The organism is Streptomyces sp. NPDC014734 (assembly GCF_043083325.1).
Taxonomy (GTDB): Bacteria; Actinomycetota; Actinomycetes; order Streptomycetales; family Streptomycetaceae; genus Streptomyces.
In genome coordinates, this window is record NZ_JBIBYN010000041.1 from 1 (window position 1) to 43,749 (window position 43,749).

The following is a 43,749-nucleotide window of genomic DNA, read 5'->3' on the forward strand; positions in this document are numbered from 1 at the left end:
GGAACCCGACGCACCCGGACCCCATCCGCCTCACACGAAGCCACCAGCCCGTCCAACGCCCCCGGCTCACCGGAAACCACCACCGACGACGGACCATTCACCGCCGCCACCGACACCCGCTCCTCACCCCACACCGCGATCCGCTCCCGCACCTCCACCACCGGCAACGCAACCGACACCATCCCGCCCCGGCCCGCCAGCACCCGCCCGATCACCTGACTCCGCAACGCCACCACCCGCGCCGCATCCCGCAACGACAACACACCCGCCACACACGCCGCAGCAATCTCACCCTGCGAATGACCCACCACCGCCGACGGACGCACACCCACCGAACGCCACAACTCCGCCAACGACACCATCACCGAGAACAACACCGGCTGCACCACATCCACCCGCTCCAGCGACGGCGCACCCTCCACCCCACGCACCACATCCACCAACGACCAGCCGGTGAACTCCGCCAGAGCAGCCCCACACTCCCCCATACGCGCCGCAAACACCGGCGAAGCATCCAACAACCCCACCGCCATCCCCACCCACTGCGACCCCTGACCCGGGAACACAAAAGCCACCTGACCACCGACGACAGACCCCTGCACCACACCCGGCGCCATACCCTCGCCCGCAACCACCCCCAGACCCGCCAACAACTCCTCACGATCCGCGCCCACGACCACGGCACGGCGCTCCAGGGCGGACCGGGTGAGGGCGAGCGAGTGGCCCACGTCCGCCGGACGCGGCCCGGCATCGGTCTCCAGGCGGGCGAGCAGCTTCGCGGCCTGGTCGCGCAGCGCGGCCGGGTTCTTGCCGGACAGCACCCAGGGCAGCACGCCGGGGGTCGTCACGGGTTCCTCGGCGGGGGCGGGCTCCTCGGCCGGGGCCTGCTCGATGATCGCGTGCGCGTTGGTGCCGCTGAAGCCGAAGGCGGAGACGCCCGCGCGGCGGGGCCGTCCGGTCTCCGGCCAGGTCGTGGCCTCCCGTACCGGGCTCACCGAGCCGGCCGCCCAGTCGATGTGCGGGGACGGCTCGGCTATGTGCAGCGACTCGGGCACCACACCGTGCCGCATGGCCAGCACCATCTTCATCACGCCCGCGATGCCCGCCGCGCCCTGGGTGTGGCCGATGTTGGACTTCACCGAACCGAGCAGCAGCGGCTGGTCGGCGGGCCGGTTCTGGCCGTAGGTGGCCAGCAGTGCCTGCGCCTCGATCGGGTCGCCGAGGGCGGTGCCGGTGCCGTGCGCCTCGATGACGTCGACGTCGGCGGCGGACAGCCGGGCGTTGGTCAGGGCACGCCGGATGACGCGTTGCTGGGACGGGCCGTTCGGCGCCGTCAGCCCGTTGCTCGCACCGTCCTGGTTGATCGCGGTGCCCCGTACCACCGCGAGCACCGGGTGACCGTTCTTCCGCGCGTCGGACAGCCGCTCAAGGAGCAGTACGCCCACGCCCTCGGCAGGTCCGAAGCCGTCGGCGTCCGCGGCGAACGCCTTGCAGCGGCCGTCCCGGGACAGTCCGCGCTGACGGCTGAACTCGACGAACAGGCCGGGGGTGGACATCACGTGGACGCCGCCGGCCAGGGCCAGCGAGCATTCGCCGAGCCGCAGTGCCTGGACCGCCAGGTGCAGGGCGACCAGCGACGCCGAGCAGGCGGTGTCGACGGTGACCGCCGGCCCCTCCAGGCCGAAGACGTAACTGACCCGGCCGGAGAGCACGCTGGCGGAGTTTCCGGTGCCCAGGTGTCCGCCGAAGTCCTCCGCGGCGTCCAGCGCCACCGACAGGTAGTCGGAGGCGTTGGTTCCGGCGAAGACACCGGTCTGGCTGCCGCGCACCGACACCGGGTCGATGCCGGCCCGTTCGAACGCCTCCCATCCGGTCTCCAGCAGCAGCCGCTGCTGCGGGTCCATGGCGAGGGCCTCGCGCGGGGAGATCCCGAAGAACGCCGGGTCGAACCGGGTGGCGTCGCCGAGGAACCCGCCCTCGCGGGTGTAGGTGGTGTCCGGGGTGTCCGGGTCCGAGTCGAAGAGGTTCTGCAGGTCCCAGCCACGGTCGTCGGGGAATTCGGCCACCGCGTCCCCACCTGCGGCGAGCAGCCGCCACAGTTCCTCGGGAGTGCGGATGTCTCCGGGGAATCGGCAGCTCATTGCCACGATGGCGATCGGCTCGCGGGCCTGGTCCTCGATTCCCTGGAGGCGCCGGTATGCCTCGTCGAGGTCGGTGGTGACCTTCTTCAGATATTCGCGGAGCTTTGCTTCATTCGCCATGTGGCGCGTCCTCTTCGCATGCTGTGGATCGTCGGGATGGTCGGTGCGTGGTGTTGTCGCGCGTACGGCCGCCGAATTCCCCGGGGGGGGTCTCCCGGCGGCCCGTCGCGTGCCGACTTTCTCGGTTTCTCAGCCCTTTCCGAACCTCTTGTCGATGAAGTCGAAGAGTTCGTCGTCGCTGGCCTCTTCGAGGACTCCGGCCCCGGCGGTGTCGTCCGCGGCGTTGCGGACGTCGTTCCACTTCGTCAGGAGCGACTGCAGGCGCACCGCGATGCGGTCGTGGTCGGCGTCGTTCTCGGCCACCGCCATCAGGTCCTCCGGCGCCAGTGCGGACAGGGTGTTCTCCAGCCGTTCCAGCTCGTCCAGCACGGAGTGCCCTGCCGTCGTCTCCTCGGGGGCCACCTCGGCCATCAGTTGGTGCGCGAGCGCCGACGGGGTCGGGTAGTCGTAGACCAGCGTCGCCGACAGCCTCAGCCCGCTGGCCTCGCCCAGGCGGTTGCGCAGTTCCACGGCGGTCAGCGAGTCGAAGCCGAGCTCCTTGAACGCCTGGTCGGCACCCACCTGGTCCGGGGACGCGTAGCCGAGTACCGCCGCCACCTGTCGGCGCACCAGGTCCAGTACGGTGCGCCGCTGTTCGGCGTCGGTGAGGCCGGCGAGCCGGGCCGTCAGTGTTTCGGCGCCGGTCCCGGCCACCGCGGTGGCACGGCCGGACTCCGCGGCACGGCGGACGGGGACGCGTATCAGGCTCCGGTAGAGCGGTTGCAGTTCCCCTGCCGCGGCGTTGCTGCGCAGCGCGGCCAGGTCCAGCCGTACCGGCACCAGTACCGGTTCGCCGGCCTCGCGGGCGGCGTCGAACAGGGCAAGGCCCTCCGCCGCGGAGAGCGGCAGCACACCGCCCCGCGCCGACCTGCCGAGGTCGGCCGCGCCGAGCGTGCCCGCCATGCCGCGTTCCTCGGCCCACATGCCCCAGACCAGGGACACCGCGGTGAGTCCGCGGGCCCGGCGGTGGCGGGCCAGGGCGTCCAGGAAGACGTTGGCCGCCGAGTAGCTGCCCTGTCCGGGGCTTCCCAGGGTGCCCGCCGCCGCCGAGTACAGCACGAAGGCGGACAGGTCCAGGTCCCGGGTCAGTTCGTGCAGGTTCACTGCCGCGTCGACCTTGGGCGCGAGCACCCGGTCCACCCGTTCCGGTGTCAGCAGGTCGATGACTCCGTCGTCGAGCACGCCCGCGGTGTGCACCACGGCCGTCAGCGGACGGTCGGCGGGGACGCTCGCCAGCAACGTGGCGAGTGCCGCCCGGTCCGAGGCGTCGCAGGCGGCCACGGTGGCCTCGGCGCCCAGCGCACGGAGTTCACCGGTCAGCTCCGTCATGCCCTCGGCGGCCGGGCCGCGCCTGCTGACGAGCAGCAGATGGCGTGCGCCGTGCTCGGTGACCACATGCCGGGCCAGCAGGCGGCCCAGGCCGCCGGTGGCACCGGTGATCAGGACGGTGCCCTCGGGGTCGATGGGCTGTGCGCCCGCCGCCCCGGCATCGGTCGTGGTCCGGGTCAGTCGCGGCGCGTACACCGTGCCGGCGCGGAGTGCCAGTTCCGGTTCGTCCGAGGCCAGTGCGCCCGGAATGGCAGCGAGCGACGCGTCGCCGTCCACGTCCAGCAGCAGGAACTGTCCGGGATTCTCCGCCTGTGCGGCCCGCAGCAGGCCCCAGACCGGTGCGTTCACCAAGTCGGCGACATCGGCGTCGTCGGCCGCGGCGACGGCGCCCCGGGTGACGACCACCAGTCGGGCGGTGCCCGGGCGCCCGCCGTTCAGCCACTCCTGGAGCACGCCCAGGGTGTGGTGGGTGGCGGTGCGGACGGCCCCGGCGAGGTCGCTGTCGGGCAGGTCGCCGGGGGCGGGCGGCAGCGGCAACAGCACCGTGCCGGGCGTGGTGCCGCCCGCCGCGACTGCCGCGTTCAGGGCGGTGAGGTCGTCATACGTCTCGGCGCGCACCCCGGCCGCTTCCAGCGCGACGGCCGGCTTGAGTTCGTCGCCGCCTCCGATGACGGCGACGGGTTCGGACGAGATCGCCGAGGACGCGGGCAGCGCCGTCCAGTCGACACGGAACAGCGAATCGTGGTGGCCGGTCGCCGCGTTGTCCGTCGCACCGGTGATCAGGTCCGGGTCCACCGGTCGGGTGGCCAGCGCGTCGACCGTCGCGACGAGTGAACCCGCCGTGTCGGCCACCGTCACCGAGACCGTGCCGTCCGCGGCGGCGTCGGCGACCGGTGTCAGCCGCACCCGCAGCGCGTCCGCGCCGATCGCGCGCACGCTCACTCCGTGCCATGAACCCGCCAGTGCGGGACCGTCCGTGTCCGCCGCCAGCAGCACCAGCGGCTGGAGCGCGGCGTCCAGCAGTGCCGGGTGCAGCGCGAAGCGCGTGGCGTCCGACTGCTGCTCCGCCGCGATCCCCACCTCGGCGAAGAGTTCCGCACCACGTCGCCAGACACGCTCCAGGCCCTGGAAGGCCGGGCCGTGCAGCAGACCGGCGTGTGCCAGCCGGCCGTAGACCTCGTCGGCCGCCACGGGCTGCGCGTCGGCGGGCGGCCAGGCCGACAGCCCCTCGGGATCCATGGGGTTCGTCATGGACGGGCCGGTGGCCAGCAGGCCACTCGCGTGCCGGGTCCACGGCCGGTCCGACCGCTCCGGGCGGGAGTGGACGGCCAGGGTCCGGCGGCCTGCGTCGTCCGGCTCACCGACCGACACCCGTAGCTGCACGCCGCCTCGTTCCGGAAGTACCAAGGGGGCTTCCGTGGTCAGTTCTTCGAGCAGTTCGCAACCGGCCCGGTCGCCCGCCCTGACCGCCAGTTCGACGAGGGCCGCGGCGGGTACCACCACCGTGTCCCCGACCATGTGGTCGGCGAGCCAGCCGTGCGAACGGAGCGAGAGCCGGCCCGAGAAGAGGAACCCGTCCGAGTCGGGCAGTTCCACCGCGGCACCCAGCAGCGGATGGTCGGCGGTACCGAGCCCCATCGAGGCGTACTCGTCCAGGCCGAGCAGGGCGTCGGCCCAGTAGTGCTGGTGCTGGAAGGCATAGGTCGGCAGGTCGACGCGGCGCGCGCCCGTACCGGCGAAGAACGTCTCCCAGTCGGGGGCCGTTCCGCGGACGAACAGCCGCGCCAGCGCGTCGCTCGCCGCTCGCGCCTCCGGCCTGCCCGTGCGCAGCACCGGTGCGAGCACGGCGCGGCCTGGCTCGGTGAGGCAGTCCTGGGCCATGGCGGTGAGCACCCCGTCCGGGCCGAGTTCGACATACGTCGTCACGCCCTGGGCCTCCAGGGTCCGTACACCGTCCAGGAAGCGGACGGCGTCACGGACGTGCCGGACCCAGAAGTCCGGGGTGGTGATCTCCTCGGCGGAGACCACATCACCGGTCAGGTTCGACACGACAGGAATGCGCGGCGCCTCGTACGTGATGCTCTCCGCGACCTCGCGGAAGGCGTCGAGCATGCTGTCCATGCGGGGCGAGTGGAACGCGTGCGAAACGGTAAGCCGCTTCGTCTTCCGGCCCCGCGCCTCGAAACCGGAAGCGATCTCCAACGCGGTTTCCTCGTCGCCCGCGATCACGACGGACGACGGGCCGTTCAGCGCGGCGATGCTCACGCACTCGGTGAGCAGCGGCGCCACCTCGTCCTCCGACGCCTGCACCGCCACCATCGCCCCACCGGCGGGCAGCTCCTGCATCAGGCGCCCCCGTGCGGCCACCAGCTTCGCCGCGTCCGTCAGGGAGAAGACCCCGGAGACATGCGCGGCGGCAAGCTCACCGATGGAATGGCCGGACAGGAAGTCGGCCCGCAGACCCCATGACTCGACAAGTCGGAACAGCGCCACCTCGACCGCGAACAGCGCGGGCTGGGTGAAGCTCGTCCGGCCGAGCTGTTCGGTGTCGTCGCCGAACAGCACGTCCTTCAGCGGACGGTCGAGGTGCCCGTCCAGATGCGCGCAGACCTCGTCCAGCGCGTCGGCGAACACCGTTTGGGCGTCGTAGAGTTCGCGGCCCATGCCGAGCCGCTGACTGCCCTGCCCGGTGAACAGGAACGCCACCTTGCCCGCCGTCACCGTTCCCCGGACCTGCCCCGGCACCGATGCCTCCGCCGACTCGCTGTCCGCGAGTGCCGCCAGGCCGCGCAGCAGCCCGTCCCGGTCCTCGGCGGTCAGCACGGCCCGGTGGTCCAGGGCGGTACGGGTCGTGGCCAGCGAGTACGCGACATCCACCGCGTCCGCCTCCGGCCGTGCGGCGAGGTACGCCCGCAGCCGCTCGGCCTGGCCGCGCAGCGCGGCCTCGGACTTGCCCGACAGCACCCACGGCACGGACGTCGGCTCCACCTCCGGGGCGGGGACGGGCTGCGCCGAGGGGGACTCGGGTGCCTGCTCCAGCACGGTGTGCGCGTTCGTGCCGCTGATGCCGAACGCGGAGACCGCGGCGCGGCGGGGGCGGCCGGTCTCCGGCCACTCCACCGCCTCGGTCAGCAGCGAGACCGCGCCCGTCGACCAGTCCACGTGCGGGGTCGGCTCGTCGACGTGCAGGGTCTGCGGCAGCACCCCGTGCTGGAGCGCCAGCACCATCTTCATCACACCCGCGACACCGGCCGCGGCCTGGGTGTGACCGATGTTCGACTTGATGGAGCCGAGATGGAGCGGCAGGTCGGCGGGGCGGTCCTGGCCGTAGGTGGCCAGCAGCGCCTGCGCCTCGATCGGGTCACCCAGCGTCGTCCCCGTACCGTGCGCCTCGACCGCGTCCACATCGGACGTGGTCAGTCCGGCACCGGCCAGGGCCTGGCGGATGACGCGCTGCTGGGACGGGCCGTTGGGCGCCGTCAGCCCGTTGCTCGCGCCGTCCTGGTTGATCGCCGAGCCGCGCACGAGCGCCAGGACCGGGTGGCCGTTGCGCCGTGCGTCGGAGAGCCGTTCCACGAGGAGCATGCCGACGCCCTCGCCCCAGCCCGTCCCGTCCGCACCCGCCGCGAACGCCTTGATCCGGCCGTCGGCGGCCAGACCACGCTGCTTGCTGAACTCGACGAAGGAACCGGGGGTGGACATCACGGTCACACCGCCGGCGAGGGCCAGCGAGCACTCGCCCTGACGCAACGCCTGGATCGCCCAGTGCAACGCCACCAGCGACGACGAACACGCCGTGTCGACCGTGACCGCCGGACCCTCCAGACCCAACGCGTAGGAAACCCGGCCCGACATCACACTCGCCGCATTGCCCGTGCCCATGAAACCGTCGCCGCCGTCGGACGAGTTGAGGACCAGGGACATGTAGTCCTGTCCGTTGGTACCGGCGAAGACGCCGACCTGCTGACCGCGCAGCGTGGCCGGGTCGATGCCCGCGCGCTCGCACGCCTCCCACGACGTCTCCAGCAGCAACCGCTGCTGCGGGTCCATCGCGACGGCCTCACGCGGCGAGATACCGAAGAACGCCGCGTCGAAGACCCCGGCGTCCGCCAGGAATCCGCCCTCGCGAACGTAGCTGGTGTTCTCGCTGCCGGACTCCGGGTCGTACAGTCCGTCGATGTCCCAGCCGCGGTCGGCCGGGAAGCCGGAGACCGCGTCCCGTCCGGAGGCCAGCAGCTGCCACAGTTCCTCGGGCGTCCGGACGCCGCTGGGGAAGCGGCAGCTCATCGCGACGATCGCGATCGGGTCGTCGGCAACGGCCACCGCCGGGGCGGCCGTGGCGGTGGTCGCCGCGCTCTCCTCGCCCAGGACCTCGGTCCTCAGGTGGTCGGCGAGCGCCGTCGACGACGGGTAGTCGTAGACCAGCGTCGGCGGCAGCCTCAGCCCGGTCACGGAGTTCAGCCGGTTGCGCAGTTCGACGGCGGTCAGTGAGTCGAAGCCGAGTTCCCGGAAGGCCCGGTCGGCCTCGACCGCCTCCGGGTCGGCGTGGCCCAGCACGTCGGCCACCGCGGCGCGCACCAGGTCCAGCAGTGCCCGTTCGGCCTCGGCCGCCGACAGCCCCGCCAACCGCTGGACCAGCGAGGCATCGGTGTCGGCGTCCGCCGCACCGGATGCCGCCACGGCCTCGGCCTCCAGGGCCTCGCGCGCCTCGGGCAGTTCCAGCAGCAGGGCGCTCGGCCGCGAGGCGGTGAATCCCGGCGCGAGCCGCGCCCAGTCGATGTCCGCGACGGTCACCGCGGTCTCGTCCAGGTCCAGCGCCCGCTGCAGCGCGGCGATCGCCGTCCCGGCGTCCATCGGCGGCACACCCGCACGGCGCATGCGCTGCTCCAGTGTGTCGTCGGCGGCCATGCCGCCCTCGGCCCACGGGCCCCAGGCGATGGAGGTCGCCGGCAGTCCCTCTGCCCGTCGCAGCTCGGCCAGCGCGTCGAGGAAGGCGTTCGCGGCGGCGTAGTTGCCCTGCCCGGCGGCGCCCATGGATCCGGCGATCGAGGAGAAGAGCACGAACGCGGAGAGGTCCGTCTCACGCGTCAGCTCGTGCAGACCGGCCGCCGCGTCCGCCTTCGCGCGCAGGACGTTGCGGATGCGCTCGGGGGTGAGCGCGTCCAGCACACCGTCGTCCAGCACACCGGCCGCGTGGAACACGGCCCTCAGTGGGGCCTCCTGCGGCAGCCCGGCCAGCAGCCCGGCCAGGGCGTCGCGGTCGGCGACGTCGCAGGCCACGACGGTGACCCGGGCTCCACGCCCGGTGAGTTCCTCGCACAGTTCGGCGGCGCCCGGTGCGTCCGGGCCGCGGCGGCTGGTCAGGACGAGGTGCTCCGCACCCCGGTCCACCAGCCAGCGCGCGACCTGGGCGCCCAGCGCGCCCGTGCCACCGGTGACCAGGACGGTCCCCGCCCCGGGCTCCCAGGTGTGCCCCGGCCTCGCCGGTGCCGCACCACGGACCAGCCGCCGTCCGAAGACTCCGGAGGAACGAACCGCGACCTGGTCCTCGCCACTGCGGCCCGACAACACCCCGGCCAGGCGTGTCAGCGCCCGGTCGTCCGCCGCTTCCGGCAGGTCGACCAGACCGCCCCACCGTTCCGGATGCTCCAGCGCGGCAACCCTGCCCAGACCCCAGGTCTGCGCCTGCCACGGGTCGACGGCCTTGTCCGACCGCCCGACGGACACCGCACCGCGCGTGGCCACCCACAGCGGGGCGTCGACGTCCGCGTCACCCAGCGCCTGCGTCAGGGCGGCCGTCAGGAGAAGCCCTGCGGCGCCCTCGACGGCCGACAGCGAGAACACACCGGCCACCGCGCCGTCGGCCGCCACCGCACGCAGCCGCGCGGCCATCGCGGCACGGTCGTCCTCGGTGCCGAATTCGATGACCTCAACCTCGGCACCACGTGCCGACAACGCCCGGACCGCTCCTTCTGTCCACGCCTCGTCGGCCCGGTGTCCGAAGGTGACGACCAGCCAGCGGCCGCCCGGCGCGCCCTCCGCGTGAAGGGTCACCGGCTTCCAGGACACCTGGTAGCGCCAGGCGTCGACGGTCGACCGCTCGGTCTGCCGGCGCCGCCACGAGGACAGCATGGGCAGGACGGTGCCCAGCGAGGAGAGCTCGTCGGCGTTCCCGGAGTGCAGCGCACCCGCGAGAGCCTCCAGGTCCTCCCGTTCCACTGCTTCCCAGAACCGCGTGTCCACCGCGTCCGCGGTGATCGCGCCGCCCCGGGACTGTGCCTCGGAGTTCTCCACCCAGTAGCGCTGCCGCTGGAACGCGTAGGTCGGCAGGTCCACCCGCCGTGCGCCCGTCCCGGCGAAATACGCCTGCCAGTCCGGGGCGAAGCCCCGGGCGTGAAGCACCGCCAGCGCACCGGTCACCGACTCCGTCTCGGCACGCCCCTTGCGCAGCGCGGGAACGAACACTGCGGTTTCACCGGTGACGCATTCCTGGGCCATGGCGGTGAGGACCCCGTCCGGGCCCAGCTCGACGAAGGCGGTGACGCCTTCGGTCTCCAGGGTGCGGATGCCGTCGAGGAAGCGGACCGCGTCGCGGACGTGCCGCACCCAGAACTCCGGGTCGGTGATCTCCTCGGCGGACACGAGGGCCCCGGTCAGGTTCGACACGACCGGAATACGCGGCGCCTCGTACGTGACGCTCTCCGCGACCTCACGGAACGCCTCCAGCATCCCGTCCATGCGCGGCGAGTGGAACGCGTGCGAGACGGTGAGCCGCTTCGTCTTGCGGCCCCGCGCCTCGAATCCGGAGGCGAGGGCGAGGGCGGCGTCCTCGTCGCCCGCGATCACGACGGACGACGGGCCGTTCAGCGCGGCGATGCTGACACCCTCGGTCAGCAGCGGCGCCACCTCGTCCTCCGACGCCTGCACCGCGATCATCGCGCCACCGGACGGCAACTCCTGCATCAGGCGCCCACGGGCCGCCACCAGTCGCGCCGCGTCCGCCAGGGAGAAGACCCCGGAGACGTGCGCGGCGGCAAGCTCACCGATGGAGTGCCCGGACAGGAAGTCCGGCTTCAGCCCCCATGCCTCGACAAGACGGAACAACGCCACCTCGACCGCGAACAGCGCGGGCTGGGTGAACCCGGTCCGGTCCAGGGTCTCGGCGTCGTCACCGAACAGCACCGTCTTCAGCGGGCGGTCCAGGTGCCGGTCCAGCTCGGCGCACACCTCGTCCAGCGCGTTCGCGAACACCGGGAACGCCTCGTACAGCTCGCGGCCCATGCCCAGTCGCTGGCTGCCCTGCCCCGTGAAGAGGAAAGCGGTCCTGCCCCCGGTGGCCGTGCCGGTGGTGAGTCCGGCGGCGGCGGTGCCGTGCGCCAGCGCCTCCAGGCCCGTGCGGAATCCGGTGTGGTCGTCGGCGACGACCACCGCACGGCGGTCCAGCGCCGTCCGGCCGACCGCCAGCGAGTAGGCCACATCGGCGGTGCCGGGCCCGGTGTGCGAGGCGAGGTGGGCGAGGAGCCGTTCGGCCTGGCCCCGCAGGGCGGCCTCGGTCCTGCCCGACAGCACCCACGGCAGCGGCAGCGGGTTCGTCACCGGGGCTTCGGCGGGCTTCGCGGGAACCGGCGCGGGTGCCTGTTCCAGGATGGTGTGCGCGTTGGTGCCGCTCACGCCGAAGGAGGAGACCGCCGCCCGGCGCACCCGGCCGGTCTCCGGCCAGGCCCGTGTCTCGGTCAGCAGCTCGATGTCTCCGGCCGCCCAGTCGACGTGCGGCGAGGGCTCGTCGATGTGCAGGGACTGCGGCAGCACGCCGTGGCGCATCGCCATGACCATCTTGATGATGCCGCCGACACCGGCAGCCGCCTGGGTGTGGCCGATGTTGGACTTCAGCGAGCCCAGCCACAACGGCAGGCCCTCCGGGCGCTCCCGGCCGTAGGTGGCCAGCAGCGCCTGCGCCTCGATCGGGTCACCCAATGTCGTCCCCGTGCCGTGCGCCTCCACGACGTCGATCTCTGCGGCGGGCACACCCGCGGCGGTCAGCGCCGCACGGATGACACGCTGCTGCGACGGACCGTTGGGCGCCGTCAGGCCGTTGCTCGCACCGTCCTGGTTCACCGCGCTGCCACGCACCACGGCCAGCACCTCGTGGCCGTTCCTCCGGGCGTCGGAGAGGCGTTCCACGAGGAGCATGCCCGCGCCCTCGGACCAGCCCGTGCCGTCCGCCGACGCGGCGAAGGACTTGCAACGGCCGTCCGTCGACAGGCCCTGCTGACGGCTGAAGTCGATGAAGGTGTCCGGGGTGGCCATCACGGTCACACCACCGGCCAGCGCCATCGTGCACTCACCGTTGCGCAGCGCCTGCGCGGCGAGGTGCAACGCCACCAACGACGACGAGCACGCCGTGTCGATGGTCACCGCCGGACCCTCCAGCCCGAAGGTGTACGACACCCGGCCGGAGGCCACGCTGCCCGCGGCTCCGGTGCCCAGGTAGCCCTCCAGGTCCTCCGGGACGGCGGTGAGCCGTGTGAGGTAGTCGTGGTACATCACACCGGCGAAGACACCGGTCCTGCTGCCGCGCACCGACGCCGGGTCGATACCGGCCCGCTCGAACGCCTCCCAGGACGTCTCCAGCAGCAGCCGCTGCTGCGGGTCCATGGCCAGTGCCTCGCGCGGGTTGATCCCGAAGAAGTCCGCGTCGAACTCGGCGGCGTCGTGCAGGAAGCCGCCCTCGATGGTGGAACTGGTGCCCGACTGCCCGGGGTTGTCGCCGTGCAGCCCTTCCAGGTCCCAGCCGCGGTCGGCCGGGAAGCCGGAGATCGCGTCCACCGACCCCGCGACGAGCTGCCACAGCTCCTCGGGGCTCGTGACACCGCCCGGGTAGCGGCAGCTCATACCGACGATGGCGATCGGCTCGTCGTCGGCGACGACGTCCGGCGTCGTCGATACCTCGGTCACGACCTCGTCGCCGACGAGTTCGGTCCGCAGATGGCGGGCGAGGACGCTCGGGTCCGGGTAGTCGAAGACGAGCGTGGCCGGAAGCCGCAGCCCCGTCACCGCGTTCAGCTGATTGCGCAGCTCCACAGCGGTCAACGAGTCGAAGCCCAGCTCCTTGAACGCCCGGCCCGAACCGATCGTCTCCGCACCCGCGTAACCCAGCACCGCGGCCACCTGCCCACGGACCAGATCCAGCAGCAACCGCTCCTGCTCCACCGGACCCAGCCCGGTGAGCCGCCGCACAAGACCCGACTCCCCCGCACCCGCCACCACGGCATCCACCGCACGACGCACCGGAACCCGCACCAGACCACGCAACAACGGCGAGATGGGGCCGACCGCGGCCTGCGTGCGCAGCGCCGCGATGTCCAGCCGCATGGGCACCAACGCCGCATCGCCCGTCTTCAGGGCCGCGTCGAAGAGCCGCATCCCGTCCGTGACGGACAACGGCGGCACGCCCGCCCGCCGCATCCGGGCGATGTCGGCCTCGTCGAGCGTGTCACCCATGCCACCACCGGCCCACAACCCCCAGGCCAGCGCACTCGCCGCGAGCCCCGCCGCGGCACGGTGCTGCGCGAGGGCGTCCAGGAAGGCGTTGGCGGCGGCGTAGTTGCCCTGCCCCGGACCACCGAAGACACCGGCCGCCGAGGAGAACACCACGAACGCCTTCAGATCAAGCTCACGCGTCAGTTCGTGCAGGTTCCACGCCGCGTCCACCTTCGGACGGAAGACCTGCGCGAGTCGCCTCGGCGTCAACGAACCGATGGTGGCATCGTCGAGCACACCCGCCGTATGCACCACGGCGGTCAGCGGATGCTCCGCCGGAACCGCGGCCAGAACAGCCGCCAGCTCGTCCCTCTCGGCCACATCACACGCCGCCCAGGTCACGACCGCACCCGACCCCGCCAACTCCGCGGCGAGCTCCGCCGCACCCGGCGCCTCACCACCCCGCCGACTCACCAACAACAGCCGACGCACCCCATGCTCCGCCACCAGATGACGGCTCACCAGCCCACCCAGCGAACCACTGGCACCCGTCACCAACACCGTGCCGTCAGGGTTCCCGATCGCGGTGTCGTCATCGGTTTCCGCCGAGACCGCGCGGGCCAGCCGTGGCGCCTTGAGGACGCCCTCCCGCACCGCGATCTCCGGCTCGCCGCTCGCCAGAGCGGCAGGCAGCGCGCCGAGCGAGTCGGCGTGCCCATCGAGGTCGACGAGGACGAAGCGGTCCGGGTTCTCCGACTGCGCCGAGCGCAGCAGGCCCCGTACGGCGGCGCCCGCCAGGTCGGCCACCGGTGCGCCCGCCTCGGTGGCGACGGCTCCCGACGTCAGTATCACGAGACGGGAGTCGGCGAAGCGCTCGTCCGCCGACCATGCCTGTACGAGGGCGAGGGCCTCGGTTCCGGCCCGGTGGGCGGCAGCCGCCGAGTCCTCGCCGTCCGTTCCGGCGGATGGGGAGGCGAGGACGAGGTCCGGTGGCCGGACGCCGGATTCGACCGCCCGGACGAGGTCGTCGTACGAGTCGTGCGCCACGGCGTTCTCGACGGTGCCGAGTGCCGCCGGGCCCAGAACCGCCCAACGGTTCGTGGAGGACGCCCCCGTGGTGGGTGCGAGGTCGGTCCATTCCACGCGGAACAGCGACTCGTGGTGTGTCGTTCGCGCGCTGCGCAACTGTTCGGCCGAGACCGGGCGCAGCGCGAGGGACGCCACGGTGGCGACCGGTGCGCCGGTCACGTCAGCGATCTCCAGTCGCACAGCGTCACCGCTGGTCGCGGCCATCCGGACGCGCAGGCCGGAGGCGCCGACGGCGTGCAGCGACACCCCGGCCCAGGCGAACGGCAGCCGGCCCTGGGTCTCGGTACCGCCCAGGCCTCCGAGACCCAGCGCGTGCAGTGCGGAGTCGAGCAGCGCCGGGTGCAGGCCGAAGCGGTCGGCCTTCTCCCGGGTCTCGTCGGGCAGCAGCACCTCGGCGAAGATCTCGCCGTCGCGCCGCCATGCCCTGCGCAGCCCCCGGAAGTCGGGGCCGTAGGCGAAGCCGACGTCCAGCAGGTCCGTGTACCGGTCCTCGACCGGCACCTCGACCGCGTCCGCCGGGGGCCAGGCGCCCAGTTCGAACCCGGGCTCCGGCAGGTCGGCCGCGGTGGCCAGTACACCGCCGGCGTGCCGGGTCCACGGCTCGTCGGCCGCAGGGGTTTCCGGGCGGGAGTGGAAGGCAAGCGGGCGTCGGCCTGACGCGTCGGCCGCGCCGACCCACAACCGCAGTTGGACGCCGCCCTGTTCGGGCAGGATCAGCGGCGCCTCCAGCGTCAGCTCTTCGAGGTGCTCGCAGCCGACCTGGTCACCGGCGCGGATCGCCAGCTCCACGAACGCCGTGCCCGGCAGCAGGACCGTGTCCATGATGGTGTGGTCCGCCAGCCACGGGTGCGTGGACAGCGCCAGGCGCCCGGTGAAGAGCATCCCGTCGTCGTTGGGCAGCTCCGCGCTCGCCCCGAGCAGCGGGTGCCCGGCCTCGCCCAGCCCCACGGCCGCGACGTCACCGAGGTACAGCGAGGACACCTTCGGCCAGTAGCGCTCGCGCTGGAAGGGATACGTGGGCAGCTCGACACGTCGGGCGCCGGTGCCCGCGTAGTACGCCGCCCAGTCCACCTTCACGCCGCGCACATGCGCCCGTGCCAACGCGCCGACCAGCGACTCCGCCTCATCGCGCCCCTTGCGCAGCACGGCGGCGAACACCGCGTCCTCGCCGGTGACGCACTCCTGGCCCATGGCCGAGAGCACCCCGTCCGGACCCAGCTCCACGAAGGTGGTGACGCCCTGCGCCTCCAGCGCACGGACGCCGTCGACGAAGCGGACCGCCTCGCGGACGTGCCGCACCCAGAAGCCGGGGTCGGTGATCTCCTCGGCGGAGACCACACCACCGGTCAGGTTCGACACGACCGGAATGCGCGGCGCCTCGTACGACAGCCCCTCCGCGACCTCGCGGAACGCCTCCAGCATCCCGTCCATGCGGGGCGAGTGGAACGCGTGACTCACCGACAGGCGCTTCGACTTGCGCCCCCGCCCCTCGAAACCTGCCGCGATCCGAAGCACCGCGTCCTCGTCGCCCGCGATCACGACGGACCGCGGACCGTTCAGGGCCGCGATGCTCACGCCCTCGGTCAGCAGCGGCGCCACCTCGTCCTCCGACGCCTGCACCGCCACCATCGCCCCACCGGACGGCAGCTCCTCCATCAACCGCCCACGGGCCGCCACCAGCTTCGCCGCGTCCGCCAGGGAGAAGACCCCGGAGACATGCGCGGCGGCAAGCTCACCGATGGAGTGCCCCGACAGGAAGTCCGGCCGCAGACCCCATGACTCGACAAGACGGAACAACGCCACCTCGACCGCGAACAACGCGGGCTGCGTGAACCCGGTCCGGTCCAGGGTCTCGGCGTCGTCACCGAACAGCACCGTCTTCAGGGGCTGCGGGAGGTGCGCGTCCAGCTCGTCACAGACCGTGTCCAGCGCTCCCGCGAACACCGGATACGCGGCATACAGCCCACGCCCCATGCCCAGCCGCTGGCTTCCCTGCCCCGTGAACAGGAAGGCGGTCCTGCCACGGGTCGCCGAGCCCTCGACGAGCCCGGTCGTGCCGCGCCCCTCGGCGAGCGCGTCCAGACCGGCCAGCAGCCCGGTTCGGTCCTCGGCGACGAGCGCGGCCCGCTCCTCGAAGGCCGCGCGGTGCGCGGCCAGGGAGTAGCCGACGTTCACCGGCGCCGTGTCCGGTTCGGCGATCAGGTGCGCACGCAGTTGACCGGCCTGCGCACGCAGCCCCTCGGCGGTGCGGGCGGACAGGACCACCGGCAGCACCGGCAGCTCCGCCGGGGGCACCGCGGGTCGCTCGGCGCTCTGCGTGGTCTCCTCGTTCGGCGCCTGCTCCACGATGGCGTGGGCGTTGGTGCCGCTGAAACCGAAGGAGGAGATGCCCGCCCGGCGCGGGCGGCCGGTCTCCGGCCATTCCACCGGCTCGGTCAGCAGGGTGATGTCGCCCGAGGTCCAGTCGACGTGCGGGGTCCGCTCGTCGACGTGCAATGTCTGGGGCAGCACACCGTGCTGCATGGCAAGCACCATCTTGATCACACCCGCGACACCGGCCGCGGCCTGGGTGTGGCCGATGTTCGACTTGATGGAGCCGAGGAACAGCGGACGGCCCTCGGGGCGGTCCTGACCGTAGGTGGCCAGCAGCGCCTGCGCCTCGATCGGGTCGCCCAGCTTGGTGCCGGTGCCGTGCGCCTCGACGGCGTCCACGTCCGTGCCCGAGAGCCCGGCGGTGGCGAGCGCCTGCCGGATCACCCGCTGTTGCGACGGGCCGTTCGGCGCCGTCAGACCGTTGCTGGCGCCGTCCTGGTTCACGGCCGTACCGCGCACGACCGCGAGGACCGGGTGGCCGTTGCGCCGTGCGTCGGAGAGGCGTTCGACGAGGAGCATGCCGACGCCCTCGCCCCAGCCCGTCCCGTCCGCACCCGCCGCGAACGCCTTGATCCGGCCGTCGGCGGCCAGACCACGCTGACGGCTGAAGTCGACGAACACACCAGGGGTGGACATCACGGTCACACCGCCGGCGAGGGCCAGCGAGCACTCACCGTTGTGCAGTGCCTGGACGGCCGAGTGCAGGGCGACGAGCGAGGAGGAGCAGGCGGTGTCGATGGTGACGGCCGGGCCCTCAAGCCCGAAGGTGTACGCGAGTCGGCCGGAGATCACGCTTGCCGCGTTACCGGTGCCCATGTGGCCTTCGAGGCCCTCCGAGCCGTTGAGCAGCAGCGACAGGTAGTCCTGGCCGTTGGTACCGACGAAGACACCGGCATGACTGCCGCGCAGCGTGGCCGGGTCGATGCCTGCCCGTTCGAAGGCCTCCCATGTGGTCTCCAGCAGCAGTCGCTGCTGCGGGTCCATGGCAAGGGCCTCGCGCGGCGAGATTCCGAAGAAGGTGGGGTCGAAGTCGGCGACGTCGTGCAGGAAGCCGCCTTCGCGGGCGTACGAGGTTCCCTCGACGTCCGGGTCCGGATCGTAGAGCGTCTCCAGGTCCCAGCCGCGGTCGTCGGGCATGCCCGAAACGGCGTCCGTGCCGGCCACGAGCAATCGCCACAGCTGCTCGGGGGTGTGCACACCGCCGGGAAAGCGGCAGCTCATCGCGACGATCGCGATCGGGTCGTCGGCAACGGCCGCGGCCGTCATCACCGGACCGGAGATCGTGGCCTGCTCTCCGAGGAGTTCGGCGAGCAGGTGGTCGGCGAGGGCGAGCGGGGTGGGGTAGTCGTAGATGAGGGTGGCGGGAAGCCGCAGGCCGGTGACGGCGTTGAGGCCGTTGCGCAGTTCGACCGCGGTCAGCGAGTCGAAACCGATCTCGCGGAACGCGCGGTCGGCCGCGACCTCGTCGAGGTGGGCGTGGCCCAGCACCTCGGCGACATGACCGCGTACGAGGTCCAGCAGGAAGGATCCGCGCTCGGACTCACCGAGTCCGATGAGCCGTTGTCCGAGCGAGGTTGCCGGTTCCGCGGTCTTCTCGAACGGCTCGGAAGTGGTGGCCGCGCGTGCCACGGCCCGGCGTACCTCGGTCAGGTCGGACAGCAGGGGGCTGGGCCGCACCGCGGTGAAGCCGGGTCCGAAGCGGTCCCAGTCGATGTCCGCGACGGTCACGGTCGTGTCGTCGAGCTCCAGAGCCCGCTGAAGCGCCTCCACCGCCAACCCGGCATCCATCGGCGGCATACCCGCCCGACGCATCCGCTGATCCAGCCCACCATCAGCAGCCATACCACCCTCGGCCCACGGACCCCACGCAATCGACGTCGCCGGCAACCCCTCAGCACGACGCCGCTCCGCCAACGCATCCAAAAACGCATTCGCCGCACCATAATTCGCCTGCCCCGCCGCACCCAACACACCCGACACCGACGAGAACAACACAAACGCAGAAAGCCCCAACCCCCGCGTCAGCTCATCCAGATGAACCGCAGCCCCCACCTTCGAACCCAGAACACCCACAAACCGCTCAGGCCCCAAACCATCCAACACACCATCATCCAACACACCCGCCGCATGCACCACACCCACCAACGGAAACTCCACCGGCAACCCAGCCAACACCCCCTCCAACGCCCCACGATCAGACACATCACACGCCACCACACTCACCCGACCACCCAACCCCACCAACTCATCCCGCAACCCCACCGCACCCGGAGCCCCCAACCCACGACGACTCACCAACACCACATGACCAACACCACACCCCACCAACCAACGAGCCACATGCCCACCCAACGCACCCGTACCACCCGTCACCAACACCGAACCACCCTCAAAACCAGCACCAAACCCCCCAACCCCAGACACCGCAACACCAGCAGACCCAGCAGACCCAGCACCCGCACGAATCAAACGACGACCGAACGCACCCGAAGAACGAACCGCCACCTGATCCTCAACACCACCAGCCAACACACCACCCAACCGCACCAACACCCGCTCATCCACCACCCCCGGCAAATCAACCAAACCACCCCACCGCTCCGGATGCTCCAACCCCACAACCCGACCCAAACCCCACACCAACGCCTGACCCGGATCCACCACACCATCCGAACCACCCACCGACACCCCACCACACGACGCCACCCACAACGGCGCCCCCACACCCACATCACCCAACGCCTGCACCAACGCAACCGACGCCAACAAACCACCCTCACCCACAAGCGCCAACAACGAGAACACACCCGACACTTCCACACCGGCCGAGGTCTCGCGCAACCGCTCGGTGTACTCGGCGCGGCCGGCCGCCGCGTCAAGTTCGACGCGTCGCACCTCGGCACCCAGCTCGGTGAGTGCGCGGATCACGTCGGCGGACCATGCGGTCTCACCCTCGGGGGTGACGACCAGCCACACTCCGGTGAGTCGTGCAGTCGAGTTCGGGGACAGTGGCTTCCAGGACACCTGGTAGCGCCAGCCCTCGATGCCCGCCGGGGCCACGAGGGCCCGCTCCGGCGCCTCCGGCCAGTAGCGCTTGCGCTGGAAGGCGTAGGTCGGCAGCTCGACGCGTCGTGCGCCGGTTCCGGTGAAGATCGCCCGCCAGTCCGGTCGCGCACCGCGGACGTGGGCCCGCGCCAGGGCGGCGGTGAGTGTCTCGGCCTCGGGACGTCCCTTGCGCAGCACCGGAACGAAGGCCGCGCCCTCGCCCGTCACGCACTCCTGCCCCATCGCGCTGAGCACCCCGTCGGGGCCGAGCTCGACCAAGGTGGTGACCCCCTGGGCCTCAAGTGTGCGAATGCCGTCCAGGAACCGGACGGCCTCGCGGACGTGCCGCACCCAGAAGTCGGGGCTGGTGATCTCCTCGGCGGACACCACTCCACCGGTCAGGTTGGACACGACCGGAATGCGCGGGGCCTCGTACGTCAGCGTCTCCGCGACCTCGCGGAACGCCTCCAGCATCCCGTCCATGCGGGGCGAGTGGAACGCGTGCGAGACCGTCAACCGCTTCGTCTTGCGGCCCCGCCCCTCGAAACCTGCCGCGATCGCGACAGCCGCGTCCTCATCACCAGCGATCACGACGGACCGCGGACCGTTCAGCGCGGCGATGCTCACGCCCTCGGTCAGCAGCGGCAGCACCTCGTCCTCCGACGCCTGCACCGCCACCATCGCCCCACCAGCGGGCAACTCCTCCATCAACCGCCCACGGGCCGCCACCAGCTTCGCCGCGTCCGCAAGCGACAACACCCCCGCCACATGCGCGGCAGCCAGCTCACCAATCGAATGACCGGAGAGGAAGTCGGGGCGCAGACCCCACGCTTCGAGCAGCCGGAACAACGCCACCTCGACCGCGAACAACGCGGGCTGTGTGAACCCCGTCCGGTCCAGCAGTCCGGCACTCTCCTCACCGAACAGCACCGTCTTCAGGGGCTGCTCCAGGTGTCCGTCCAGCTCGTCGCAGACCGCGTCCAGGGCCTGTGCGAACACCGGGAACGCCTCGTACAGCTCACGCCCCATACCCGGACGCTGGCTCCCCTGCCCCGTGAACAGGAAGGCCGTCTCGCCCTCGGTGACCGAGCCCTCGACGAGACCGGCGGCGGTACGCCCCGCGGCCAACGCCTCCAGTCCGTGGGACAGGTCGTCGATGTCGGCGGCGGCCAGCACGGCCCGGTGGTGCAGCGCCGCTCGACCGGTGGCAAGGGTGTAGGCGACATCGGCGGGTTCCAGGCCGGGCTGCGCCGCCAGGTGGGCGTGCAGTCGCCCTGCCTGGGCGCGCAGCGCGTCCGTGCTCCTGGCCGACACCGTGAAGGGCAGCACCGGGGCCTGCGCGGTGGTGAGCGGAGCCTGCTCCGTCCCCATGTCCGGGGCCTGCTCGATGATGGTGTGGGCGTTGGTGCCGCTGATACCGAAGGAGGAGACCGCGGCCCGGCGCGGGCGGCCGGTCTCCGGCCACTCGACGGCCTCGGTCAGCAGCGCCACCGCACCCGACGACCAGTCCACGTGCGGGGTCGGCTCGTCGACGTGCAGGGTCTGCGGCAGCACCCCGTGTTCGATGGCCTTGACCATCTTGATGATCCCTGCGACACCGGCCGCGGCCTGCGAGTGGCCGATGTTCGACTTGATGGAACCGAGGAACAGCGGCCGGTCCCCGGGACGGTCCTGGCCGTAGGTGGCCAGCAGCGCCTGCGCCTCGATCGGGTCACCCAGCGTCGTCCCCGTGCCGTGCGCCTCCACGGCGTCCACGTCGGCGGTCGTCAGTGCGGCACCGGCCAGGGCCTTGCGGATGACGCGCTGCTGCGCGGGCCCGTTGGGCGCCGTCAGGCCGTTGCTCGCACCGTCCTGGTTGACGGCGGAGCCGCGCACGATCGCCAGCACCGGGTGGCCGTTCCTGCGGGCCTCGGACAGCCGCTCGACGAGGAGCATGCCGACGCCCTCGCCCCAGCCCGTACCGTCCGCGGCGGCCGCGAACGCCTTGACCCGGCCGTCGGAGGCGAGTCCGCGCTGCCGGCTGAACTCGGTGAAGGTGCCGGGCGTGGTCATGATGGTGACGCCACCGGCGAGTGCCATGGAGCATTCGCCCTGGCGCAGTGCCTGGATGGCCCAGTGCAGGGCGACCAGGGAGGAGGAGCATGCGGTGTCGACCGTGACGGCCGGACCCTCCAGGCCGAGGGCGTAGGCGATGCGGCCGGAGATGACGCTGCCCGCGTTGCCCGTCATCACATGGCCCGCGACCTCCGCTCCGGCGTGTTCCAGGCCCACGTCGTAGGCGCTGTTGGAGGCGCCGACGAAGACACCGACGCCACGTCCGCGCATGGACTCCGGGTCGATGCCCGCACGCTCGAACGCCTCCCAGGACGTCTCCAGCAGCACACGCTGCTGCGGGTCCATGGCGAGGGCCTCACGCGGCGAGATACCGAAGAACGCGGCGTCGAACAGGTCCGCCTCGTGCAGGAAGCCGCCCGCACGGGCGTAGTCGTCGCTCTCGTCCCCGGGCGCCCGGTCCGCTTCCCAGCCGCGGTTGTCCGGGAAGCCGGTGATCGCGTCCGCGCCCCCGTCGACCAGGCGCCAGAGTTCCTCGGGCGAGCGTACGTCGCCGGGGTAGCGGCAGCTCATCGCGACGATGGCGATCGGGTCGTCGGTGACCGCGGTGACCTCGGCCTCGCCCGTCCGGGCCTGTGCCGTGTCGTCCTCGACGAGTCCATCGAGGAGTTCGCCACGCAGGTGGTCGGCGAGGAAGGCCGAGTTGGGGTAGTCGAAGACGATGGTGGTGGGCAGCTTCAGCCCGGTGGCGGCCGAGAGCCGGTTGCGGAGCTCGACGGCGATCAGGGAGTCGAAGCCCAGTTCCTTGAACGCCCGGCGTGCCTCGACGGCCTCCGACGTGGAGTGTCCGAGAACCGCGGCCACCTGGGTACGGACCAGGTCCAGCACGGTGCGTCGGCGTTCCGCGGGGGACAGCGCCAGGAGTTGCCCGGTAAGGGAGGAACCGGACGCGACGGACCCGGCGGTGGCGGTACGTCGGCCCGAGGTGCGGATCAGACCACGCAGCAGCGTGGGGACGGGGCCCGTGCCGTACGCGGAACGCAGCGCCGTCAGGTCCAGCCGGGCCGGCACGAGTACGGCCCGGTCGGTGCGCAGCGCGACATCGAACAGTGCCATGCCCTCGTCTTCGGAGAGGGCTCCCATGCCACTGCGGGCAAGTCGTCGCAGATCGGTTTCGGTGAGTCCGCCGGTGATGCCACCGGCCTGGGCCCACAGTCCCCACACCAGTGAGGTGGCGGGCAGTCCCCGGGCGTGGCGGTGAGCGGCGAGTGCGTCCAGGAAGACGTTGCCCGCCGCGTAGTTGGCCTGGCCCGCGCCGCCCAGGGTGCCTGCGATGGCGGAGAACAGGATGAACGCGGCGAGGTCGAGATCGCGGGTGAGTTCGTGCAGGTTCCACGCGGCGTCCGCCTTGGGGCGCAGTGCGCGGTCCAGTTGTTCGGGCGTCAGGCCGGGAACCGTGGCGTCGTCGAGTACACCGGCGGTGTGCACGACGGCGGTCAGCGGGTGTGCGGTCGGGACATCGGCCAGGACGGCGGCCAGCGCCTCGCGGTCGGCCGCGTCGCAGCCGACGACGGTCGCCTCCGCGCCGAGTGCGGTGAGTTCGTCGACAAGTCCGGTGGCGCCGGGGGCCTCGGGGCCCCGGCGGCTGGTGAGCAGCAGGTGGCGGACGCCGTGTTCGGTGACGAGGTGGCGGGCGACCAGGCGACCCAGTCCGCCGGTTCCGCCGGTGATCAGGACGGTGCCCTCGGTGTCCAGGGCGGGCACCGAAATCCGCGGGCTCCGGAGGTCGGTGTCCGTGGTGCGGGCAAGGCGCGGTGCCAGGGCTTCGCCGGCGCGCAGTGCCAGCTCCGGTTCCCCCAGGGTCAGAGCGCCGGACAGCGCGGCCATGGAGGCGTCCGTGCCGTCGAGATCGATCAGGACGAACCGGTCCGGGTTCTCGGTCTCGGCCGAACGCAGCAGGCCCCACAATGCGGCGTGCGCCAGGTCCGCGACGTCCTCGTCGGGGCCGGCGGCGACTGCTCCGCCGGTGACGAGCACCAGCTTGGCATCGGTGAAACGGGCGTCGGCAAGCCAGCCCTGCACCAGCTCCAGCGCGCGGTGCGCAGCCCGGTGCGTGGCACCGGTGAGGTCGTTCTCGGTGTCCTGGGTCCGGGCGAAGGGGGCGAGGACCAGCTCCGGCGGGGCGGTCTCCCCCGCCTCGACGGCCGCCGCGAGGGCGGCCAGGTCCGGGAAGGCGGTGGCGACGATGTCTGCCGTACACAGCCCGAGGGTGTCCTCGCCCAGCACCGCACGGCGTCCGGCGGCACCCGGACCGGCCTCGGTGGTCCGCTGCGCCACCCAGTCCAGTCGGAACAGTGACCGCCGGTGCGCGGCGGCACGGTCGGCATCGAGGTCCATGCCGCTCTCCGGCAGCGGACGGAGCGTCAGCGAACCGACGGTGGCCACCGGTCGGCCTGCGGTGTCGGCGAGCGACAGCGTCAGCGTGTCGTCGCCGGCCGGTGTCATCCGGACGCGCAGCGCTTCCGCGCCCACCGCGTGCACGGTCACGCCCTGCCACTCGGCGGTCAGCCGTGCCCCCGCACTGCCGTGCAGCACGTGCAGGGCCGCGTCGAGCAGCACCGGGTGCACGGCGAAGGACCCTGCGGCCGGGTCCGCGCCCTCGGCCAGACGTACTTCGGCGAAGAGCTCGTCGCCACTGCGCCAGGCGGCGGTCAGCCCCTGGAACCCCGGTCCGTAACGCAGTCCGGCGTCGGCGAGTTCCGCGTAGAGGCCGTCGATGTCGATCGTCTCGGCACCGGCCGGTGGCCACACCGTCAGCTCGGCGGGAACCGCCGGGGGCCGGGCGTCGGTCAGCGTGCCGGTGGCGTGCCGGGTCCACACCTGGTCGGCGTCGGCGTCCTCGGCCCGTGCGGAGACGGTGAACTGTCGGCTTCCTGTGGAATCCCGCGCACCGACCTCGACCTGTACGCGCACGCCGCCACGCGTGGGCAGCACCAGGGGTGCCGTCAGGGTGAGTTCGGTCATGTGGCCGCAACCGGCCTGGTCTCCCGCGCGGGTGGCCAGTTCGACGAAGGCGGCGCCCGGCAGCAGGACCGAGCCCATGACGGTGTGGTCGGCCAGCCACGGGTGGGTGTCCAGGCCCAGTCGCCCGGTGAACAGGAATCCGTCGGTCGTCGCCAGTGGCACGGCCGCGCCCAGGAGCGGGTGATCGGCCGGTTCCAGACCGACTGCGGTCACATCACCGCTCCTGGCACCCGGCTCCAGCCAGAACCGCTGGTGCTGGAACGCGTACGTCGGCAGGTCCACCCGCCGCGCACCCGTCCCCGCGTAGAACGCCGACCAGTCCACGGCGACACCCCGGACATGTGCCCGTGCCACGGCCGTGACCAGCGCCTCGGTCTCGGGACGCCCCGCGCGCAGGACCGGTGCGAAAGCAGCGTCCTCGCCGGTGACACACTCCTGGCCCATGGCCGAGAGCACCCCGTCCGGACCCAGCTCCACGAACGTCGACACACCCTGCGCCTCCAGCGCACGGACACCGTCGACGAAACGGACCGCCTCACGGACATGCCGCACCCAGAAACCGGGGCTGGTGATCTCCTCGGCGGACACCACTCCACCGGTCAGGTTCGACACGACCGGAATGCGCGGGACCTCGTACGACAGCGTCTCCGCCACCTCGCGGAACGCCTCCAGCATCCCGTCCATGCGGGGCGAGTGGAACGCGTGCGAGACCGTCAGCCGCTTCGTCTTGCGCCCACGCGCCTCGAAACCTGCCGCGATCGCGACAGCCGCGTCCTCATCACCAGCGATCACGACGGACCGCGGACCGTTCAGCGCGGCAATGCTCACGCCCTCGGTCAGCAGCGGCGCCACCTCGTCCTCCGACGCCTGCACCGCCACCATCGCCCCACCGGACGGCAACTCCTCCATCAACCGCCCACGCGCCGCCACCAGCTTCGCCGCATCCGCAAGCGACAACACCCCCGCCACATGCGCGGCAGCCAGCTCACCGATCGAATGACCGGAGAGGAAGTCGGGGCGCAGACCCCAGCCTTCGAGCAGCCGGAACAACGCCACCTCGACCGCGAACAACGCGGGCTGCGTGAACCCCGTCCGACCGATCAACCCGGCATCATCACCGAACAGCACGGACTTCAGCGGCTGTTCCAGATGCCGGTCCAGCTCCGCACACACCGCGTCCAGGGCCTGTGCGAACACCGGGAACGCCTCATACAGCTCACGCCCCATACCCGGACGCTGACTCCCCTGCCCCGTGAACAGGAACGCCGACTTACCACCGGCCACCGAGCCGTCGACCAGGTTCGAGGCGGACTCGCCGCGCGCCAGTGCCTCCAGGCCCGCGACCAGAGCGTCGCGGTCCCGGCCGACGACCACCGCACGGTGGTCGAGGGCGGTCCGGGTGGTCGCCAGCGAGTGGCCGAGGTCGAGGGGCCGCTGTCCGGGGAAGTGCTCGACGTGCGCGAGCAGCCGCCCGGCCTGGGCACGCAGCGCCTCCGCGCTCCTGCCGGACAGCGCCCACGGCAGCACACCGGGCTCCCGCGACGGCCCGTCCGGGGCAACTTCCGCGACGGCCTCCGGCTCCGGAGCCTGCTCGATGATGGTGTGCGCGTTGGTACCGGACACACCGAAGGACGACACACCGAAGCGGCGCGGACGGCCGGTCTCCGGCCAGGCCACCGACTCGGTCAGCAGCGAGACCGCGCCCGCCTCCCAGTCGACGTGCGGCGACGGCTCGTCCACGTGCAGGGTCTGCGGCAGCACACCGTGGCGCATCGCCATGACCATCTTGATGATGCCCGCCACACCTGCCGCGTTCTGGGTGTGGCCGATGTTGGATTTCAGCGAGCCCAACCACAACGGCAGGCCCTCCGGGCGCTCCTGGCCGTAGGTGGCCAGCAGCGCCTGCGCCTCGATCGGGTCACCCAGCGTCGTCCCCGTGCCGTGCGCCTCCACGGCGTCGATGTCTGCGGGGGCGAGGCGTGCGTTCTCCAGGGCCTGGCGGATGACGCGCTGCTGCGCGGGCCCGTTGGGCGCCGTCAGGCCGTTGCTCGCACCGTCCTGGTTGACCGCCGAACCCCGCACCACGGCCAGCACCGGATGCCCGTTCCTCCGGGCGTCCGAGAGTCGCTCGACCAGCAGCACACCGACACCCTCGGACCAGCCCGTACCGTCGGCCGAAGCCGCGAAGGACTTGCACCGACCGTCGGCCGACAACCCACGCTGACGGCTGAACTCCACGAAGACGTCCGGGGAGGCCAGCACAGTGACTCCGGCGGCGAGCGCCAGGGAGCATTCGCCGTTGCGCAGCGCCTGCACCGCGAGGTGCAGGGCGACCGACGAGGAGGAGCAGGCGGTGTCGACGGTGGCCGCCGGACCCTCCAGGCCGAAGGCGTACGAGAGCCGCCCGGAGACCACGCTGGAGGCGGTACCGGTGAGCAGGTGCCCCTCGACGCCCTCCGGAAGGTCGTATTCGCCCGCGCCGTAAGCCTGGGCCGAGGCGCCGACGAACACGCCGGCGCGGGAACCGCGGACGGCCGCCGGATCGATCCCGGCCCGTTCGAACGCCTCCCAGGACGTCTCCAGCAGCAACCGCTGCTGCGGGTCCATGGCCAGCGCCTCACGCGGCGAGATGCCGAAGAAACCGGGGTCGAACTCCGCGGCCTCGTGGAGGAAGCCACCGCCACGGGCGTAGAAGGTGCCCTCGCGGTCCGGGTCCGGGTCGTACAGGGACTCGATGTCCCAGCCCCGGTCCTCCGGGAAGCCGGAGATGGCGTCGCCGCCCCGGTCGACCAACTGCCACAGGTCCTCGGGCGACCGTACGCCGCCCGGGTAGCGGCAACTCATGCCGACGATGGCGATGGGCTCCCGGGACGCCTCGGTGAGCTGCTGGTTCTGCCGGCGCAGCCTGTCGGTCTCCTTGAGCGAGGCCCGCAGCGCTTCAACGAGTTTTTCGTTGGGGGTTGTCATCTTGATACTCCGTGCTTTGGGCCGCGTCAGGATTCGGTGCCGTCGAGGCTGTCGAGGTCGAGTGCCATGTCGATGAGGTGCTGGACGTCCATCTCGTCGATGGATTCAGCGGTGTCATCGGCATGACCGGCGGCGGGTGTCGCCGCTTGGGGGTTGGCCAGTTGGAGCATCGGCTCCAGCAGTCCGGCCTCCCGGATCCTGCTCATCGGGATCGCGGCAAGGGTCCTGCGCAGTTCGACGTCCTGGGGATCGGTGTCGACCACCGCGGCCGGGCCGGTGCCCGTGCCGTCCGGGACCAGTTCGCGCAGCAGATGGTCGGCCAGGGCCTGGGGGGTCGGGTAGTCGAAGACGAGGCCGGCAGGCAGCCGGAGCCCGGTCGACGCGCCGAGTTTGGTGCGGAGTTCGACCGCGGTGAGCGAGTCGAAGCCCAGCTCGTTGAAGGCGCGCCCGGCCTCGACGTCGGCGGCGGAGGCGTGGCCGAGGGCCGTCGCCACATGTCCGCGGACCAGCTCCAGCACCGTGTTCTGCCGCTCGCCCGCGGTCATCCCGGTCAGTCGCTCGCGCAGCGCGGGCGCCGATGTTCCGTCGTCGGCGGTGCCCGTGTTCTCCGTGCTGTCCGGCAGGGCGGCACGGACCTGCGGAAGGTCGTCGATCAGGGGGCGCGGCCGGGCCGCGGCGAAAACGGGGGCGAAGCGCGCCCAGTCGACGTCGGCCACGGTCACTGCCGTCTCGTCGCCGGACAGTGCCCGGCGCAGCGCGACCATGCCGAGCTCCGCGGGCATCGGCGGCAGGCCGCGTCGGCTGAGCTGCTCGGAGGCGTCGCCCTCGGTGGCCATGCCACCGTCCGCCCACGGGCCCCAGGCCACCGAGGTGGCGGTCAGGCCCCGCGCCCGGCGCTGCTCGGCGAGCGCGTCGAGGAAGGCGTTGGCCGCGGAGTACGCGCCCTGGCCGCCGCTCCCCCAGACGCCGGCGATCGACGAGAAGAGGACGAAGGCGTCGAGTGTGCGGTCCTCGGTGCCGCCGGAGAAGAGGTCGTCCAGATGGATCGCACCCATCGTCTTGGCCGCCACGACGGAGGCGAACTCGGGGAGTTCGGTCGCGGTGCCGGGCACCTGGGAGATGCCTGCGGCGTGCACCACGGACCGCACCGGGGTGCCGTCCGCCGCCAGCTTGTCGACAAGTGTGGTCAGCGCCTCGCGGTCGGCGACATCGCATGCCTCGACGGTCACCGTGGTGTCGGCACCGGACAGTTCGGCGACGATCTCCGCCGCGCCGGGGGCGTCGGGGCCCCGTCGGCTGAGCAGTACCACGCGTTCGGCCCCGTTACCGGCCAGCCAGCGGGCCACGTGCCGGCCCAGGGCGCCGGTACCACCGGTCACCAGAACGGTTCCCCGCGGCGTCCATTCGGTGCCGTCGTCGGCCGCGGTCCGGTGCGCCAGTCGCCGGACGAAGGGCCCCTCCGCACGGATCGCCACCTGGTCCTCGTCGGCGTGGGCACCGGCGAGAACACCGGCCAGCCGGGTCAACGCCCGCTCGTCCAGTGTCTCCGGCAGGTCGACCAGGCCGCCCCACCGCTCCGGCTGTTCGAGGGCGACCGCACGGCCCAGGCCCCAGATCTGTGCCTGGGCGGGGCTGTTCAACCGGTCGGACGCTCCCACGGACACCGCACCGCGGGTGACGCACCACAGCCGTGCGGCGGTGTACTCCTCGCACAGGGCCAGCGCCCCGGTCAGCGCCCCGGTCAGCGCCAGGCCGACCGGCACCGCCGGGTGTTCGGGGTGCGGCCGCTCGTCCAGCCCCAGCAGGGAGAACACACCGGCGATCGGCCCGTCGGCGACGGACGCCAACCTGGCGGCCAGCAGAGCCGGTTCGGTGTCGGCCGTGTCCAGTTCGACACGCACGACGCGGACCCCGCGCCGTGCCAGGTCGTCGACGATCGCCCCGATGCGGCCGTCGTCCGCGAGGTTCGCCGGAACGGCCGTCAGCCAGGTCCCGGTGAGGGCGGGTGCGCCGGACTGCGGCTGGGGTTTCCAGCCGACGTGGTACATCCGGCTCTCGGCCGCGGAACGCTCCCGCTGCCTGCGCCGCCAGGAGGAGAGGACCGGCAGCACCGTGCTGAAGGGCTGCTCGCCCTCCACCGCCAGTTCGGCTGCGAGCGCTCCCAGGTCCTCACGCTCCACGGCCTCCCAGAACCGCGCGTCCACCGCGTCCGCGGCGATCGGTGTGGGCGGTGCCGTGTCGCTGTCGGTCTCGGGCCAGAACCGGCTCGGGCGGAACGCGTACGTCGGCAGCTCGACGCGCGCGGCGCCGGTGCCGCCGAAGAACGCCACCCAGTCCGGGGCCGCTCCTGCGACGGCTGCCCGGGCCACGGCGTGCATGAGCGCCTCGGGCTCGGGCCGCCCGGTGCGCAGTGCGGCGGCGAACACCGATCCGGTGTCCTGGGTCACGCAGTCCTGGGCCATGGCGGTGAGCACCCCGTCCGGGCCCAGCTCCACGAAGGTCGTCACGCCTTCGGTCTCCAAGGCGCGGATGCCGTCGACGAAACGGACGGCCTCGCGGACATGCCGCACCCAGAAACCGGGGTCGGTGATCTCCTCGGCGGACACCACACCACCGGTCAGGTTCGACACGACCGGAATGCGCGGCGCCTCGTACGACAGCGTCTCCGCCACCTCGCGGAAGGCGTCGAGCATGCCGTCCATACAGGGCGAGTGGAACGCGTGCGAGACCGTCAGCCGCTTCGTCTTCCGTCCACGCGCCTCGAAACCTGCCGCGATCGCGACAGCCGCGTCCTCATCACCCGCGATCACGACGGACCGCGGACCGTTCAGCGCCGCGATGCTCACGCCCTCGGTCAGCAGCGGCGCCACCTCGTCCTCCGACGCCTGCACCGCCACCATCGCCCCACCGGACGGCAACTCCTCCATCAACCGCCCACGCGCCGCCACCAGCTTCGCCGCATCCGCAAGCGACAACACCCCCGCCACATGCGCGGCAGCCAGCTCACCGATCGAATGACCCGACAGAAAATCAGGCCGCACACCCCACGCCTCGACAAGACGGAACAACGCCACCTCGACCGCGAACAACGCGGGCTGCGTGAAACCCGTCCGGTCCAGCAGTCCGGCACCCTCCTCACCGAACAGCACGGACTTCAGCGGCTGCTCCAGATGCCGGTCCAGCTCGTCGCAGACCGCGTCCAGGGCCTGTGCGAACACCGGGAACGCCTCGTACAGCTCACGCCCCATACCCGGACGCTGACTCCCCTGCCCCGTGAACAGGAAGGCGGTCTTGCCCCCGGTCGTCGTTCCTGTCACCAGTCCCGGCGCCGACTCGCCCGCGGCCAGGGCCGCCAGGCCCCGCCCGAGATCCTCGGTGTCCCGGCCGAGGAGTACGGCGCGGTGCTCCAGGGCGGCACGGGTGGTGGCCAGTGAATGGGCGAGATCCAGCGGCCGCAGCCCCTCCGTGGACGTCACGTACGCGCGCAGCCGCTCCGCCTGGGCGCGGAGCGCGTCGGCGTCGCGGGCGGAGACCGGCCAGGCCAGAACGGGCAGGGTCACTTCCGGTGTCGTGTCGGCCTCGGCATCGGCCGCCGGGGCCTGCTCGATGATCGCGTGCGCGTTGGTGCCGCTGTAGCCGAAGGAGGAGACGGCGGCCCGACGCGGGCGACCGGTCTCCGGCCACTCCTGCGCCTCGGTCAGCAACTCGATGTCGCCGGCCGACCAGTCCACGTGCGGGGTGGGTTCGGCCACATGCAGCGTCTGCGGCAACACGCCGTGTTCCATCGCCTTGACCATCTTGATGATGCCCGCGAGACCCGCGACGGCCTGGGTGTGGCCGATGTTGGACTTCACCGAACCGAGCAGCAGCGGCCGCCCCTCGGGGCGCTCCTGCCCGTAGGTCGCCAGCAGCGCCTGCGCCTCGATCGGGTCACCCAGGGTGGTGCCGGTTCCATGTGCCTCGACGGCGTCCACGTCGGACGTGTTCAGTCCGGCGTCGGCCAGCGCCTGCCGGATGACGCGCTGCTGCGACGGACCGTTCGGCGCCGTCAGGCCGTTGCTCGCACCGTCCTGGTTGATGGCGGTGGAGCGCAGCACGGCGAGCACCGGGTGGCCGTTGCGCCGCGCGTCCGAGAGCCGTTCCACCAGCAGCACACCCACGCCCTCGGACCAGATGGTGCCGTCCGCGTCGCCCGAGAACGCCTTGATCCGGCCGTCGGCGGCCAGACCGCGCTGGCGGCTGAACTCCAGGAAGGCGCTGGGGGTGGACATGACCGTCACGGCGCCGGCCAGTGCCAGCGAGCACTCGCCGTTGCGCAGTGCCTGGGCCGCGAGATGCAGCGCCACCACCGACGAGGAACACGCCGTGTCGATGGTGAGGGCGGGGCCCTCCAGACCGAAGGTGTAGGAGAGTCTGCCGGACGCCACACTGGCGGAGTTACCCGTTCCCAGATGGCCTTCGAGTCCTTGCGGCTCGTCCAGCCACAGGGTCAGGTAGTCCTGCTCGTTGGAGCCGATGTACACGGCGGTCCTGCTGCCGCGGAGGCCGGCCGGGTCGATACCGGCCCGTTCGAACACCTCCCAGGACGTCTCCAGCAGCAACCGCTGCTGCGGGTCCATGGCCAGCGCCTCGCGCGGCGAGATACCGAAGAACGCCGCGTCGAAGTCGGCGACGTCGTGCAGGAAGCCGCCTTCGCGGACGTAACTGGTGCCTTCGCGGTCGGGGTCGTCGCTGTGAAGGGTGTCGAGGTCCCAGCCGCGGTCCGCCGGGAAGGGGGTGATCCCGTCGCCGCCGGAGACCAGCAACTGCCACAGGTCCTCGGGCGAGCGCACACCGCCGGGGAACCGGCAGCTCATCGCCACGATCGCGATCGGGTCATCGCTCGCGGCGGTTGCCACCCGGTCCGGAACGATCGCTTCGGCAACGTCACCGAGGAGCTCGGTGCGCAGATGGCCGGCCAGGGCGAGCGAGGTCGGGTAGTCGAAGACCAGCGTGGGCGAGAGCCGCAGCCCGGTCGCCTCGCGAAGCAGATTGCGCAGTTCGACAGCGGTGAGGGAGTCGAAGCCCAGTTCCTTGAACGCCCGCCCTTCCTCGACCGCCTGCGGCCCCGCGTAGCCGAGGACCGCGGCGACCTGGGTGCGGATCAGGTCCAGCAGCAGCCGGTGCTGCTCACCCTCGCCGAGCCCGGCCAGGCGCTGCGCCAGCCCGGTGCTGCCCGCACCGGCGTCCGTGCGCACCGTGCGCCGCGCCGGTATCCGGACCAGGCCGCGCAGCAACGGCGGGATCGTGCCCGTAGCCGCCTGCGCGCGCAGGGCCGCGGTGTCCACCCGCATCGGGGCCAGGACCCCCTCGGTGGTGGCGAGGGCGGCGTCGAGAAGTGCCAGGCCCTCGGCCGGTGTCAGCGGCGGCAGCCCTGCCCGTCGCATCCGGCCGATGTCGACCTCGTCCAGGCCGCCGGCCATGCCCGAGCCGGCCCAGGGGCCCCACGCCAGCGAGCCGGCCGGCAGCCCTTCGGCACGGCGCTGTGCCGCCAGCGCGTCCAGGAACGCGTTGGCGGCGGCGTAGTTGCCCTGCCCCGGGCTGCCGAAGAGCCCGGAGGCGGAGGAGAAGAGAACGAACGCGGACAACGGGAGATCGCGTGTCAGCTCGTGCAGGTTCCATGCCGCGTCCGCCTTCGGACGCAGCACGTGTGACAGACGTTCGGCGGTGAGTGAGTCGATGACGCCGTCGTCCAGCACACCGGCCGTATGCACCACCGCCGTCAACGGATGCTCCGCCGGAACAGCGGCCAGCACCGCGGCCAACCCCTCCCGATCCGCCACATCACACGCCGCCCACGTCACCGACGCACCCAGACCACCCAACTCCGACGCCAACTCCGCAGCACCCGGCGCCCCACCACCCCGACGACTCACCAACAACACATTCCGCACACCACACACGGACACCAGATGACGAGAGACCAACCCACCCAACTGGCCACTCGCACCCGTGACCAACACCGTCCCCCGCACATCCCACACCACACCGCCGACACCCTCACCCACCGGCACCCTGGCCAGCCGGGGCGTCCGTATGACGCCCGCGTGGACGGCCAACTGCTCCTCGCCGGAGGCCAAGGCGGCCGGAAGGGCGGCGCGGGAGGCATCCCGGTCGTCGATGTCGAGCAGGACGAGGCGATCCGGGTTCTCGGCCTGCGCCGAACGCAGCAGGCCCCAGACGGCAGCCTGCGCGGGACGGGCCGGTGAGGAGGCCAGCACAAGGCGGGAGGCGGCGAACCGTTCATCGGCAAGCCACGACTGGACGAGGGCAAGTGCCCCCGCGGTGGCCCGGTGCGCCGCGGCGGCCGGGTCCGGGGCCTGGTCGTCCTGCCCGTCGGGCGACACGAAAACGATTTCGGGAAGCTCCGCACCGGACGCCACCGCGTCGGTGAGCGCGGCGAGGTCCGTGTACGCCGGTGCCCCGAGTCCCAGGCGGTCGGGGCCGAGCACCGCCCACCGGGCGCCGGTCCGCGCGCCCGTGTCGGCGGCGGGCCGCTCGGCCCATTCCAGCCGGAACAGCGATTCATGGAACGCCGCGCGTGCGGCCCGCACCTGCTCGGCCGAGATCGCGCGCAGTGCGAGCGACTCCACGACGGCCACCGGCGCGCCGGTCGGGTCCGCGATCTCCAGCCGCACCTCCGCGGTACCCCGCAGCTCCAATCGGACCCGCAGCGTGGTCGCGCCGCTCGCGTACAGCGACACCCCACTCCAGGCGAACGGCAGCCGCCCCTGTCCCCGGCCGCCCCGGTCGTCGCCCGCCAGGCCGAGCGCGTGCAGTGCGGAGTCCAGCAAGGCCGGGTGCACACCGAAGACGCCGCCGCCCCGTGACTGCTCGGGCAGCTCCACATCGGCGAACAGTTCGTCGCCACGCCGCCAGGCGGCGGTCAGCCCGCGGAACGCCGGGCCGTAGGGCAGGCCGTCGGCGGCCAGAGCCGTGTAGAGCTCCGTGACGTCGGCCGCCTCGGCGCCCTGGGGCGGCCACTCGGCCCATGCGAACTCCGGCCTCTGCGCCCCGTTGGCGAGCGTGCCGGCTGCGTGCCGGGTCCATGGCTCCTCGTCCGGGGCGTCCACCGGGCGGGAGAGAATCGTCAGCGAACGGCGGCCGTCGGCGTCCGGTGCGCCCACCGTCAGCTGCAGCCGGACTCCACCACGGGCGGGCAGCACCAGCGGCGCCTCCAGGGTGAGTTCCTCCAGGTGATCACAACCGACCTGGTCCCCCGCCCGGATGCCCAGTTCGACGAAGGCCGTGCCCGGCAGCAGGACCGAACCCATGACGGTGTGGTCGGCCAGCCACGGGTGGGTGTCGAGACCGATTCGCCCGGTGAGGAGAAAACCGTCGCTGTCGGCGAGCGGCACGGCCGCGCCCAGGAGCGGGTGATCGGCCGGTTCCAGACCGACTGCGGTCACATCACCGCTCCTGGCACCCGGCTCCAGCCAGAACCGCTGGTGCTGGAACGCGTACGTCGGCAGGTCCACCCGCCGCGCACCCGTCCCCGCGTAGAACACCGACCAGTCCACGGCGACACCCCGGACATGCGCCCGTGCCACGGCCGTGACCAGCGCCTCGGTCTCGGAACGCCCCGCGCGCAGGACCGGTGTGAAGACAGCGTCCTCGCCGGTGACGCACTCCTGGCCCATGGCCGAGAGCACCCCGTCCGGACCCAGCTCCACGAACGTCGACACACCCTGCGCCTCCAGCGCACGGACACCGTCGACGAAACGGACCGCCTCGCGGACATGCCGCACCCAGAAACCGGGGTCGGTGATCTCCTCGGCGGACACCACACCACCGGTCAGGTTCGACACGACCGGAATGCGCGGGACCTCGTACGACAGCCCCTCCGCGACCTCACGGAACGCCTCCAGCATCCCGTCCATGCGGGGCGAGTGAAACGCGTGCGAGACCGTCAGCCGCTTCGTCTTCCGCCCACGCGCCTCGAAACCTGCCGCGATCGCGACAGCCGCGTCCTCGTCACCAGCGATAACGACGGACTGCGGACCGTTCAGCGCGGCAATGCTCACGCCCTCGGTCAGCAGCGGCGCCACCTCGTCCTCCGACGCCTGCACCGCGATCATCGCCCCACCGGCGGGCAGTTCCTCCATCAACCGGCCCCGGGCCGCCACCAGCTTCGCAGCGTCGGGGAGGGACAGCACACCCGCCACATGCGCGGCAGCCAGCTCACCGATCGAGTGCCCGGAGAGGAAGTCGGGGCGCAGGCCCCAGCCTTCGAGCAGCCGGAACAACGCCACCTCGACCGCGAACAACGCGGGCTGCGTGAACCCCGTCCGGCCGATCAACTCGGCATCATCACCGAACAGCACGGACTTCAGCGGCTGTTCCAGATGCCGGTCCAGCTCCGCACACACCGCGTCCAGGGCCTGTGCGAACACCGGGAACGCCTCATACAGCTCACGCCCCATACCCGGACGCTGACTCCCCTGCCCCGTGAACAGGAACGCCGACTTACCACCGGCCACCGAACCCGTTACGAGGCCCGGCACCGACTCGCCGCGTGCCAGGGCGCCGAGGGCCGCGGCGAAGCCGTCGTGATCGGCGGCGACGATCGCGGTGCGGTGCTCCATGGCAGTACGTCCGGTGGCCAGGGAGTAGCCGATGTCGGCGATGTCGTGGGAGGTGCCGTCGAGGTGCGCGGCGAGGCGGTCGGCGCTCTCGTGCAGCGCGGACGTGTTCTTGGCGGACAGGAGCCAGGGCAGGGCGGTGGCGCGGGCTGCCGGGGCGGTGGCCTCGGTCGCCTCGCTCTCTTCCGCCGCCGGCTCGGGAGCCTGCTCCAGGATGGTGTGGGCGTTGGTTCCGCTGACACCGAACGCCGATATGCCGACGCGGCGCGGCTGGCCGGTCTCCGGCCAGGGCCGGGCCTCGGTGAGCAGCGCGACGTCGCCGGTGGACCAGTCGACGTCGGGGGTGGGCTCGTCGACGTGCAGGGTCCGGGGCAGTACGCCGTGCTCGATGGCCTTGACCATCTTGATGATGCCCGCGACACCTGCCGCGGCCTGGGCGTGGCCGATGTTGGATTTCAGCGAGCCCAGCCACAACGGCAGGCCCTCCGGACGCTCCTGACCGTAGGTGGCCAGCAGCGCCTGCGCCTCGATCGGGTCACCCAGCGTCGTCCCCGTGCCGTGCGCCTCCACGACGTCGACCTCGGCAGCCGACAGCCGTGCGTTCTCCAGGGCCTGGCGGATGACGCGCTGCTGCGCGGGCCCGTTGGGCGCCGTCAGGCCGTTGCTCGCACCGTCCTGGTTGACCGCCGAACCCCGCACCACGGCCAGCACCGGATGCCCGTTCCTCCGGGCGTCCGAGAGTCGCTCGACCAGCAGCACACCGACACCCTCGGACCAGCCCGTACCGTCGGCCGAAGCCGCGAAGGACTTGCACCGACCGTCGGCCGACAACCCACGCTGACGGCTGAACTCCACGAAGACATCGGGGTTGGGCATCACGGTGACGCCGCCGACCAGTGCCAGGGAGCACTCGCGTGTGCGCAGCGCCTGGGCCGCCCAGTGCAGGGCCACCAACGACGACGAGCAGGCCGTGTCGATGGTGGCGGCCGGGCCCTCCAGGCCGAAGGTGTAGGCGATGCGGCCGGACAGCACGCTCGTCGCCCCACCGGTCAGCAGCAGGCCCTCAAGCCCTTCCGGAGCGCCCTGGAGGTCGTTTCCGTAGCCCATGGCGGCGGCGCCGACGTAGACGGCGGTCTTGCTGCCGCGCAGTGTCGCCGGGGTGATGCCCGCCCGTTCGAAGACCTCCCAGGAGGTCTCCAGCAGCAGTCGCTGCTGCGGGTCCATGGCAAGGGCCTCGCGCGGCGAGATACCGAAGAAGGCGGGGTCGAAGTCGGTGGCGTCCGCGAGGAATCCGCCGCCGGTGTTGTAGAAGGTGCCCTTGCGGTCGGGGTCGGGGTCGGCCAGTGCCTCGATGTCCCAGCCCCGGTCGTCCGGGAAGCCGGAGATGGCGTCGCCGCCCCGGTCGACCAATTGCCACAGGTCCTCGGGGGACGACACGTCTCCGGGGAAGCGGCAGCTCATCGCGACGATCGCGATCGGCTCCTGCGCGTCCGCTTCCACCTCGGTCAGGCGGCGACGAGCCCGGCGCAGCTCCGTGGTCATCCACTTCAGGTTGTCGAGAAGCTTCTCTTCATTTGCGGTAGCCACTGAAACGTCACCCCCTGGAAAGAGTCGGAATGTGAGCGGTCATCACGTCAGGACCTTCCGAATTCATTGTTGATGATGTCGAAGATGTCTTCGGCCGAGGCCTCGTCGATTTCGAGTTCCTCGTCGGGACCGGCTCCGGACGCCGTGCTCTCGGCTTCGTTCCACGACCTCAGCAGCGCTTCGAGGCGTGCCGTGACGTTCGCCCGTTCCGCGTTGTCGACGGGGACGTTGCTGAGGGTGAATTCCAGCCTGTCGATTTCCGCGAGTGCCGGAAGTTCCGGGGCGGTTTCCTCGCCCAGGATTTCCGCACACAATTGGTCGGCGAGCGCGCCGGGCGTCGGGTAGTCGAATACCAGGGTGGCGGGGAGCCGTCGGCCGGTGGCCGTGTTCAGCCGGTTCCGGAGTTCGACGGCGGTGAGCGAGTCGAAGCCGAGTTCCTTGAAGGCCCGGCCCTCCTCGATCTCCGTGACACCGTCGTGTCCGAGTACGGCCGCGACATGGGAGCGGACCAGGTCGAGCAGTGTCTGCCCGGCCTCGGGGCGGCTGAGCGCGGCCAGCCGTTCGGTCAGCGACTCGGGTGCCTCGTCGGGGGTTTCCGTCCGTTCCGCGGTCGTCTCCGCCAGGGCGTCGCGCACCTCGGGCAGGTCGGCGACGAGCGGCCTCGGGCGGGCTGCGGTGAACGCGGGGGCGAAGCGTTCCCAGTCGACGTCGGCCACGGTGAGGGTGGTCTCGTCACCGTCGAGCGCCTGTTGGAGGGCGGTGATCGCGGTGTCCGGGCTCATCACCGGCAGGCCGCGTCGGCGGAGTTGTTCGGCTGCCTCGTCGTCGGCGACCAGCCCTCCGCCCGCCCACGGGCCCCAGGCGACGGAGGTGGCGGTCAGGCCGCGTGCCCGGCGCTGCTCGGCCAGGGCGTCGAGGAAGGCGTTGGCCGCGGCGTAGGCGCCCTGCCCGCCGCTGCCCCAGACCCCGGCGATGGAGGAGAACAGGACGAAGGCGTCCAGTTCGGTGTCTCCGAGCAGTGCGTCGAGGTGGACGGCGCCGGCGACCTTGGCGGCCACCACCCCGGCGATGTCCGCGGGACCGGTCTCGGCCAGCGGGGCGAACTGTCCGGCACCCGCCGTGTGCACCACGGCGGTCAGCGGAGCCCGCTCGGTCACGGTGGCGAGCAGCGCGGCCACCGCCTCCCGGTCGGTGACGTCGCAGGCCGCCACGGTGACTTCGGCCCCCAGTCCGATGAGCTCGTCGCGCAGTGCGGCGGCTCCCGGGGCCTCCGGGCCGCGTCGCCCGGCCAAAACCACGTGCTCGGCGCCGTTGCCCGCCAGCCAGCGGGCCACGTGGGCGCCCAGCGCGCCGGTGCCGCCGGTCACCAGGACCGTGCCACGCGGACGCCAGGGCTCGCCCACCGTCGTGGTCGGCTCGGCGTGGCCGATGCGACGGGCCAGGATGCCCGCCGTGCGAAGGGCCACCTGGTCCTCGTGTCCGTCGCCGAGCATCCCGTCGAGCACGGCGGCCAGCCGGTCGGCGGTCCGTTCGTCGAGCGTCGTGGGCAGGTCGACCAGGCCGCCCCAGCGCTCCGGGTGCTCCAGCGAGACGACCCGGCCCAGGCCCCAGATCTGTGCCTGGGCGGGGCTGCTCGCGTGTTCGGACGGGGTGGTGGCGACGGCTCCGACGGTGGCGCACCACAGGGGCGCGGTCCATTCGGTGTCGCCGAGTGCCTGCACCAGCGTCGAGGTGAGCAGCAGCCCGGACGGGACCGCGGGGTGTTCGGGGTGCGGTCGCTCGGCCAGGGCGAGGAGCGACAGCACTCCGTGCACGGGCTCGCCGTCGGCGGCCTTCCGCAGCGCGGCGGTGAGTGCGGCCCGGTCCAGGTCGGCCGTGGCGAGTTCCACCGGCCTGATGTGGGCGCCGCGTTCGGTCAGAGCGTCCAGGAGTCGGCGGACGGAGGGGGCGGTGGCGTGTTCGGTGTCCACGGGGACGAGCCAGTTGCCGGTGACGAGCGCTGCGGTGTCCGGGTCGGCAAGTGGCTTCCAGTTCACCCGGTAGCGTCGGCGGTCGAGCGCGGACTGCTCGCGCCGACGTCGGCGCCAGGCGGACAGGGTGGGCAGCAGGGCACTCAGTGGCTGTTCGGTGTCGATGGCCAGGATGTCGGTGAGCGCGGCGAGGTCGTCGGCCTCGACGGCCTCCCAGAACCGGGCGTCGTCCCGGTCCGTGGCCGGTACCGGGGCGGTGCCGGACGTCTGCTGTGCGGAACCTTCGAGCCAGTAGCGGCGACGCCGGAAGGCGTACGTCGGCAGTTCCACGCGTACCGCACCGGTGCCCGCGTGAACGGCCTCCCAGTCCACGGCCACGCCCCGTACGTGCAGGTGGGCGAGGGCTTCGACGAGTGTCTCCGGCTCCGGGCGGTTGCCGCGCAGGACGGGGACGAAGGTGGCACCGCCGGCGGTGACGCAGTCCTGGGCCATCGCGGTGAGGACCCCGTCGGGGCCGAGTTCGGTGTAGGTGGTGACGCCCTGGGTCTCCAGGGTGCGCACCGCGTCCAGGAATCGGACGGCCTGGCGGGCGTGGCGTACCCAGTAGTCGGCCTGCCCCAGTTCGTCGGTGACGAGACGGCCGGTGACGGTGGAGACGACCGGGATGCGCGGCTCGCCGTAGGTCAGGCTTTCGGCGACCTTGCGGAAGTCGCCGAGCATCCCGTCCATGAGCGGGGAGTGGAAGGCGTGGCTGACCGTGAGCCGCTTGGTCTTGCGGCCCCGGTCGCGGAGCGTCTCCGCGACCTTCAGCGCCGCGTCCTCGTCACCGGCGATCACCACGGACTCCGGTCCGTTGACGGCGGCGACGCTCAACCCGCGCCCGTGCTCGTGCCCATGCCTGTGCTCGTCCTCGGCCAGCAGGGCAAGGACCTCCTCCTCCGAGGCCTGGAGCGCGATCATCGCGCCACCGGCGGGAAGCTCCTGCATCAGCCGGCCGCGCGCCGCCACCAGCCTCGCCGCGTCCACCAGTGAAAGAACGCCGGCGACATGGGCGGCGGCCAGCTCCCCGATGGAGTGACCGGCGAGGAAGTCGGGGCGCACCCCGGCGGCCTCGACGACCCGGTACAGCGCGACCTCGACGGCGAACAGGGCGGGCTGGGTGAAGCCCGTCCGGTCCAGTTCCGCGGCGTCCTCGCCGAACAGCACGTCGTACAGCGGGCGTTCCAGGTGTCGGTCCAGCTCCGCGCTCACCGCGTCCAGCGCTTCGGCGAACACCGGACTCGTCGTGTACAGCTCGCGGCCCATGCCGAGCCGTTGGCTGCCCTGCCCGGTGAACAGGATCGCGGTGCGGCCCTCGGTGGGGGTGCCCAGGACGACGTGCGCCGCGGACTCGCCGCGTGCCAGCGTGTCCAGACCGGTCAGCAGCCGCTCCCGATCGGCGCCGGTGACCACCGCGCGGTGCTCCAGCGCGGAGCGGGTGGTGGCCAGCGAGAACGCGAGGTCCAGCGGCCTCAGCTCTTCGGTGGCGACCACGTGGGCGCGCAGCCGCTCGGCCTGTGCCCTCAGCGCGTCGGCGCTCCTGGCCGACAGCGGCCAGGCAAGTACATCCGGCCGGACGACGGGGCGTCGTTCGGAGGTGGCCGGGGCGGACGGGGCCTCGGGGGCCTGCTCCAGCACGGTGTGGGCGTTGGTGCCGCTGAAGCCGAAGGAGGACACGCCCGCGCGACGCGGGCGGCCGGTCTCCGGCCAGTCGACGGCCTCGGTCAGCAGCTCGACCGCGCCCGACGACCAGTCCACGTGCGGGGTCGGCGCGTCGACGTGCAGGGAGCGGGGCAGTACCCCGTGCCGCAGGGCCAGCACCATCTTGATGATGCCCGCGACACCCGCCGCGGCCTGCGTGTGACCGATGTTCGACTTGATGGCCCCCACCCACAGCGGCCGGTCGGTCGCGCGGTCCTGTCCGTAGGTGGCGAGCAGTGCCTGCGCCTCGATCGGGTCGCCCAGCTTCGTTCCCGTGCCGTGCGCCTCGACCGCGTCCACATCGGCCGCGGACAGCCCGGCGCCCGCCAGGGCCTGTCGGATCACCCGCTGCTGGGCGGGGCCGTTGGGCGCGGTCAGTCCGTTGCTCGCGCCGTCCTGGTTGATCGCCGAACCTCGGACGATCGCGAGGACCGGGTGGCCGTTGCGCCGTGCGTCGGAGAGCCGTTCCACGAGGAGCATGCCGACGCCCTCGCCCCAGCCCGTACCGTCCGCACCGGCCGCGAACGCCTTGCAGCGACCGTCGGGGGCCAGTCCGCGCTGGCGACTGAACTCGATGTACGCGCCGGGGCTCGACATCACGGTCACACCACCGGCCAGCGCGAGGGAGCACTCGCCGCTGCGCAGCGCCTGGATCGCCCAGTGCAGGGCGACGAGCGAGGACGAGCACGCGGTGTCGACGGTGACGGCCGGGCCCTCCAGCCCGAAGGTGTACGCAAGTCGCCCGGAAACCACACTTGCCGCGTTGCCGGTGCCCAGGTAGCCCTCGACGTCTTCCGGAATGTCGCGCAGGGCGGAGTCGTAGTCCTGGCCGTTGGAGCCGACGAAGACGCCTGCGGAGGTGCCTCGTAGCGTCTTCGGGTCGATGCCCGCCCGCTCGAACGCCTCCCATGTGGTCTCCAGCAGCAGCCGCTGCTGCGGGTCCATGGCCAGCGCCTCGCGCGGGCTGATCCCGAAGAACGCTGCGTCGAACTGGCCCGCGTCGTAGAGGAAGCCGCCTTCACGTGCGTAGAAGGTGCCCTTCCGGTCCGGATCCGGGTCGTACAGCGCCTCCAGGTCCCAGCCACGGTCGGCCGGGAACTCCGCGATCGCGTCCCCGTCCGAGGTGAGCAGCGTCCACAGTTCCTCGGGGGTGCGCACTCCGCCGGGGAAGCGGCAGCTCATCGCGACGATCGCGATCGGGTCGTCGTCGACCGGCACGACCGGGACCGTTTCGGGGACGACGGGAACGGCCGCCGCGCCCACCAGCTCCTCGCGCAGATAGCCGGCGAGTGAGGCGGCGGTGGGGTAGTCGAAGACCAGGGTCGCCGGCAGTTGTACACCGCTCGCCGCGCCCAGCCGGTTGCGCAGTTCCACCGCGGTCAGCGAGTCGAAGCCCAGCTCTCGGAAGGCCCGGTCGGCGCCGACCGAACCAGAACCGTCGTGCCCCAGCACGGCCGCCACGTGGGTGCGGACCAGCTCCAGCAGTGCCCGGTCCTGCTCGGCAGGGGGAAGCCCGGCGAGCCGCTCCGTGAACGAGGGGCCTCCCGTGGCCGCGTCGGATGCCGTTCCGGCGGAAGGCGCCTGGCTCCGGGCCTCCGGCAGTTCGGCGAGGAGCGGGCTGGGCCGCACCGCGGTGAAATCGGGGCCGAAGCGGTCCCAGTCGATGTCCGCGACGGTCACGGTCGTGTCGTCGAGCTCCAGAGCCCGCTGAAGCGCCTCCACCGCCAACCCGGCATCCATCGGCGGCATACCCGCCCGACGCATCCGCTGATCCAGCCCACCATCAGCAGCCATACCACCCTCGGCCCACGGACCCCACGCAATCGACGTCGCCGGCAACCCCTCAGCACGACGCCGCTCCGCCAACGCATCCAAAAACGCGTTCGCCGCACCATAATTCGCCTGCCCCGCCGCACCCAACACACCCGACACCGACGAGAACAACACAAACGCAGAAAGCCCCAACCCCCGCGTCAGCTCATCCAGATGAACCGCAGCCCCCACCTTCGAACCCAGAACACCCACAAACCGCTCAGGCCCCAAACCATCCAACACACCATCATCCAACACACCCGCCGCATGCACCACACCCACCAACGGAAACTCCACCGGCAACCCAGCCAACACCCCCTCCAACGCCCCACGATCAGACACATCACACGCCACCACACT

At 72.1% G+C, this 43,749-nt stretch carries 4 protein-coding genes; all 4 read right to left on the minus strand.

All coding sequences use genetic code 11. The features are described from left to right. Positions 1-2,261, minus strand: a 2,261-nt coding sequence (locus tag ACF1CT_RS36480; protein ID WP_391788336.1) for a type I polyketide synthase, incomplete at its 3' end; no start/stop codon positions are given. A gap of 129 nt (positions 2,262-2,390) precedes the next feature. Then, complete coding sequence (locus ACF1CT_RS36485) at positions 2,391-27,659, minus strand: type I polyketide synthase (protein ID WP_391788337.1); 25,269 nt, start codon at positions 27,657-27,659, stop codon at positions 2,391-2,393. Between the two features lie 26 nt (positions 27,660-27,685). Next, positions 27,686-37,867, minus strand: coding sequence for a type I polyketide synthase (locus ACF1CT_RS36490; RefSeq protein ID WP_391788338.1), 10,182 nt, complete (start codon positions 37,865-37,867; stop codon positions 27,686-27,688). A 47-nt stretch (positions 37,868-37,914) separates the two neighbouring features. Continuing rightward, on the minus strand, positions 37,915-43,749 hold a 5,835-nt coding region (locus ACF1CT_RS36495; RefSeq protein WP_391788339.1), incomplete at its 5' end, for a type I polyketide synthase.

Coding starts and splice junctions, on each gene's coding strand:
- ACF1CT_RS36485 (WP_391788337.1), bottom strand. CDS start 27,659: ATGACAACCCCCAACGAAAAACTCGTTGAAGCGCTGCGGGCCTCGCTC.